The 57,671-nt window shown below is 63.7% G+C and carries 55 protein-coding genes and 1 riboswitch (1 of these 56 running past the window's edge); of the genes, 28 read left to right on the top strand and 27 right to left on the bottom strand.

Annotation, left to right across the window (positions count from 1 at the left end; translation table 11 throughout):
- From crtI to AC1Q61_RS14705, 3 genes are all read left to right on the top strand, one after another.
- Positions 1-1,043, top strand: partial view of a phytoene desaturase family protein gene (crtI, locus tag AC1Q61_RS14715; protein WP_030537040.1) — the 3' portion only. Its footprint begins 550 nt before the window's first position; only the last 1,043 of its 1,593 coding nucleotides appear in the window; its start codon lies beyond the left edge, outside the window; the stop codon is at positions 1,041-1,043.
- 98 nt (positions 1,044-1,141) lie between these two features.
- A complete protein-coding gene (locus AC1Q61_RS14710; protein WP_003941737.1) occupies positions 1,142-2,719 on the top strand; it encodes an alpha-(1->6)-mannopyranosyltransferase A in 1,578 nt (525 codons plus the stop codon).
- A gap of 10 nt (positions 2,720-2,729) precedes the next feature.
- Positions 2,730-3,674, top strand: coding sequence for a phytoene/squalene synthase family protein (locus AC1Q61_RS14705; protein ID WP_042921846.1), 945 nt, complete (start codon positions 2,730-2,732; stop codon positions 3,672-3,674).
- 20 nt (positions 3,675-3,694) lie between these two features.
- Here AC1Q61_RS14705 and AC1Q61_RS14700 read toward each other — a convergent pair whose 3' ends face one another.
- Positions 3,695-4,063, bottom strand: coding sequence for an Rv2175c family DNA-binding protein (locus tag AC1Q61_RS14700; protein ID WP_003941747.1), 369 nt, complete (start codon positions 4,061-4,063; stop codon positions 3,695-3,697).
- Between the two features lie 303 nt (positions 4,064-4,366).
- Here AC1Q61_RS14700 and pknB point away from each other — a divergent pair, with 303 nt between their 5' ends.
- Together pknB and AC1Q61_RS14690 are read left to right on the top strand one after the other, a co-directional pair.
- Positions 4,367-6,430, top strand: a complete 2,064-nt coding sequence (gene pknB, locus AC1Q61_RS14695; protein WP_492650923.1) for a Stk1 family PASTA domain-containing Ser/Thr kinase — start codon at positions 4,367-4,369, stop codon at positions 6,428-6,430.
- A gap of 27 nt (positions 6,431-6,457) precedes the next feature.
- Positions 6,458-6,886 carry a protein-tyrosine phosphatase family protein gene (locus AC1Q61_RS14690; RefSeq protein WP_003941706.1) on the top strand — a complete coding sequence of 143 codons (429 nt, stop codon included), beginning with the start codon at positions 6,458-6,460 and terminating at the stop codon, positions 6,884-6,886.
- Between the two features lie 84 nt (positions 6,887-6,970).
- On the opposite strand, the gene AC1Q61_RS14685 is transcribed toward AC1Q61_RS14690, so the two are convergent.
- The 8 genes from AC1Q61_RS14685 to AC1Q61_RS14650 form a co-directional block, all read right to left on the bottom strand.
- Positions 6,971-8,356: a class II 3-deoxy-7-phosphoheptulonate synthase gene (locus tag AC1Q61_RS14685; protein WP_007730070.1), complete on the bottom strand. Its 1,386-nt coding sequence runs from the start codon at positions 8,354-8,356 to the stop codon at positions 6,971-6,973.
- Between the two features lie 90 nt (positions 8,357-8,446).
- Positions 8,447-8,938, bottom strand: a complete 492-nt coding sequence (locus AC1Q61_RS14680) for a polyadenylate-specific 3'-exoribonuclease AS (RefSeq protein ID WP_003941683.1) — start codon at positions 8,936-8,938, stop codon at positions 8,447-8,449.
- Between the two features lie 66 nt (positions 8,939-9,004).
- Complete coding sequence (locus AC1Q61_RS14675; protein WP_003941692.1) at positions 9,005-9,811, bottom strand: lysophospholipid acyltransferase family protein; 807 nt, start codon at positions 9,809-9,811, stop codon at positions 9,005-9,007.
- A gap of 94 nt (positions 9,812-9,905) precedes the next feature.
- Complete coding sequence (locus tag AC1Q61_RS14670) at positions 9,906-10,946, bottom strand: ROK family protein (RefSeq protein WP_020969875.1); 1,041 nt, start codon at positions 10,944-10,946, stop codon at positions 9,906-9,908.
- Between the two features lie 124 nt (positions 10,947-11,070).
- Positions 11,071-11,466, bottom strand: a complete 396-nt coding sequence (locus AC1Q61_RS14665; RefSeq protein WP_042453569.1) for a hypothetical protein — start codon at positions 11,464-11,466, stop codon at positions 11,071-11,073.
- A complete protein-coding gene (locus tag AC1Q61_RS14660) occupies positions 11,463-12,713 on the bottom strand; it encodes an ArsA family ATPase (protein WP_042921849.1) in 1,251 nt (416 codons plus the stop codon). Before AC1Q61_RS14660 ends, AC1Q61_RS14665 begins: the two co-directional genes overlap by 4 nt.
- Positions 12,714-13,151, bottom strand: coding sequence for an SRPBCC family protein (locus AC1Q61_RS14655; RefSeq protein ID WP_003941701.1), 438 nt, complete (start codon positions 13,149-13,151; stop codon positions 12,714-12,716).
- Positions 13,152-13,214: 63 nt separating this feature from the next.
- Positions 13,215-13,601, bottom strand: coding sequence for an SRPBCC family protein (locus AC1Q61_RS14650; protein WP_003941776.1), 387 nt, complete (start codon positions 13,599-13,601; stop codon positions 13,215-13,217).
- 159 nt (positions 13,602-13,760) lie between these two features.
- Here AC1Q61_RS14650 and AC1Q61_RS14645 point away from each other — a divergent pair, with 159 nt between their 5' ends.
- On the top strand, positions 13,761-15,572 hold the full coding sequence (locus tag AC1Q61_RS14645; RefSeq protein ID WP_047887999.1) for an AMP-dependent synthetase/ligase: 1,812 nt from the start codon (positions 13,761-13,763) through the stop codon (positions 15,570-15,572).
- A gap of 96 nt (positions 15,573-15,668) precedes the next feature.
- Here AC1Q61_RS14645 and AC1Q61_RS14640 read toward each other — a convergent pair whose 3' ends face one another.
- The 4 genes from AC1Q61_RS14640 to AC1Q61_RS14625 form a co-directional block, all read right to left on the bottom strand.
- Positions 15,669-16,796 carry a glycosyltransferase family 4 protein gene (locus tag AC1Q61_RS14640; protein ID WP_003941734.1) on the bottom strand — a complete coding sequence of 376 codons (1,128 nt, stop codon included), beginning with the start codon at positions 16,794-16,796 and terminating at the stop codon, positions 15,669-15,671.
- Between the two features lie 78 nt (positions 16,797-16,874).
- Positions 16,875-18,233, bottom strand: coding sequence for a peptidase MA family metallohydrolase (locus AC1Q61_RS14635; protein WP_230691661.1), 1,359 nt, complete (start codon positions 18,231-18,233; stop codon positions 16,875-16,877).
- A gap of 74 nt (positions 18,234-18,307) precedes the next feature.
- On the bottom strand, positions 18,308-19,360 hold the full coding sequence (locus AC1Q61_RS14630; RefSeq protein ID WP_003941704.1) for a C40 family peptidase: 1,053 nt from the start codon (positions 19,358-19,360) through the stop codon (positions 18,308-18,310).
- Between the two features lie 324 nt (positions 19,361-19,684).
- Complete coding sequence (locus AC1Q61_RS14625) at positions 19,685-20,242, bottom strand: C40 family peptidase (RefSeq protein WP_003941754.1); 558 nt, start codon at positions 20,240-20,242, stop codon at positions 19,685-19,687.
- A gap of 14 nt (positions 20,243-20,256) precedes the next feature.
- Positions 20,257-20,435: riboswitch (cyclic di-AMP (ydaO/yuaA leader) on the bottom strand.
- Between the two features lie 523 nt (positions 20,436-20,958).
- Between AC1Q61_RS14625 and AC1Q61_RS14620 the strand changes: the two genes are divergently transcribed.
- Positions 20,959-22,719: a DEDD exonuclease domain-containing protein gene (locus tag AC1Q61_RS14620; RefSeq protein ID WP_167349886.1), complete on the top strand. Its 1,761-nt coding sequence runs from the start codon at positions 20,959-20,961 to the stop codon at positions 22,717-22,719.
- Positions 22,720-22,797: 78 nt separating this feature from the next.
- Complete coding sequence (locus AC1Q61_RS14615) at positions 22,798-23,073, top strand: Lrp/AsnC family transcriptional regulator (RefSeq protein WP_003941677.1); 276 nt, start codon at positions 22,798-22,800, stop codon at positions 23,071-23,073.
- Between the two features lie 8 nt (positions 23,074-23,081).
- Here the strand turns inward: AC1Q61_RS14615 and trpD are convergent, their stop codons facing one another.
- Together trpD and AC1Q61_RS14605 are read right to left on the bottom strand one after the other, a co-directional pair.
- Positions 23,082-24,173, bottom strand: a complete 1,092-nt coding sequence (trpD, locus tag AC1Q61_RS14610) for an anthranilate phosphoribosyltransferase (RefSeq protein ID WP_042921851.1) — start codon at positions 24,171-24,173, stop codon at positions 23,082-23,084.
- A 126-nt stretch (positions 24,174-24,299) separates the two neighbouring features.
- Positions 24,300-24,788, bottom strand: coding sequence for a hypothetical protein (locus tag AC1Q61_RS14605; RefSeq protein ID WP_030537046.1), 489 nt, complete (start codon positions 24,786-24,788; stop codon positions 24,300-24,302).
- A gap of 127 nt (positions 24,789-24,915) precedes the next feature.
- On the opposite strand from AC1Q61_RS14605, the gene ctaE reads away from it, so the two are divergent.
- The 4 genes from ctaE to qcrB all read left to right on the top strand — a co-directional run bounded on the left by ctaE (position 24,916) and on the right by qcrB (position 29,246).
- Positions 24,916-25,527 (top strand): aa3-type cytochrome oxidase subunit III, encoded by a 612-nt coding sequence (ctaE, locus tag AC1Q61_RS14600; protein ID WP_007730060.1) that lies wholly within the window; start codon positions 24,916-24,918, stop codon positions 25,525-25,527.
- A gap of 64 nt (positions 25,528-25,591) precedes the next feature.
- Positions 25,592-26,443, top strand: a complete 852-nt coding sequence (gene qcrC / locus AC1Q61_RS14595) for a cytochrome bc1 complex diheme cytochrome c subunit (RefSeq protein WP_003941682.1) — start codon at positions 25,592-25,594, stop codon at positions 26,441-26,443.
- A complete protein-coding gene (gene qcrA / locus AC1Q61_RS14590) occupies positions 26,440-27,582 on the top strand; it encodes a cytochrome bc1 complex Rieske iron-sulfur subunit (protein ID WP_007730058.1) in 1,143 nt (380 codons plus the stop codon). The genes qcrC and qcrA overlap by 4 nt, the downstream gene beginning before the upstream one ends.
- A 59-nt stretch (positions 27,583-27,641) precedes the next feature.
- Entirely contained in the window at positions 27,642-29,246 is a 1,605-nt protein-coding gene (gene qcrB / locus AC1Q61_RS14585; RefSeq protein WP_007730057.1) for a cytochrome bc1 complex cytochrome b subunit, read from the top strand.
- 150 nt (positions 29,247-29,396) lie between these two features.
- Here qcrB and AC1Q61_RS14580 read toward each other — a convergent pair whose 3' ends face one another.
- Positions 29,397-29,693: an antibiotic biosynthesis monooxygenase family protein gene (locus AC1Q61_RS14580; RefSeq protein ID WP_042921853.1), complete on the bottom strand. Its 297-nt coding sequence runs from the start codon at positions 29,691-29,693 to the stop codon at positions 29,397-29,399.
- Between the two features lie 66 nt (positions 29,694-29,759).
- On the opposite strand from AC1Q61_RS14580, the gene AC1Q61_RS14575 reads away from it, so the two are divergent.
- The gene (locus AC1Q61_RS14575; RefSeq protein ID WP_030537047.1) at positions 29,760-30,149 is read left to right on the top strand and encodes a DUF3224 domain-containing protein; all 390 of its coding nucleotides are present in this window, start codon (positions 29,760-29,762) and stop codon (positions 30,147-30,149) included.
- Between the two features lie 109 nt (positions 30,150-30,258).
- Here the strand turns inward: AC1Q61_RS14575 and AC1Q61_RS14570 are convergent, their stop codons facing one another.
- The gene (locus AC1Q61_RS14570; RefSeq protein WP_003941723.1) at positions 30,259-30,675 is read right to left on the bottom strand and encodes a cytochrome c oxidase subunit 4; all 417 of its coding nucleotides are present in this window, start codon (positions 30,673-30,675) and stop codon (positions 30,259-30,261) included.
- A 39-nt stretch (positions 30,676-30,714) separates the two neighbouring features.
- Positions 30,715-31,779 (bottom strand): aa3-type cytochrome oxidase subunit II, encoded by a 1,065-nt coding sequence (ctaC, locus tag AC1Q61_RS14565; RefSeq protein WP_030537048.1) that lies wholly within the window; start codon positions 31,777-31,779, stop codon positions 30,715-30,717.
- Positions 31,780-32,098: 319 nt separating this feature from the next.
- Between ctaC and asnB the strand changes: the two genes are divergently transcribed.
- Positions 32,099-34,024: an asparagine synthase (glutamine-hydrolyzing) gene (gene asnB / locus AC1Q61_RS14560; RefSeq protein WP_003941790.1), complete on the top strand. Its 1,926-nt coding sequence runs from the start codon at positions 32,099-32,101 to the stop codon at positions 34,022-34,024.
- Between the two features lie 63 nt (positions 34,025-34,087).
- On the opposite strand, the gene AC1Q61_RS14555 is transcribed toward asnB, so the two are convergent.
- From AC1Q61_RS14555 to AC1Q61_RS14545, 3 genes are all read right to left on the bottom strand, one after another.
- The gene (locus AC1Q61_RS14555; protein ID WP_003941700.1) at positions 34,088-35,065 is read right to left on the bottom strand and encodes a carbohydrate kinase family protein; all 978 of its coding nucleotides are present in this window, start codon (positions 35,063-35,065) and stop codon (positions 34,088-34,090) included.
- A gap of 197 nt (positions 35,066-35,262) precedes the next feature.
- Positions 35,263-35,613 carry a HesB/IscA family protein gene (locus AC1Q61_RS14550; protein ID WP_007730053.1) on the bottom strand — a complete coding sequence of 117 codons (351 nt, stop codon included), beginning with the start codon at positions 35,611-35,613 and terminating at the stop codon, positions 35,263-35,265.
- Positions 35,614-35,763: 150 nt separating this feature from the next.
- Positions 35,764-36,831: a glycerate kinase family protein gene (locus AC1Q61_RS14545; RefSeq protein WP_042921856.1), complete on the bottom strand. Its 1,068-nt coding sequence runs from the start codon at positions 36,829-36,831 to the stop codon at positions 35,764-35,766.
- Positions 36,832-36,965: 134 nt separating this feature from the next.
- On the opposite strand from AC1Q61_RS14545, the gene AC1Q61_RS14540 reads away from it, so the two are divergent.
- The 6 genes from AC1Q61_RS14540 (at position 36,966) to AC1Q61_RS14515 (ending at position 42,080) form a co-directional block, all read left to right on the top strand.
- Entirely contained in the window at positions 36,966-37,622 is a 657-nt protein-coding gene (locus AC1Q61_RS14540; protein WP_007730051.1) for a DUF3043 domain-containing protein, read from the top strand.
- A gap of 2 nt (positions 37,623-37,624) precedes the next feature.
- Positions 37,625-38,212, top strand: a complete 588-nt coding sequence (gene cobU, locus AC1Q61_RS14535; RefSeq protein ID WP_039973133.1) for a bifunctional adenosylcobinamide kinase/adenosylcobinamide-phosphate guanylyltransferase — start codon at positions 37,625-37,627, stop codon at positions 38,210-38,212.
- 23 nt (positions 38,213-38,235) lie between these two features.
- Positions 38,236-39,381, top strand: coding sequence for a nicotinate-nucleotide--dimethylbenzimidazole phosphoribosyltransferase (cobT, locus tag AC1Q61_RS14530; RefSeq protein WP_050793993.1), 1,146 nt, complete (start codon positions 38,236-38,238; stop codon positions 39,379-39,381).
- 2 nt (positions 39,382-39,383) lie between these two features.
- Positions 39,384-40,151: an adenosylcobinamide-GDP ribazoletransferase gene (locus tag AC1Q61_RS14525; protein WP_007730048.1), complete on the top strand. Its 768-nt coding sequence runs from the start codon at positions 39,384-39,386 to the stop codon at positions 40,149-40,151.
- A 9-nt stretch (positions 40,152-40,160) separates the two neighbouring features.
- Positions 40,161-41,135 (top strand): GlxA family transcriptional regulator, encoded by a 975-nt coding sequence (locus AC1Q61_RS14520; RefSeq protein ID WP_492650924.1) that lies wholly within the window; start codon positions 40,161-40,163, stop codon positions 41,133-41,135.
- A 123-nt stretch (positions 41,136-41,258) separates the two neighbouring features.
- A complete protein-coding gene (locus AC1Q61_RS14515; RefSeq protein WP_007730045.1) occupies positions 41,259-42,080 on the top strand; it encodes a dienelactone hydrolase family protein in 822 nt (273 codons plus the stop codon).
- On the opposite strand, the gene AC1Q61_RS14510 is transcribed toward AC1Q61_RS14515, so the two are convergent.
- Positions 42,074-43,177 carry a branched-chain amino acid aminotransferase gene (locus AC1Q61_RS14510; RefSeq protein WP_003941766.1) on the bottom strand — a complete coding sequence of 368 codons (1,104 nt, stop codon included), beginning with the start codon at positions 43,175-43,177 and terminating at the stop codon, positions 42,074-42,076. The two genes, AC1Q61_RS14515 and AC1Q61_RS14510, sit on opposite strands and share 7 nt — an antisense overlap.
- A 32-nt stretch (positions 43,178-43,209) precedes the next feature.
- A complete protein-coding gene (gene gcvT, locus AC1Q61_RS14505) occupies positions 43,210-44,310 on the bottom strand; it encodes a glycine cleavage system aminomethyltransferase GcvT (RefSeq protein ID WP_042921858.1) in 1,101 nt (366 codons plus the stop codon).
- A gap of 158 nt (positions 44,311-44,468) precedes the next feature.
- Here gcvT and AC1Q61_RS14500 point away from each other — a divergent pair, with 158 nt between their 5' ends.
- Entirely contained in the window at positions 44,469-45,986 is a 1,518-nt protein-coding gene (locus AC1Q61_RS14500; protein WP_007730044.1) for a leucyl aminopeptidase, read from the top strand.
- A 55-nt stretch (positions 45,987-46,041) separates the two neighbouring features.
- On the opposite strand, the gene AC1Q61_RS14495 is transcribed toward AC1Q61_RS14500, so the two are convergent.
- On the bottom strand, positions 46,042-46,392 hold the full coding sequence (locus AC1Q61_RS14495) for a hypothetical protein (RefSeq protein ID WP_003941713.1): 351 nt from the start codon (positions 46,390-46,392) through the stop codon (positions 46,042-46,044).
- Between the two features lie 364 nt (positions 46,393-46,756).
- On the opposite strand from AC1Q61_RS14495, the gene sucB reads away from it, so the two are divergent.
- The 5 genes from sucB to AC1Q61_RS14470 all read left to right on the top strand — a co-directional run bounded on the left by sucB (position 46,757) and on the right by AC1Q61_RS14470 (position 52,198).
- The gene (gene sucB, locus AC1Q61_RS14490; RefSeq protein ID WP_118603049.1) at positions 46,757-48,505 is read left to right on the top strand and encodes a 2-oxoglutarate dehydrogenase, E2 component, dihydrolipoamide succinyltransferase; all 1,749 of its coding nucleotides are present in this window, start codon (positions 46,757-46,759) and stop codon (positions 48,503-48,505) included.
- Between the two features lie 120 nt (positions 48,506-48,625).
- Positions 48,626-49,513: a TIGR01777 family oxidoreductase gene (locus tag AC1Q61_RS14485; RefSeq protein WP_118603008.1), complete on the top strand. Its 888-nt coding sequence runs from the start codon at positions 48,626-48,628 to the stop codon at positions 49,511-49,513.
- 29 nt (positions 49,514-49,542) lie between these two features.
- Entirely contained in the window at positions 49,543-50,304 is a 762-nt protein-coding gene (gene lipB, locus AC1Q61_RS14480) for a lipoyl(octanoyl) transferase LipB (RefSeq protein ID WP_003941602.1), read from the top strand.
- Positions 50,305-50,355: 51 nt separating this feature from the next.
- Positions 50,356-51,366, top strand: coding sequence for a lipoyl synthase (gene lipA / locus AC1Q61_RS14475; RefSeq protein WP_003941610.1), 1,011 nt, complete (start codon positions 50,356-50,358; stop codon positions 51,364-51,366).
- Positions 51,367-51,442: 76 nt separating this feature from the next.
- The gene (locus AC1Q61_RS14470) at positions 51,443-52,198 is read left to right on the top strand and encodes a DUF4191 domain-containing protein (RefSeq protein ID WP_003941625.1); all 756 of its coding nucleotides are present in this window, start codon (positions 51,443-51,445) and stop codon (positions 52,196-52,198) included.
- Between the two features lie 73 nt (positions 52,199-52,271).
- Here the strand turns inward: AC1Q61_RS14470 and AC1Q61_RS14465 are convergent, their stop codons facing one another.
- On the bottom strand, positions 52,272-52,745 hold the full coding sequence (locus AC1Q61_RS14465) for an RDD family protein (RefSeq protein WP_003941579.1): 474 nt from the start codon (positions 52,743-52,745) through the stop codon (positions 52,272-52,274).
- Between the two features lie 213 nt (positions 52,746-52,958).
- Here AC1Q61_RS14465 and glnA point away from each other — a divergent pair, with 213 nt between their 5' ends.
- Positions 52,959-54,395: a type I glutamate--ammonia ligase gene (gene glnA / locus AC1Q61_RS14460; RefSeq protein ID WP_003941609.1), complete on the top strand. Its 1,437-nt coding sequence runs from the start codon at positions 52,959-52,961 to the stop codon at positions 54,393-54,395.
- A gap of 144 nt (positions 54,396-54,539) precedes the next feature.
- Here glnA and AC1Q61_RS14455 read toward each other — a convergent pair whose 3' ends face one another.
- Positions 54,540-55,160, bottom strand: coding sequence for a YdeI/OmpD-associated family protein (locus AC1Q61_RS14455; protein ID WP_042921863.1), 621 nt, complete (start codon positions 55,158-55,160; stop codon positions 54,540-54,542).
- A 122-nt stretch (positions 55,161-55,282) separates the two neighbouring features.
- Positions 55,283-56,248 carry a helix-turn-helix transcriptional regulator gene (locus AC1Q61_RS14450; RefSeq protein WP_042921865.1) on the bottom strand — a complete coding sequence of 322 codons (966 nt, stop codon included), beginning with the start codon at positions 56,246-56,248 and terminating at the stop codon, positions 55,283-55,285.
- Positions 56,249-56,358: 110 nt separating this feature from the next.
- On the opposite strand from AC1Q61_RS14450, the gene AC1Q61_RS14445 reads away from it, so the two are divergent.
- Positions 56,359-57,300 carry an alpha/beta fold hydrolase gene (locus tag AC1Q61_RS14445; RefSeq protein ID WP_042445952.1) on the top strand — a complete coding sequence of 314 codons (942 nt, stop codon included), beginning with the start codon at positions 56,359-56,361 and terminating at the stop codon, positions 57,298-57,300.
- Positions 57,301-57,671 lie beyond the last annotated feature (371 nt).

Raw genomic sequence — 57,671 nt, 5'->3', positions numbered from 1 at the left:
GAGGATTCGGGAAACTGGGCGGGCAGGTGGATCGCAAGATCCGCGACCCTCGCCTCCGGCGGATCTTCACCTTCCAAGCGCTGTATGCGGGCGTTGCTCCGTCTCGGGCCCTCGCGGTGTACGGGGCGATCGCTCACATGGACACCTCACTCGGCGTCTACTTCCCCGAGGGCGGGATGCGCACGATCGCCGAGTCGATGGCCGACGCCTTCACCGAGGCCGGCGGAATTCTGCATCTCGGCCGCACTGTCGAACGCCTCGAGGTAAGCGATCGGCGCGTGCACACCGTTCACACACGCGACGGCGAGCGCTTCGACTGTGACGCCGCCGTCCTCACTCCCGACATGGCCGTCACGGACTCGCTCTTGCGCCCGCATACGCGATTGCGTCCGCGCCCGGTGCGTACATCGCCATCCGCTGTCGTGATTCACGGCACTGTTTCCTCCGCGGTCGCCGACGAATGGCCCGCGCAGCGACACCACATGATCGACTTCGGCGAGGCGTGGAAGCGTACCTTCGCCGAGATCACGGCACGCCGCGGCCGCGGGCGACTGATGAGTGATCCGTCACTGCTCGTCACCCGACCGGCACAGACCGATCCGAGCCTGGCCTTCTCGCGAGACGGCCGAATCCGTGAACCGCTGTCAGTCCTCGCGCCGTGTCCGAATCTGGACAGTGCAAGTCTCGACTGGTCGACTCTCGGCCCGCCCTACGTGCGCGAAATCATCCTCACGCTGCAAGAACGTGGCTACACGGGACTGGTCGAAGGGTTCGAGATCGATCACGTCGACACCCCGCAGACCTGGCTCGAGAAGGGCATGGCCGCGGGTAGCCCGTTCGCAGCGGCACACACCTTCACCCAGACGGGGCCGTTCCGACGCAAGAACCTCGCCCGCGGCTTCGACAACGTCGTTCTCGCCGGATCGGGAACCGTTCCGGGGGTGGGAGTACCGACCGTTCTGCTGTCCGGACGGCTCGCCGCCGAACGTATTACCGGTACACGCGAGCGAGCCAGCGCGGTGGGCACTCGTGCGAGCAACTAAACTAGCCCCTCGTAACCGACCATTCATCCACGATTCACCGACTCGGGCGCAGCATGCGCCGATCGACACCGATCTCCTCGGGGGAGGAACCTGCACCGATGACGTCCTCTGCCGCAGCCACTGAAAGACCGTGGCACCTAAGGGCCGCCAATTTCCTTCGGACTCCCGAAGGTCACAGTGCACTGCTCGGTTTCTTCGGCGCAGTCATGATCACTTTCGGCGGATTCGGTGCCGGTAGCGTCCGGCGCCAAGATCCGCTGCTCGAGTCGATGCATCTGTCCTGGCTCCGTTTCGGCCACGGATCGATTCTGTCGGCGGCCATCGTCTGGATCGGTGTCCTGTGCATGATCGCCGCCTGGGTTCGACTGGGCCGCTCGACTCTGCGCGGTGACGTCTCGTTGCGCGGATTGCGCTACGTCGTCCCGGTCTGGACGTTTCCGCTGCTGTTCGCGGTGCCCATGTTCAGCCGTGACGCCTACTCCTACCTGGCGCAAGGCGCGTTGTTGCGCAACGGCTTCGACCCGTATGCCGTCGGCCCCGTCGTCAATCCGGGAATCCTGCTCGACAACGTCTCCAACGTGTGGACGACGACAACTACCCCGTACGGTCCGGTTCACCTTCTCCTTGCCGACGCCATCGTTCGGCTGACCGGTGAGAACGTCATCGCCGGCACGATGCTGTTGCGGATCACGATGCTCCCCGGACTCGCCCTGATGATGTGGGCCGTTCCCCATCTCGCGACGAAGCTCGGCGGAAACACCTCGATCGCCCTGTGGCTCGCAGTACTCAATCCCCTCGTCCTGATCCACCTGATCGGCGGCGTTCACAACGAGATGCTCATGGTCGGCCTCATGGCCGCAGGCATTGCGCTCGCTCTCGAACGCAAGCACCTCTTCGGGATCGGGCTGATCGCGCTTGCCGTCGCGATCAAGGCAACCGCAGGCGTCGCACTTCCCTTCATAGTCTGGATCTGGATGATCCATGAGCGGGAGGACGCCGCAGCGGCCGGGCGAGAACCGGCGTCACCGATCCGATCGTTCGTCAAAACGGCCGGCGCAGGTTTCGCGGTGTTCGTGGCGGTACTCGGATCCACCTCACTGATCGCCGGAGTCGGCCTCGGCTGGACGACGGCACTCTCCGGTTCGGCAAAGATCATCAACTGGCTCTCGCTGCCCACGATCGTGGCGCACATCGGAACCATGGCAACCTCCTGGTTCGCCGGCGACCATTTCAACGACATCCTCGAAGTCTCCCGGACCATCTCGGCGGTTGTGTTGATCGCGATCATCGCCGTCGTGTGGTGGCGCTACCGCAAGACCGAGCGCGACGCCGTCATGGGCATCGTGATCGTGATGGTCGCCATCGTCGTTCTGTCCCCCGCAGCACTCCCCTGGTACTACTCCTGGCCGCTGGCAGTAGCTGCCGGTTTCGCAATGTCGCCGACGACTCTCGCCGTACTGACCGGGCTGTCCACCTGGCTGATGCTGGTGTTCCAGCCGGACGGATCGATCGGCCTGTACACCTTCCCGCACGTGGCTCTGGCCATCGTCGCTGCCGTGATCGCGGCGATGTCCTTGCAGACGGAAGACCCACTGCGACTTCGTGGACGCAAACACGAGAAACCGATCGAAATGACGTCAGCCGCCTCGGCGCCCTCGACGTCAGGATCTGCGTGATCCGCGTGTCATGAACGCACTGCCTGCGTCCTATGAATTCTGCGAGGGCGTGACGAGGGAACACGGCCGAACGTACTTTCTGGCCACCCGGTTGTTGCCCGTACCTCGACGCCGCGCAGTTCACGCGCTCTACGCATTTGCTCGCGTCGTCGACGACATCGTGGACGAACCCTCGGGTCCGCATGAACGAGGCACGGTGCTCGCCGACGTCGAACGTGCAGCCGTCAACGCACTCGACAACCCCACTGCGACAGGTGGCTTCCCGTCGACGGTTCCCCTCGACCTGACACGCGTACTCCCGGCCTTCGCGGATGCTGTGAAGACGTTCGACATCCCGCGCGCATATTTCGACGCCTTCTTCGAGTCCATGCGGATGGACGCCCCCGCCACGGCGAAGTTTCGACCCGTTTACAACACGATGGACGAACTCAGCGAGTACATGTACGGCTCCGCCGTCGTCATCGGTTTGCAGATGCTCCCGATTCTCGGAGTGAGCGTTCCGCAGCAGGAAGCTGTAGTGCCCGCGTCGAATCTCGGTGAGGCGTTTCAGCTGACCAACTTCATCCGCGACGTCGGTGAAGACCTCGACCGGGGACGTCTGTATCTACCGGCGGGCGAGTTCGCCGCCTTCGGGGTCGACATCGAGATGCTCGAGCACGGGCGCAGAACCGGAACGGTGGACGTTCGGGTCAAGCGCGCGCTGGCACACTTCATTGCCGTGACGCGGGGGCGGTATCGGTCTGCCGAATCTGGCATCCCGATGCTCGATCGGCGGGTCCAGCCGTCGATCCGCACGGCTTTCGTGTTGTACGGAGCAATTCTCGACCAGGTCGAGCGCGCCGACTTCCGGATACTGCATCGACGTGTGTCCGTTCCAGGACGCACGCGACTTCGAGTCGCTGCGCCGGGTCTGGTCCGGTCGGCAACCTACGCGGCGAAAAACCGCATGCGGTGAGTTGTCAGAAGGCCGGCAGCTCAGAAAGCCATGGCCTGTGCGCGGCGGATGACCTCACGCGCGAGATCACCATGCAGTGCGTCCACCGGGCGCCCCGGCAGGGAATCGTCGGCCAGGAACAACCAGCGGAGGATTTCGACATCGGTGTAGCCGCCGTCGTGCAGCACCGCCAGCAGACCGGGCAGCCACTTGACGATCTGGCCGTCCTCGCCGAAGAACACTTCGGGGACACCGAGAACGCCATGCCGCTTGACTGCGATGATCTTGTGATCGCGAAGCAACTGGTGAACCTTGCTCACCGGCAACCCGACGTTCTTCGCCACATCCACCAGCTGGAACAGGGAAACCGAAGAATCCAGGACATCATCACAATAAGGAATCGCGCTCACCGCGAGAAGTTTATCCGGTCCGGCGAGCCCGCTGTGTACCGCCCGGTGCAGTGCTCGAAACTGCCGCTCCGCTCAGGTCACAACGCTCTGTGACGTTCTCGAGACTTCCGCGTCGGTATCGCTGGCTACGATGGACGGGATGCGGCGTATCAGTAACCGGGATTTCGCGGTGGATGTAAATCGGTGCCCTCACTGCGGGAACCAGTACGCGGTATACAACCACCCACATGCTGACAGCTACCACCCAGACCGCAAGCACGCAGATCGCAAGCACGGAGGAACAGTCATTACGGAGGTCGAGGGTTGATCGGCGAAATGCTCGAGCGCCGCTATCGAGTGGACGCACCGATCGCGCGCGGCGGTATGTCGACCGTGTATCGAGGCCTCGATACACGGTTGGATCGACCTGTCGCGATCAAGGTGATGGACCCGCAATTCGCCGGCGATCCAGCGTTCCTGACTCGTTTCGAGTTCGAGGCCCGGGCCGTGGCCCGACTCAAGCATCCGGCCCTTGTGGCCGTCTACGACCAAGGCAGCGATCGCAATCACGTGTTCCTCGTGATGGAACTCGTCGACGGTGGAACCTTGCGTGAACTCCTTCGCGAGCGCGGACCGATGCCGCCACACGCAGTCGCTGCAGTCGTGGCACCTGTCCTGGACGCGTTGGCGGTGGCGCATCGAGCGGGACTGGTTCACCGTGACGTCAAACCCGAGAACATCTTGATCTCGGACACCGGCGAAGTGAAGATCGCCGACTTCGGATTGGTGCGTGCAGCTGCGGCAGCAACCACCACCTCCAACAGCGTGATCCTCGGCACCGCGGCCTATCTGTCGCCGGAACAGGTGACGTCAGGAATTGCCGACACTCGAAGCGACGTCTACTCGACCGGCGTGTTGATGTTCGAACTTCTCACCGGTACAACACCGTTCACCGGCGATACGTCACTCTCCATCGCCTACCAACGCATCCACGACGATGTCCCGCGCCCAGGTTCACGTATCCCCGGTGTACCGGCGCAGTTCGATCGTCTGGTCGCCGAAGCCACTCACCGCGAGCCCGCACATCGTTTCGCCGACGCCGGTGAGATGGCAGCTGCACTTCGCAGTGTGAGCGAGCAACTGGAACTTCCGTCATACCGCGTTCCCGCTCCGCGTCGAAGCGCCCAGCACCAGAGCGCGCAAGTTGCCCCGGCCCGGCCACAACCGGCGCCTGCGCCTCCCACGGAGGTACACCCGAACTCTGCTGCGCGCCCGAACCCTGCTGCCACGACGGTATTGGCGTCCGGCGTGGCCCCGGCTGTGGCAGCCACCACGGCGCTCGGCACGGGCTCTCCTCCCCCTGGCGGTATCCAGCACACTCGCGCGGTCACCGCACAAACTGCTCGTCCGGCGACGGTCGACGGCGACTCGGATTTCGACGACGGTTCCGATTTCGGCGACGACCACCCGGGGCACGACGATCCGCATGCTCATTTTGTCGAGGCACGACGCAAATCGCGACGAGCCACCCTGATCTGGCTGCTCGTCATCGCGGTCCTCGCGCTCACGTTGGGCTTCGGCGGATGGTGGATGGGCTCGGGCCGCTATACAGCTGTTCCCTCGATCGACGGGCTGACCAAGGACACTGCGGTCACCGCTCTGCAGGACGCCGGGCTCTCCCCCGACGTCCAGGGTCAGTACTCCGACGCCCAACCCATCGACACGGTGATCGGGACAGACCCGGCCTCCGGCTCCAGGGTTACCAAAGGCTCGACCGTCGCGCTGCTGACTTCGCTCGGGCGTCCGACTGTCCCGCCCATTCCGGCCGGCGGCGACGCCTCGGCCCTGGGCGCACAACTCGCCGACCGTACTCTCGTCGCGGTCGACGGCGGGGACACATTCAGCTCCAAGATCCCGATCGGCGGCGTGGCCGCGCTCGACCCGGCACCGGGAACCGAAGTTGCCGTGGGCTCCTCGGTCAAGGTCATTACATCCAAAGGGTCACCGCCCGTGGACATTCCCGATGTGAAGGGCATGTCCGAGAACGCTGCGCGCGCCACCCTCGACAAGGTAGGCATCTCAGTCAGCACCACCAGAACAACGTTCGACGACGCCGTCGAGGGCGGTAGCGTGATCGGCACCGATCCCGCAGTCGGGTCCTCCGTCAACGCCGGCACCTCCGTGGTTCTGCTCATCTCCGATTCCGTCAAGGTTCCCTCGCTGATCGGCCGCTCCGTCTCTTCAGCACGCGAAGAACTCGGCCGCCTCGGCCTCGAGATCACCGTGCGTCAGCTCACCCAGAACGACAGCTCGGTCATCATCAGCCAGAGCGTCAAGAACGACCTCGTTGCCAAGGGCACCGACATCAGCGTCGTCGCAATTCCCTGACAGTCCGCTTCGGCCTAATCTGAATTCATGGCCACGTGGGAACCCGAGAGCATTGGGATACTCGACTTGCCGTCGGGGAGATCGATTCGGGGTCGAGGACTCCGCAATCCGCTTCCTTCCGGACCTCTCCCCACCTTCGGCGTCTATCTGACCGGCAAAGAACCTCCCGACACCGAGTGGGAGTCGGAGTGGGTCCGCTGGCGAGATTTCTGGTTGCCGAGCGATCCCGATGCGCTGCGCAGGGCCTTGCACGAAGTGTGGGTGCGCTCGGAAACCGAAAGAGTCGAGATCGCGTGCGGTGGTGGATACGGCCGCACCGGAACAGCGTTGGCCGCTCTTGCCGTCATGGACGGAGTGCCCAGTAAGGACGCCACCGCGTACGTTCGCGCACGTTACTCACCTCGCGCCGTCGAAATGCCCTGGCAGCGCCGATTCGTCACACGATTCACGCAATAGCGAACGCCCCCACCTGCGCGAGCGGGTGAGGGCGTTTGCCGAAAATCGATGCCGGGCGCGAATCAGCTTCGGCGAAGCAAGGTTTCAGCCTCGCAGCATCTCGGCCACGAGGAACGCGAGCTCCAACGACTGTTGGGTGTTCAATCGGGGGTCGCACGCCGTCTCGTAGCGACCGCCGAGATCGAGGTCGGAGATGTCCTGCGCGCCGCCGAGGCACTCGGTGACGTTCTCACCGGTCAGCTCGACGTGGATGCCACCCGGATGCGTGCCGAGACCGTTGTGGACCTCGAAGAATCCCTGAACCTCGTCGACGATGCGGTCGAAGTGGCGCGTCTTGTACCCTGTGGAGGCTTCGTGGGTGTTGCCGTGCATCGGATCGCACTGCCAGATGACCTGGTGACCGGTGGCTTGGACCTTCTCGATGATCGCCGGCAGCAGGTCGCGGACCTTGCCGTTGCCCATGCGCGAGATCAGAGTCAGACGACCTGGCTTGTTGGTGGGGTCGAGACGCTCGACGTATTCCACCGCCATTTCCGGCGTCGTGCTCGGGCCGATCTTGAGGCCGATCGGGTTGGACACCAACTCGGCGAAGGCGATGTGCGCGCCGTCGAGCTGACGAGTGCGGTCACCGATCCAGAGGAAGTGAGCCGACAGGTCGTAGAGCTTGGGGTGATCGCTGTCGTTGTCGAGACGCAGCATCGCGCGCTCGTAGTCGAGAACCAGGGCCTCGTGGCTGGCAAAGATCTGTGCCTGGTGCAGGCTCGGATCGGTGACGCCACACGCGTTCATGAACTGCAGGCCGCGGTCGATCTCGGCTGCCAGTTGCTCGTAGCGTGCGCCCGCGGGAGACGCTGCGACGAATTCGCGGTTCCAATCGTGCACCTTGTGCAGGTCGGCCATGCCGGCGCCGGTGAGTGCGCGAACCAGGTTCATCGCGGCGCTGGCGTTGGCGTATGCACGCACCAGTCGCGAAGGATCGTGGGCGCGGACTGCCTCGTCGGCGACGAGCGAGTTGATCATGTCGCCGCGGTAGGACTTCAGACCCAACGAGTCGATGTCGGCCGAGCGCGGTTTGGCGTACTGGCCGGCGATGCGAGCGACCTTGACGACCGGCATCGAGGAACCGTAGGTGAGCACGACGGCCATCTGCAGCAACGTGCGGATGTTTCCCTTGATGTGCGGCTCGGTGTTGTCCGCGAAGGTCTCGGCGCAGTCACCGCCCTGGAGCAGAAATGCCTCACCACGCGCGACCTGCGCGAGACGCTCTTGCAGCGCCTCGACTTCGCTGGCCACCGTGATGGGAGGCACGCTCTCGAGCACAGTCCGCATGGCGGCCGCCTGGTCAGCGGGCCACGAGGGCTGCTGAGCAGCGGGCTTCGCGAGCGCCTCGTCGAGCTGCTTACGCAGTCCGGCAGGCAGCGGCGGGAGTTCGGGCAAGCGGTCGATCGGCACGTCGACAGTCCAGTTCACCTCTACAGGATATTCGCTCGCTCGTCGGCGCGTCACACAGGCTCTCGATCGCAGCCCAATCGGAACACTTCCCGCGCACCGAAACCTGGGTCAGCGAAGTGACCGTGCAGCCGAAATGGCGTCGAACTTCACGAGGTTGTGCCTGGCGTCGGCAAGTGCGTCGTGTGCGTCGGCGGGCGCCGACGGGAGGGCAGGACTGCCGTTGTCTTCCCAGAACTGTCGGAGTTCGCGGGTGTACCGCGGCATCGACTGCGGTAGTTCCGTCATGTCGCCCCACAACTGGCACAGCGCGACGTGGTCGTAGGCGGCGACCCACGCCCAGAGCTCCGGAACCACCATCGGCCGCGGAACGAAGAATTTCAGAAGATCGTCGCGGATCTTCTCGCGTGATTTCCACAGCGGCGACGAAGGCTGCGGCAACTTCGGCAGCACGTTCTTGCGCACCCAACTACCGGCACGGGCGGGATCGAACTCCGTCGAAACCGCGTAGTACTCTCGGCCGTCCTCACAGACAACGCCGATGGACACGAGATCGATGGTTCGACCGTCTTCGATGAATTCACAGTCGTAGAAGTAGCGCACGTCCGAAAACTATGCCGCACGCGCAGGCTCTGGAGCCAATGCGCGTGCGGCCGGTGTGGGAAATCTCTAGCTGGCTTGTGCGTCCGGGAGCGAATCCTTGTCGGACTTCGCGGATTCCTTCGACTCGGCCGAGGCCACGAGATCGACAACCGACTCGCCGCCTTCCGCCGGAACGTCGACGGCAGCTTCGGGTTTCGTGGGCGCCTGGTTCTTGAGGCTTGCCGCGTAGATGTCCACGTACTCCTGGCCGGAGAGTTTCATCAACTTGTACATCACCTCGTCGGTCACAGCGCGCTCGACGAAGCGGTTTCCGCCCATGCCTTCGAAGCGGGAGAAATCGATGGGTTCGCCGACGATCACGGTGACCTTGGCGGGACGCCACATCCGTGAGCCGATCGGATTCATCTTGTCGGTGCCGACCATCGCTACCGGGATCACCTTGACGCCCGATTCAAGTGCGAGGCGCGCCATTCCGGTCTTGCCCTTGTAGAGGCGACCGTCAGGCGAGCGCGTCCCCTCGGGGTAGATACCCAGCAGGCTGCCCGAACCGAGGACCTTGAGACCGGCGTTGAGTGCATCCTGCGCCGCGTCTGCACCGGTTCGGTCGATGGGGACCTGACCGACCGCGGTGAAGAACCACTTCTGGAAAGCGCCCTTCAGACCGGAACCGGTGAAGTACTCACTCTTGGCAAGGAACGTGATGCGGCGGTTGACGCGAAGCGGAAGGTAGAACGAGTCCAGAACCGCCTGGTGATTGCTGGCCAGAATGGCCGCCCCGTCAGTCGGAATGTTCTCGTGACCCTTGACCGTCGGACGCCCGAGCAGCCAGAGAATCGGCCCCAGCAACACATACTTGAAGAGCCAATACCACACGGCGTCCCTCCCATTCACAGCTGAATTTCGCTGAGTACGACCTTACTGCCGACCGGTAACCCCCGCTACACACGCCCCTGCAGGATCGACCCGATCACAGTCCGGCAGACGTGGTTCCAGCGCCGTCGACCCCACCGAGATCCTGAGGCACTACCGATCGGGCCAAAGCGGCGGCGCCGACCATGCCCGCAGCTTCGCCCAGCTGAGCGGAACGGATGCGGGCCAGTGGGCGGTGCTTCGCCCCGGTCAACAATGTCGCGTATTGCTCGCGGGCGTCGTCGAGAAACAGTGGGGCAGAACTCGCGACGCCGCCGGCGATCACGACCAGATCGGGATCGTAGACGTCACCGACCATGGCCAGACCCACGGCCAGCCAACGGGTGAACTCGGCGATCGTTGCCAGCGCGAGTGGGTCACCGTCCTGCGCGGCGTTGGCGATCCGGCGACCGGTGAGCGAACCAGGATCCACCGCTACCTCGCGCGCCAGGACCGTCGACGCGGCCGGGTCGGCGGCAAGCAGTTCGATTGCCGTGTCGACGAGCGCCGTTCCGCTGCAATAGCGCTCCCAACACCCACGTTTGCCACACGCGCACTGACGCCCGCCCGGAACGACCTGGATGTGGCCCAGTTCGGGAGCGACGCCGTGACTCCCCCGGTACAGCTCACCGTTGATCAGCAGCGCTCCACCGATTCCGGTCCCGATTGCCACCATCACGACATTGCGGCCACCTGCGGCCGCGCCGAATCGGTGCTCCGCGAACGCCGCCGCATTGGCGTCGTGTTCGAGAACGACCGGCAAGCCGAGCCGCTTGCTCAAGTCACTTCCGACCGGCGCGTCCACCCACGGCAAGTGCGGAGCGAACCGAACCGAGCTTCGATCGGAGGTGATGAAGCCGGCGACCGCCAACCCCACGGCCGATACCTCGTGCCTGGTGACCAATTCGCGCACGACGCGATCGAGACCGTCTTCGAGTGCCCTGGCCGACTGCGGGGTCGGGGCTTGAATCATCTCGAGCACTTGTCCGTCGACGTCCACGACGGAGGCCCTGATACTCGTCCCGCCGACGTCGATGCCGACCGTCAAGATGTCGTCCATGGTGGAGTCGGAGACCGCTTTCAAGCGGCGCGCGCTCATCGCGACGATTCCCGCGCGAGCGGCGTCCGCTGGAGTGCGCACCCTGAATCGGTGCCTCGTGCGTCGGTGACCATTGTGTCGATTGTGCTCATCTCGGGCCGTTCGCTCTACCCGGGGTACTGAGTCAGTCCTTGACCGTCACGTTGATCGGGACAAATGCCGCCGTGCGAGTTCGCTCCGCACCTGGCGTCGTCGGACCGCCGTCCGGTCCACGATCGGGACCTGACGGCCCCCCGAGAAACTCGTCGAGAATCTCACGAAGCAACGCAAGGAATGCTGCTGCTTGACCCGCGAGGAATGCCAACAGTTCGTGGTGCTCACCGCGAACCAGTGCGGCGAGGGCGCACACCGGGCACCAGCTGCAGCCGGTGAACACCGGCTGCGTGTCCGTGGACGCCGAGTCACTCGCAACGTCTGCCGTCGCTGCTGCGGCCTTCTGCAGCACCGGTTCCAGGCGCGTCAGAACGGTTTCCGCCAGCGCGCGAAACTCCGCGACGAGGCGCTCGTGCTCTTCGCTCATACCGGCCACACCGCGGGATCCGGGCTGAACCGGATGATCAGGTAACTGCCGTCCAACTCCGCCCCGTTCACGACACAACGACGCAGCACCGACGCCAAACGAACTCTGCGTCGTACGCCGTCTGCTCCCACCAGCACATCGTCCTCCACCCGGCCCAACGACAACGACGACGGATCCACGAGCGGAAGGTACATCCGCATCACGTACACCGAATCGACTCCGGTCCCGGACTCCAACGACACCACGATGTTGTCCGCGGTACCGACGGTGCCCGAATCCGTGCCCGTTCCACCCTCGAACGTGGCCGCGATCTCGCCCAGAGCGGCCAACCCTACCGGTTCGGCGCAAGCGCGTTCGACCGTTGTGACGGACATTCCATCGGTTGATCCACGCAGTTCGTCCACGACGAGTGCCTGAGCCGCCCGGATCGACGCGAGCCACTGCGCCGCCGGTGAATCGTCGACACCCTTCCCGGCGGACGAGTTGAACTGCGGGACAAGGTTGTTGACCACAATCCCGTCAACTCGCAACCCGGCCAGAGCCAGCCCGGACAACGTCCGACGAGTCGCCGCGACCGACACCCCGTCGGCCGACGTCACCACACGCACGCCGGTGTTCTCCCGATCCGAGAGGTGAACCGCGATCCGATCCACCGACGCGAGCACGCGTTCGACGACGGACACGAGCAGGAGCAGCCGCATGTCCGTACCTGTCACAGCGACCATCCGCCTGTGCCGCGGCCACAATCGCTCGAGATACTCCGACACCATCGACGGCGAGCCGAGTATCCGCAGCGCTTCGGCTGCGGCCGGACAGTCCACGATCACGACGTCGTAGTCGCCGCTGTCCGAGAGGTCGACGATCTCGGCGAGCCCGAGCATGTCTTGGATGCCCAGGGATCCCGTCAACTCTTCCGGTTCCAAGCCCTCGAACGACGAACCGTGTTCGTGATCTCCCGCTCCGAAAGTTCCTGCAGCGTCGAGCAACCCCGACAATCCTCGGAACTTGTCCTCGAGGAGCGCTGACGTGTCGAGTTGCCGGACGTCGAGACGCTCGGTGAGAGATGTGGTCGTTCGCGGATTCGGCACGCCCAGGACGTCTGCAAGAGAACCTGCCTGATCGATCGACACGAGCAGCACTCTCGCCCCATCGGTCGCAGCCGACACAGCAGTCGCTGCGGCAAGCGTCGTCGTGCCTACTCCGCCTTTACCGACGAACAGTTGGACGCGCGATCGTTGCTCCGGCACTCAGCCCTCGACTCGCTTCTTCAGTTCCTTCAGAGCTGTGTCGGTGATGATCTTCTCGGCCTTGCGCTTGAACAGTCCGATCATCGGAATCGTCAGGTCGACCGTCAACTCGTAGGTGACCGACGTGGTGCCGTTCGGGCCGGGCTCGAGTGTGTACGAACCGAATTGGGACTTCTGAATCTCGCCCGAGATCAGCTCCCAACTCACCGCCATACCGTCCGGTGCCCACGAATACTGCAGTTCGTAGGTGTCCTTCACCATCCCCGCGTCGAGGACGAAACGTACTCGGTCCGCGCGGCCGCCCTGTCCCGGCGCCGTCACCTCGACGGACTTCGCCGCGGCCACCCACTCGGGGTACCGCTCGAAATCGGCGATGACGTCCATCACGGCGTCGGCAGGAGCGTCGATGCTGATCAACCCCTTGGTCTTCTCGGCCATACGACTGCGCTACCTTCCTTCGTCAAAAGTCCAGAACCTGCACAACGTGCAGTGCTTCGATTATCAGTCCGGTGCTACTCCGGCGGCACGTCCCGCTTCGAGTTCGCGTTTGAGCTGGAACGACATGACCTTGCCATCGACCCGACGCTTGCGGTTCATCCCGGCGAGGTCGAGGGTCGCCAGATCGGACGGCGATACGCCGACCGGCTCACAGTGCAGGAAGTAGTGCGCGATCGTCCCGTCCATGACCGGTTCGAGCCACACCTCCATGGTGCCGACCAGCTGACCTGACACTCCCCAACGGAATCCTGCGGGACCGCGATCTTCCCGGACTTCGAGCTCGAGATCACTGAACCAGCGACGCCACTGCGCGCGCGAGGACAACAGTTCGGCGACCCGCTCGGGCGGGGCGGCGATGAAAGTCTGGTCTGCGACCTGAATGCTGCTCACCGAAGTAGCTTCACATATCGCGTCCGCGAAGCGTCGAGGGGTGTCGCAACACTACATACCGGACAGACTGTAAGCCTGGCCACAACTGCGTCGGACATGCGACTACAGTAGGAGACGAAAACCCTACTCGTCAGTATTTCGCAGTGTCGGAGGTATTTCGTGCCTGAGTTCAGCGCACCCCAGACGTTCACCATTCCCGAGGATGCCTCCGCGGTCGACTCGGTCTTCGCCTTCGCGAAGACGAAGCCGGCGGCGGTTGTCTACAAGCGCAAAGTCGGAAATGCATGGGTCGATGTCACTGCAGGCGATTTCGCCGCTCAGGTGACTGCCGTCGCCAAGGGCCTCATCGCGATCGGCGTCAAGCAGGGCGACCGCGTCGGCCTCATGTCGGCGACGCGTTTCGAATGGCCGCTCGTCGACTACGCCATCTGGGCAGCCGGTGGCGTGACGGTTCCGATCTACGAAACCTCAGCAGCCGAGCAGGTTCGTTGGATTCTCGAGGACTCCGAAGCAATCGACCTCATCGTCGAGAACGACACTCACGCCGCGACCGTGAAGGACGTCGCTGCAGCCGCCCCCGCGCTGCGCACGGTCTACCAGATCGATGCCGCGGCGGGCGGTAAGGGTGTCGTCGAGGAATTGACCGCACTGGGCGCCGACATCTCCGACGAGGACGTCCACGCCCGCGTCGCGGCACTGAAGGCATCCGATCCCGCGACCCTGATCTACACGTCGGGCACCACGGGCCGACCCAAGGGCTGCCAGCTGACGCACTCCAACCTGATTGCCGAGTCGAAGGGCATCCTCGACTCCAACCTCGGCACGCTGCTCAAGACTCCTGGCGTCCGCACGCTGATGTTCTTGCCGCTCGCGCACGTTCTCGCTCGCGCAGTCAGCATCGCGTCGTTCGACGCCGGTGCAGCGCTGGGGCACACGAGTGACATCCCGAACCTCGTTCCGACGTTCGGCGAGTTCAAGCCCGACTTCATCCTCTCGGTGCCGCGCGTGTTCGAGAAGGTCTACAACAGCGCACGCGCCAAGGCGCACGGCGACGGCAAGGGAAAGATCTTCGACGCGGCCGCAGACACCGCCGTCGCGTGGAGCGAGGCGCAGGACAAGGGCGGCGCCGGCATCGTTCTCAAGGCCAAGCACGCTCTCTTCGACAAGCTCGTGTACTCGAAGCTGCGCGCAGCGCTCGGCGGGCAGTGCCAGCTGGCCATTTCCGGTGGTGCACCTCTGGGCGCTCGACTCGGCCACTTCTTCCGCGGTATCGGCGTCACGATCTACGAGGGCTACGGACTGACCGAAACCACCGCGGCCTTCGCCGTCAACACCATCGGCGCACAGAAGGTCGGCTCTGTCGGAAAGCCGTTGGCCGGCAACTCCGTTCGTATCGCAGAAGACGGCGAAATCCTCCTCTCGGGACCGGTGGTCTTCACCGGCTACTGGCGCAACGAGAAGGCCACCGCCGAGTCGATCGAGAACGGCTGGTTCCACACCGGCGACCTCGGCACCGTCGACAAGGACGGCTACATCACCATCACCGGCCGCAAGAAGGAAATCATCGTCACGGCAGGCGGCAAGAACGTCTCCCCCGCTCAGCTCGAGGATTCCCTTCGCGCGCACCCGCTGATCAGCCAGGCCATCGTGGTCGGCGACCAGAAGCCTTTCATCGGCGCCCTCATCACCATCGACGCCGAAGCTCTCCCCGCCTGGAACGAGCGCAACAACAAGGCCGCAGGAACCACAGCGGCCGACCTGGTTTCGGACGGCGAACTGGTCGGCGAAATCCAGGACGCCATCGACGAGGCCAACAAGCTCGTCTCACACGCCGAGGCGATCAAGAAGTTCCGCATTCTTCCGGTCGACTTCTCCGAGGACACAGGCGAACTCACGCCCACGATGAAGCTCAAGCGCAACGTCGTGCACGAGAGCTTTGCCGCCGACATCGAAAAGATCTACGCCAAGTAGTCTTTCGCCGATCAGTCCTCTGCCGACACGAACGTGCCGACATGAACGGCCCGCACCGAATTCGGTGCGGGCCGTTCGCGTTCGAGTCCCGTTTGCTCAGCCGAGGAGATTACGCAGTTTGGAAGCGAGCGTGTCCCACTTCCAGTCTTCGGCAACCCATGCCCGGCCGGCTGCTCCCATCGCGGCCGCGCGATCACGATCGGACAGCACCTCGATCACGGATTCGGCGACGTCGCGAACAGAGGTGCCGTCGACCACGAGCCCGGTCTTGTTCTGCTGCACCGTTTCCGGAGCGCCACCACTGCGCCCGGCGATGACCGGCACACCGGTAGCCGAGGCCTCGAGGTAGACGATTCCCAGTCCTTCGACGTCCAATCCGGCGCCTCGGGTACGGCACGGCATGGCGAACACGTCGGCGATCGTGTGGTGCGCCGCCAACTCTGCGGCGGGCACCGTGCCCGTGAAGACGACGTGATCGTCCATCCCGGTCTTACGCGCCAATTGGCGGAGATGGTCCTCGTACGGCCCACCTCCGACGATCACCAGTACCGCCCCGTCAATGCTCTTGCGTACGGTCGGCAGCGCCTTGATGAGCATGTCCTGCCCCTTGCGTGGCACGAGCCGCGACAGGCACAGGATCGTGGGCCGCTCGCCCAGCCCGTATCGCTTACGCAGTTCCGCGCGGGCGACCGAGTCCGGGTGGAACACTGACGTGTCCACTCCGGAAGGAAGGTGCTCGAGCGCCGCTTGCGGGCCGAAGGCCGCCGAGAACCGCCCACGGGTGTATTTGCTGACGAACGTCACCGCATCGGTGTGGTCACCGATCACACGCAACGACTGCCGCGCACCGGGAATCATCGACCATCCGACCTCGTGGCCGTGAGTACTCGCGATCACTCGGCTCGCTCCGGCACGTCGAACAACCGGCGCCAACAACGCCAACGGCGCTGCCGCACCGAACCAGACCGACTCGCAGTCGTGCTTCTTGACCAACTTCGCGGCTCGACGAGCGACAAAAGGCGACGGCAGCATCAGCGTCGTCGGGTGCCGAACGACCTCGAAAGGCTGTGCCGCATCGAACTTCTTGTGCGAGTCGCCCCGCCACCGCGGTGCGTACACCACCAACTTGTCCGGCGGCAGATGCCCGGCGAACGTGTGGAGATAGGACTGGATACCTCCGGGGCGAGGAGGAAAATCGTTGGTCACCAAGAGGGTCCGGCGCATCCGTCCACCGTAGGGCACTCGGTGCTTCAAACGTGCGAAGGGCACCTCGCCGCTGCAATCGACCCAGCCGCGAACCGCTCAGCCCAGATGGCTGTTGGTCCAGTCGACCCATCCGGCTCGCAGTTCCTCGGTTCCGACGCCAACGACCGCTCGGATCCGCGAATCGAGGTCTTCGGCAGTCATCTTTCCGGAGGCGAGAGCGCGAAAGAGGTCGGTCAGCTTTGCTTCTCCGAATCGATCGGCGATATACGCGTTGATCGACCACGCCGATTCGTACGCCAGTGAACTCACGACCGGTACACCGCTGAACTGCGTGTCGTCCGGAAACTCGGTCGGAGTATCGCCGGAGCGTACCGCTGCCGCCAGAGTCGGCGCGATCTCACCCCAGGCCCGCGAGGATCCACGGTTTCCCGCGTATTCGGCAAACCCTTCCAATACCCACATCGGCGACCCGTCACGGGTTTTCGATCGGGCGGCTATGTGCATCAGTTCGTGGCGCAACACCGTTCGCCTGGTGATGTCGGTCAACCTCGAAGCCGCGGCAGGCGAGAAGACCACCCGCTGGCCGCTCACGTCGGAAGACCCGTCCGCCGTCGCATCCGCGACCGACACTGCGGCAATCGAAGCGCCGTCGTGATGGGAGCCGACCAGTGCGGTGAATTCCTCAGCGGACCCCGCCACCATGAGCACCGCGCGCTCGGACCACCACGGCCCCCACAACTGCGTCGTGTTCTCGATGGCTGAGTCCACATCGGCAGCCAAAGCGTCGACGAACGCCTGCTGACCCGGGTGGCCGATCACCAGCGCGTTACCCGCAGAATTCTCGGCGACGGCAAGCGGGCCGAAGTCCCAGGGGCCGTTCCAGGATTCGCCCGCCGTTCGGGCGCCGTCCAGTCCGACGATCGACCCGTCCGCAAGAACCGACCACTGATCGCCGCGTTTCGCGAGTGTCATGGACACTGCCTTGCGCGTGGGCAATGCGTCGACGCCGTCGAGGGCGTACCGCAACAGAACTTGCGCATTCCATACTTCGACGTCTCCGCCCGGCGCACCGGTTCGCGGCGCCGGAGTCAGGCCGCCGCTGGGAATCTCGTATCCCCAGTCGGAGAATTCGAGCGCTCCCGCTGCAGTGGCTCGTCGAACTTCCGCCTCGAGCACACCGGGTGCGGCGGAACTGTCGACGAACTTCGCCAGCCCCGACGGATCGTCGGACATCTGAGCCGCGGCCCATGCATCGAGAAAGCTCTGGACTTGAGCGCTGCGTTCCGCGTCCTGTTCGGCGGCGGCGTTTTCGTCGGAATCGGACCTGTTCGTCAGGAAGATCGTCAGGCCCAGAACGAGCACCACGGCTACACCGAGCGCCACGAGGGCCGGATACTCCCAACGGCGTGGTCGATCTGCGCCGACGTCGGGCGTCGTCATCGGTTCAGTCGGCACGGTGCCGAGTGTAGGAGAACTCGACTCGACGCTTCACGGCGGCTGGCCACACGCCACTCAGGCGCAGCAAGCCGTCAGTAACGACGCGCAGTGGAGAACTCCATGCCTGCCATCGACTGGACCTTCACCGGTACGCCGAACGTCGACGCATGCAGAATGTTTCCGTCGCCGGCGTAGATGCCGACATGCGAGTTGTCGCTGTAGAACGTCACGACGTCGCCGGGCTGTAGTTGGTCCCTCGACACCGGTACACCGCCCTGCGCCTGCGCTTGGCTCGATCGCGGCAGAGTCTTTCCGATCTGCTTGTAGGCCCACACCACCAGACCTGAGCAGTCGAACTCGTTCGGGCCGGTCGCGCCCCAGACGTACGGGTCACCGATCCGCGTGAGGCCTGCCTGCAGAGCAGCAGCACCCGAGCCAGGGGTCAAGTTAGCCAGAATTTTGCTGAGATCGACATCCGGCGGGAAAGGCGTACCGCTCAGTTGGTTACGTTCGTCGTCGGTGAGATTCTGGAAGGCTTTGGTCACGTCGGCGATCTGCGTCTGCAGTTCACTCTGCTTGCGCTGCAAATCGTCACTGAGTGCGCGGGCTTGATCGGCGGCGGTTCGCGCTTCTTCGGCCGATCGCTTCGATGCTTCCGAGGCGGCACGCGCATCGGCAGTGGCTTGGTTGAACTGAGAGACCTGTACTGCCGCGTCGTTGGAAATCACGTCGAGCGCAGACATCTGGTCGAGCAACTGCTGCGGCGAGTCGCTCACCATCAACGCAAAGAGGCGATTGGTTCGCGCACCCTGGTAATTCGCTGTGGCAATACGGTTTACCGCCGGAGCGAACTCGGCGACGCGCGCCGAAGCCGCGTCGAGAAGACCCTGATCGGCTGCCGATCGCACGTCCGCATCATTCGCGACTGCCAGCTTCGCGTCGAGGTCGATCTGCGCGTTGTGCAGCGCTTCGTTGGTCTGCTCGGAAACCCGGGAGAGTTCACCGAGCTTGTCGAGCGCCTCGGTGGGGTTGGTGATGACGGGGTCGGCACCGGCCTGCATCGAAGGCCCTGCAACGAGTCCGAACGCCAGCACTCCCACTGTCAATGCGGCCCGTACTCGACTGTTGTTTTTCGATGAAACCACGGAATGCAACTCTCCGTCTCGGTGAAGCGACGCCGACCGGGGCCGGTCGACGATCTGTTAGCTGGCTGTCAACTATCCACAGTACCTGTCTCGGCCGCGCAATGTCTCGATAAGGTTACGGAACGGCATACGTTTGTGTCTACTCGCCGGTAGGCGTGTCGGGGTGAAGTACCGGGCGAATTGTCGCGAAACGAAAATGTGGGCCCCGAATCGAAGATTCGAGGCCCACATTCGAAGATCCGGAGCTCCCCCGAGCTCCGCCGCATCACAGCGGCGGATCGTTCCGACTGCCTACCGGAGACAGCCGTCGAGCGTGTTCAGAAATCAGTAACGGCGAGCGCCGTCGTACGGCATCGAGGACACCGGAGCGAGCTTCACGGGCTGACCAGCGGTCGACGCGTGGATGACATTGCCGTTACCGGCGTAGATGCCCGAATGCGATCCGCCGTAGAAGGAGATCACGTCGCCGACCTGAAGATCGGACTGTGCGACGGCAACGCCGGCTGCAGCCTGGTCGTAGCTCGTGCGAGGCAGGTTGAGACCGGCCTGCTTGTATGCCCACTGAACGAGACCGGAGCAGTCGAATGCGTCCGGGCCGGCTGCGCCGTACACGTACGGGGAGCCCAGCTTGCTCTCTGCGGCGCGAACTGCCTGCTCACCAACACTGGAGATGGGAGCGGCCGGTGCAGCCGGTGCGATGTCGGTGATGCCCGGAATGACCGGCAACTGAGGAATAGAAACGCCCGGAACCTCGAACGTGCCGACGCCGGGGATGGTGATGGGGTCTGCCGAGGCAGGTGCAGCGGTTGCAGCGAATGCTCCGACTGCGAGCGCGCCGGCTACTGCCAACTGCGCTGAACGCTTGAAACTCTGTGACGCCACTTAAGGGGTGCTCCATTTCTTCCATTCATCCGCCGACCGAGTTAGCTGACGGGTTCGGGCTGGGAAGATCAGCCCTACCCGCGTGGTCTGCAGCGATCCTGCGTGCTGCACCCCAGGCGGGATTCACCCCAGTGGAAACTTGGGTTCCCGGTTCGGGTTCCTCGCGGAGATCCCGATTAGGCGGTTCCTGACGATGCCGGTCCTGTCTGGTCCGGCAAGACTTCGTTAGGTCTCAGGAAGGTTACGAAATGATCGCGACGATGTCGACCGCTTCGTGACAATCGCGCCCGATTCGCCGGAAATCGCGGTGCCGCGCCCGCGATACGCCCGGCGGGTCACGGGGAGATAACAACAGGTCGGTTCGGCGACCCACTCCAGGCCGTCAAACCCGCGCCCGCTACCCACTGCCAAGGCTCACCAAACCCGACAATCCGATCTTCCATGCAGTTCAACGATGATTACTTGAAACTAGAACTTGTTCCGGTCACGGACGCGGTTTCAGCCGTCGACAGACGCACCGAAGACCCCCTCGACTCGCCCTACTCACAAGTAGGCGCGCGTCCACATTCGCGAGTTCCCACCGCAAGTGTGATCCTCGTCTCTCCTACTTTTGTCGGGCGTTCATCGACCGATTTTCGCAACGGAAGTCCGTGCGGGTCGGATTCCGTGTCTGCACTCTCGAATTCGTGTCGGGGGGTACTTCTACTGTCTGCGGTGTGAGTCCCGCCTCGGCCCGAGAATTTCCGTCTCCGCCCCCGTTCTCCGACGGGGAGAAGTTCGACGTCGGGCGGCAACTGAGCTTCGACGAACTGGACACACCGCTGAGCGAGACAACATTTGTCGTCGTCGACCTCGAGACCACAGGGGGCAGCGCCGACCAGGACTCCATCACCGAGATCGGCGCCGTCAAGATCCGCGGCGGCGAGGTACTGGGCGAAATGGCAACACTCGTCGACCCCGGCCGGTCGATTCCGCCGTACATAGTCGAACTGACCGGAATCACCACAGCCATGCTGATCGGTGCACCTCCCATCGAACGTGTCCTGCCTGCTTTTCTCGAGTTCGCCGAGGGCGCGGTGCTGGTGGCACACAACGCGCCGTTCGACATCGGTTTCCTCAAAGCAGCGGCGTCACGCAGCGCGCGCCCGTGGCCTGCGTTCCGTGTCCTGTGCACCGTCAAACTCGCCCGGCGCGTACTCACACGCGACGAAGCACCTTCGGTGAAGCTCTCCGCACTCGCCCATCTCTTCCAAGTGACCACCCAGCCGACGCACCGGGCTCTCGACGACGCGCGTGCGACCGTCGACGTCCTCCACGGACTGATCGACAGGGTCGGAAACCAGGGTGTCCACAGTTACAGCGAACTAGTCGACTACCTGCCCAACATTTCCTCGCATCAACGGGCCAAACGGTCCTTCGCCGCAAACCTGCCGCGAAGCCCCGGTGTCTACCTTTTCCGCGGTCCTTCCGACGAAGCCCTCTACATAGGAACTGCTACCGACCTTCGACGCCGCGTCCGCAACTACTTCACCGGTTCGGAGACCCGCGGCCGGATGAAGGAAATGGTCGCGCTGGCCACCCGTGTGGACCATGTCGAGTGCGCGCACGCTCTCGAGGCCGGGGTGCGTGAACTACGACTGCTGAGCGCGCATGCGCCGCCGTACAACCGTCGCTCCAAGTTTCCCAAGCGAGGTTGGTGGATCACCCTCACCGACGAGGCGTTTCCGAGACTGTCCGTGGTTCGCACGCCCACGGCCGATTCGATCGGCCCGTTCACCTCTCGCGCCGACGCAGTCGACGTCGCCGACACCGTCGCAGAGTTCAGTCGTCTGCGCACGTGTACCAAGCGTCTCGGACGCGGCGCCGTTCACGGCCCTGACTGCCCCGCTCGCGAACTGGGGGCGTGTCCAGCCTCCTGGACCCCGGAAATCAACGCAGAGGACTACGCGGCCGCCCCTGAGGCCGTGCGTGGATTCTTCCGAGGAACCAACGACGCTCCCCTCCAACAGATGCAGGCCCGGATCGACGAGCTGTCCGCACACGCGTTGTTCGAGAATGCTGCGCGTCTGCGTGACCGAACGGTCGCAGTCGCCACCGCAGTGCGGCGCACTCAGCGACTCGCTGCAGTCGCGGCGATCGAACAACTCGTTCTCGCCCGCCCCACCGGAGACGGCGGCTGGGAGCTGTCGGTGATCCGGTCCGGGCGTCTCGCGTCCGCCGGGCTCGCCAGACGTGGGACTCACCCGATGCCCGTCGTCGACGCCATCACCGCGGCGGCCGAAACCGTCCTACCGGACGACGCCCCGTTCCGCGGCGCGTCACCCGAAGAACTGGGACTGATCGCAAGGTGGCTCTCGTCGGACGGTGTCCGAATCGTGTCGGCGACATCCGGATACGTCGAACCTGTGAGCGGCGCCGGCAAGTGGGAAGCCTGGTGCCGACTCGCCCGAGCCGGAACCGAATCCGAACATCGATGACGTAACGGCGGGGCGGCACCCCTAAGCTCGATCGAAACCGCCGGGTCATCACAACCCGCAGGGAAATCGAGGAGAGAAATGATCAACGCCATCGTCATGATTCACGCCGAGTCCGCTCGGATCCCGGAAACCGCGCAGGCCGTCGCCGACCTGTCCGGAGTGACCGAGGTCTACTCGTGCGCAGGTGACGTCGATTTGATCGCCATCGTGAAAGTGCGTGACCACGCCCAGATCGCCGACGTGGTCACCGGAGGAATCAACAAGGTGCCCGGCGTTCTCCGAACCGCCACACACATTGCGTTCCAGTCATTCTCCAGCGCAGACGTCGAGGCCGGTTTCTCGCTGGGTGAATAGCCCCTCGATCAGGCTTGGTCGGCCAGCTCGGCGGTGAGCGCCGCCCACTTGTGAAGCAGTTCAGCGCCCGCGCCGCTGTCGATCGCGGCAGCGGCTGCAGTCATCCCGGCAGAGATCGCACTCTCGAGATCGTCGCCGACACCGTTGAATGCCGCGATGGCTGCTCCCGCGTTCAGCAGGACCGCGTCCCGGACCGGCCCCTTCTGCCCGGAAAGCAGCGTTCTGGCGACGGTGGCGTTGATTTCGGCGTCGCCTCCACGCAACTCTTCGAGAGGAACGCGGTCGATTCCGAGGTCACGCGGATCCAGCGTGACAGTTCGCACACTTCCACCGCCGACGATGTGAACCGTCGACGTCGTCGATGTGGTCAGTTCGTCCAGTCCGTCGTCTCCCCGTACCACCAACGCCGAATTGCCGCGCTGCGCAAGGACTCCCGCGACGACCGAGATCAGTTTCGGAAATGCGCACCCGATCAGCCCGGCACGCGGACGAGCCGGATTGGTCAGTGGACCGAGCACGTTGAATGCCGTCGGAATGCCGATTTCCTTGCGAGGCACCGCCGCAAAGCGCAGTGCGGGATGGAAGACCGGCGCGAAACAAAAGCCGATGCCGACCTCTTCGACGCACCTCGCAACCTGCTCCGGCCCGAGGTTGATGCGAACGCCGAGCGCCTCGAGCACGTCGGCGCCACCGCTCTTGGACGAAGCAGCGCGGTTGCCGTGCTTGACAACTCGCACACCGGACGCGGCAACCACGATCGAGGCCATCGTCGAGATGTTCACCGTGTTGGAGCGGTCACCACCCGTGCCGACGATGTCGACGACGTCGGAATCGACCGGCACGCGCCTGGAGTGTTCGAGCATCGCGGCGGCGAGCCCTTCCAACTCCGCGGGGGTTTCTCCCTTCATCTTCAGACCGACCCCGAAAGCAGCGATCTGAGCGGAGGTGGCGTTGTCCGACATGATCTCGCCCATAGCCCAGCGACTGTCGGCTTCCGACAAGTCACTGCCGTCCGTGAGCAAACCGAGAATCAACGGCCAGGACCGCACCACTGCACTCGAATCGACGTTCACGGCGTTGGATGCGTCGGTGCCGGCCATAGTGCCTTGGTCCCCTGTCGTTCAAGTGGGCTGGATTTCGAGCTGTCGTTTCGCGCTGCCATTTTGTGCTGCCGATGACCCTCGCAGCCTAGTCAGTGAGGTAAGGAGGAAACCGAATAGGGCCGCTCAGGACTTTCTGCGACCGCGTTTGGGCGGCGCCTCCGCAAGTATCGGGGGCTGGAGCGCGTCCCACCCGGCGACCGAACCACCGAGTCGCTGCGCCAGACCGGCCATTCGTGACCGCTCCTGGGAGCAATGCAGGGCGTCAAGCACCTGGACACGCTCGAAGACGACGCGAACCGAATTCTCGACCACCGGAGTCACGTCCTCGGGCCGACCCACGCCTCGCACATATCCGTCCTGGGCGACGATGCTCTCGGCATCGGCTACCGAGCCCTCCGGGAGGTCGAGATGATGCCGCAGAACCACTTCGGACTCCGCCCTGAACTCCGGCTCGGTGGAGGCGGCACGTTCGAGAGCCGTCGAGCTCGCCTCGGCGTCGTCGAAGCCTTCGGCAACGACGACCAGATCCGACCGCCCTGCATCGAGCGGTGTCGGAATCTTCGTGCCGAAAATTCTCAGGAACCACGGTCTACTCTTGTGTGTAGCTGCCATCGCGCCAGCATATTCCGACCACGCCACCAGCGCGTTCGCCGCCCGATCCCGCGAACTCGAGCCGAGCGACGCGCCGATGGTGGACCCGAGTGGTCGTCTCTTACGACGAAGCGTCATACTTCTGTCTGTGACGAGCGCAGTAGGGACTTCAGGATCGGCAATCACCCAACGCGTGCACTCGCTGAACCGGCCGAATATGGTCAGCGTTGGCACCATCGTGTGGTTGTCAAGTGAGCTCATGTTCTTCGCAGGGCTCTTTGCCATGTACTTCGTGGCACGAGCTCAGGCGAACGGAAATTGGCCGCCGGAGCCAACCGAATTGAACCTGTATCTGGCCGTGCCGGTGACCTTGGTGCTTATCGCATCTTCGTTCACCTGCCAGATGGGTGTCTTCGCGGCTGAGCGTGGCGACGTCTTCGGACTTCGTCGCTGGTACACCATCACCTTGGTCATGGGGGCGTTCTTCGTCGCCGGCCAGGGTTACGAGTACTACCACCTCGTGCACGAGGGCACCACGATTTCGAGCAGCGTGTACGGCTCGGTGTTCTACATGACCACCGGCTTCCACGGTCTGCACGTCATCGGCGGTCTCATCGCCTTCGTCTTCTTGATCGCACGTACCCGGGTCAGCAAGTTCACGCCCGCCCAGGCCACCGCCGCGATCGTTGTTTCGTACTACTGGCACTTTGTCGACATCGTGTGGATCGCGCTGTTTGCCACGATTTATTTCATCCGTTAATCAGCTGTACGCCCCAGGCAGCCCCTGACGTCCAGTTCCGTCCCGACATACCAAAGGGATACAGATGAGTTCATCCCCCCCTCCCGCATCCGATAACTCAGCGAATGCCGCGAAGTCGCGTCGCCAGCGGAAAATCCGCCGGCGCGTCACTGGCGCGCTCGTATTGATGATGGGATTGATCAGCGCAGGTTTCCTCGCTTCGGCGTTGACACCAGCTCCGCAGGTTGCGACCGCCAGTGACGATTCAGCAGCCCTGATTCGTGAAGGCAAGCAGCTGTACGACACGTCATGCATCACGTGCCACGGCGCGAACTTGCAGGGCGTGCAGGACCGCGGTCCCAGCCTCATCGGCGTCGGCGAAGCAGCCGTGTACTTCCAGGTCTCCTCTGGTCGTATGCCGGCAGCTCGCAACGAGGCCCAGGCTGCACGCAAGGACCCCAAGTTCGATGCTGCGCAGACCGACGCCCTCGGCGCTTTCATCCAGGCCAACGGCGGCGGCCCGACGCTCATCCGCGACGAGAACGGCGAAATCGCCCAGTCCTCGCTGCGCGGTGGCGACGTCGGACGCGGCAGTGAGCTCTTCCGGCTCAACTGCGCGTCGTGCCACAACTTCACCGGCCGCGGTGGCGCACTGTCCTCGGGCAAGTACGCCCCGGTCCTGGATCCGGCCAGCGAGCAGCAGATCTACGCTGCCATGGTTACCGGTCCCCAGAACATGCCGAAGTTCTCGGATCGTCAGCTGACGATCGAGGAGAAGAAGGACATCATCGCCTACGTCAAGTCGTCGGGCGAGTCGAAGGACCCCGGTGGGTACGGGCTCGGTGGCCTCGGTCCGGCCTCTGAGGGTCTCGCCATGTGGGCCGTCGGAATCATCGCTGTCGTCGGTGCAGCATTGTGGATCGGAGCAAGGTCATGAGCGACGCTGGCCAGCATGGCGGCGATACGCCTAAGAAGTACACAGATGAAGAGCTCGACGCGATGTCACGCGACGACCTGGTCAAGCTGGGTACCAATCTCGATGGCGTCGATGTCGTCTACCGCCGTGATCGTTGGTCGGTAAAGGGCACCAGGGCGGAAAAGCGCGCCGAGCGCAACGTCGCCTTCTGGTTCGGCCTCGCCGGCGTTTCGGCGATCGCGTTCATCGCGATCTACCTGTTCTGGCCCTGGGAGTACGCAGGCGCCGGTGACGAGAACTACGGCAAGTACAGCCTGTACACCCCGCTGATCGGCTTGACCATGGGTCTGGCGATCCTCGGCGTCGGCATCGGTGCCGTTCAGTTCACGAAGAAGTTCATCCCCGAAGAGGTCTCGATCCAGGACCGCCACGACGGTGGTTCCACCGAGGTCGATCGTCGCACGATCGTCGCCGAGCTCGGCGACACCCTCGAGACGTCCACCCTCCCCCGCCGCAAGGCCATCAAGCGCAGCTTGATGTTCGGCGGCGGCGCACTCGGCGTCATGATGGTCATGCCCCTCGGCGGACTCATCAAGAACCCGTGGGCCAAGGGCGACGACTCACCTCTGTGGGTGTCCGGCTGGACCCCGAACTACCCGGGCGAGACCATCTACCTGCGTCGTGACACCGGCCGTCCCGAGGACATCGTCCTCGTTCGCCCGGAAGATCTCGATGCCGGTTCGATGGAAACGGTCTTCCCGTTCCGCGAGTCCGACCGTGGCGACGAGCACGCTCTGCTCGCAGCACTGCGCGGCATTCGTAACTCGGTGATGCTCATCCGCCTCCGCACGGAAGACACCGCGCGTGTCACCAAGCGTAAGGGCCAGGAAAGCTTCAACTACGGCGATTACTTCGCCTACTCGAAGATCTGCACCCACCTGGGTTGCCCCACCTCGCTCTACGAACAGCAGAGCAACCGTATTCTGTGCCCCTGCCACCAGTCGCAGTTCGACGCACTGACCTACGGCAAGCCGATCTTCGGTCCCGCTGCTCGCGCACTTCCGCAGTTGCCTATTACAGTGAACGAAGAGGGCTTCCTGGTCGCCGACGGTGACTTCATCGAAGCACTCGGCCCGGCATTTTGGGAGCGTCGACCGTGACCACAACAACAACCAAACCGTCCAAGATCAGCGCGGCAGCGGCTGGACAAGCGGAGGCTATGGACTCCCGCTACCACCTCGCCGCAGGCATGCGCCGGCAGATCAACAAGGTCTTCCCGACGCACTGGTCCTTCATGCTCGGCGAGATCGCGCTCTACAGCTTCGTGATCCTGCTGATCTCCGGTGTGTTCCTGACGCTGTTCTTCGATCCGTCGATGGCACACGTCGTCTACCAGGGCGCATACCAGCCGCTTCGCGGTGTCACGATGTCTCGCGCCTACGAGACGACCCTGAACATCTCCTTCGAGGTGCGCGGCGGTCTCTTCGTTCGCCAGATTCACCACTGGGCTGCACTGATGTTCGCGGCGTCGATCATCGTTCACCTCGCTCGCATCTTCTTCACCGGCGCCTTCCGTCGCCCACGTGAAGCGAACTGGGTCATCGGCTGCCTGCTGCTCATCCTGGCGATGTTCGAAGGCTTCTTCGGTTACACCATCCCCGACGACCTGCTCTCGGGCACCGGCCTCCGCGCCGCCTTCGGTGGTATCACGATGAGTATCCCGATCGTCGGTACCTGGATGCACTGGCTGATCTTCGACGGCGACTTCCCCGGCGACCTCATCATCCCGCGTCTCTACGTCGCTCACGTGCTGCTGTTCCCGGGCATCATCCTGGCTCTGATCGCCGGCCACCTCGCGTTGGTCTGGTACCAGAAGCACACGCAGTTCCCCGGCCCCGGCCGTACGGAACAGAACGTCGTCGGCGTCCGCATCCTCCCGGTCTTCGCGATGAAGGGTGGCGCGTTCTTCGCCATGACCTTCGGCGTGCTCGCACTGCTCGGTGGTCTGTTCCAGATCAACCCCGTGTGGAACATCGGTCCGTACAACCCGTCACAGGTCTCGGCAGGTTCCCAGCCCGATATCTACATGATGTGGACGGACGGCCTTGCTCGACTGTGGCCGGCGTGGGAGATCTACCTGTTCAACCGGTACACGATCCCTGCAGTGTTCGCCGTCGCCCTGATCATGGGCCTCGTCTTCGCACTGTTGATCGCGTACCCGTGGATCGAGAAGCGTCTCACCGGAGACGACGCTCACCACAACATCCTGCAGCGCCCGCGCGACGTGCCGGTCCGTACCGCTATCGGTGCGATGTCCATCGCGTTCTACCTGGTGCTCACGATCTCCTGCATCAACGACATCATCGCGTACCACCTGCACATCTCGCTGAACGCAATGACGTGGATCGGCCGTATCGGCATGGTCATCCTTCCGCCCATCGCGTACTTCGTGACGTACCGGTTCTGCATCGGCCTGCAGCGCAGTGACCGTGCAGTCCTCGAACACGGCATCGAGACCGGCATCATCAAGCGGATGCCGAACGGCCAGTACATCGAGATCCACCAGCCGCTCGGCCCCGTCGACGAGCACGGACACCCGATCCCGCTCGAGTACCAGGGTGCTGCTGTCCCGAAGAAGATGAACAAGCTCGGCCTCGCCGGCAAGCCCGGTAGCGGTAGCCTGATCACCGCTGACCCAGTCGAGGAGAGCGAGGCTCTCGAAGCCGCTCATCACGAAGCTGAGCACGAGCAGCTTCAGATCCTTCTGGACTACCAGAACCGAACCAACGGCAAGTCCGATGGTTCAAGTGGAGAACTCCACTAAGAACGTCAGTTGACCAGTGAGGCCCCGAACCGGATTCCGGTTCGGGGCCTCACTCGTTCTCTGAGCGATTCAGTATGGACAAACCTCCAAGTGGGCACCACTCCCCCGGTTCGTTGTCTGAGCGCCGACAACAGCGGGCACTACGCCTTACTAGACCTCGAACAGAGTTGAATAGTGCTCCACCGTCGGGAACGGCTCGTAGAAGTGATGGAGAAGTTCTCGCCACTTCTCGTATCCCGTGGACTGACGGAAGCCGATGGTGTGTGACTCCACGTCTTCCCACTCGACCAGCAGGAGATATCGCTCCGGTGATTCCAGGCAGTGCGAGAGCCGCAGCCTGATGAATCCGGGAACCTCGGAGATGATGGTTCGGGCCACGTCGAATGCGGCCTCGAAACGCGCTGACTGCGACGGATCGACCTGCAGGACGGCATGTTCGAGAATCATCTACGGAGTGTTGCACGTTCTCGGGAGTCCCCTCGAGGCGTTGTCGCCTGGTGAGATACTCGGACCATGACATCCCATGCACGCGGCACCTTCGAGATCGATCTTCGCCCCGCCGATCCTGAGCTCTCCGGACGCGTCGGACGCTTCGAGTTCGACAAGACGTTCATCGGCGGCGTCGAAGGCACGTCGTCCGGCCTGATGCTGTCCGCGGGCGATCCGACAGCCGGTGCAGCGGGCTATGTCGCTTTGGAGTTTGTCACGGGGCAGGTCGACGAAGCTGTGGGATCGTTCGCCCTGCAGCAGTTCGGTCAGATGATCGACGGAACGCAGAAGCTTCTGTACGAGATCGTGCCGGGGTCCGGAACCGGCGAGTTGAAGGGCATCGCAGGCACTCTCGAGCTGGAGGTCGTCGACGGTCTGCACCGCTACGACCTCGAATACTCGCTCCACGATTGACAGAGAGCGGTTGTTGACAGGCACTCTCCTACCACCGAAACTCACATAAACGACAACAGAGGCGCCGTACCCGGGTGGGTGCGGCGCCTCTGTTCGAGTGCGGCTGAAACTAGTGCTTCTCGGGTCCGGTGTAGTACTCGAACACCAGGCCTGCGGCTGCGGCGAGCACACAGACAACTGCGACTGCGATGAGCCACGGCTGGAAGTACGCCAGCGACACTGCCGCGAGTGCAGCAGCAGCGGCAAGCAGGATCGGCCAGAAGCTACCCGGGCTGAAGAAGCCCAGTTCTCCTGCACCATCCGAGATTTCAGCGTCGTCGTAGTCCTCGGGACGGGTGTCCAGACGACGGGCGACGAAGCGGAAGTAGGTACCCACGATGAGCGTCAGACCTGCAGACAGGACGATGGCCGTCAGTCCGGCCCACTCGATACCTGTGCGTGACAGAGCGGTGAACACTCCGTAGATGATCGCGACGAGAATGAAGAACATCGTCAGGATCTCGAAGAGCTTGGCTTCGATCTTCATATCAGCACTTGTCCTTGTTCAGTGAAGAGGCTGGCCGGCTCAGTTGCCTGCAGTGGCGACGGTTGCCTGACGGTACTCGCGGTCGGTGTTGAACGGCGTGGTCGACGTAGCCACCGGCGACTGACCGATTGCCTGCAGAGCCTCAGCGGTCGTCAGACCACCCTTGCCCTCCGCGTCACCCTTGCGCAGTTCGATGTACTTGGCGAAGTCCTCGGGCGAAACCGCACGAACCTCGAAGTTCATCATCGCGTGGAACGTGCCACACATTTCTGCACAACGCCCGACGAACGCGCCTTCCTTCTCGATCTCACTGATCTGGAAGATGTTGTCCGAGTGGTTCTCCTTGGGGTTCGGGAGAACGTCGCGCTTGAACAGGAACTCAGGCACCCAGAAAGCGTGGATGACGTCCGAGGAAGCAAGTTCGAACTGGATCCGCTTGCCGGTGGGCAGAACGAGGATCGGGATCTCCTGGCTGGAGCCGACGGTCTCGATCTTGTCGTAGTGCAGGTAGCTCAGGTCCTCGGTGCTGTTGCCGTGGATCGGGCCGGGGACTTCTTCCCCGTGTTCGTTCACGGTGGAACCCTCGGTCTTTGCAGCCTCTTCGGCCTCGACGTCGATTCCGTTGTACTTGGCGGAGCCGTCACCGAACTCGATGGAGCGGTAGCCGAACTTCCAGTTCCACTGGAAGGCCGTGACGTCTACGACGACGTCAGGATTGTCCGTCTTGTCCAGAACATGGTTCTGAACGATGACGGTGAAGTAGAAGAGAACCGCGATGATGACGAAGGGAACTGCCGTGTAACCGAGTTCGAGCGGCACGTTGTATGCCGTCTGACGCGGGAATTCCGGCGAGTCCTTCTTCTTGCGGTGGAAGATGACGGCCCAGAAGACCAGCCCCCACACCAGCACACCCATGACGAGGGCGGCTACAACCGACCACGTCCACAGCTCACGCATGCGCGTCGCCTCCGGGGTGATGCCCGAAGGCCACCCGAAACGAAGCACTTCGTTGTCGATGGAGCAACCCGACAGCAGCAAGGCAGCAATGCCCAGAGATACTGCCAGCCCCGCTCGCCGAAGGATCCGACCTTGCGCCACGTTCACGCCTTCCTGATCGCCACAAAATTCAACTAGGGCATGCCCGGAGGGAAGGCCCAATTACTACGCAGCGTAGACCAAAGCCGGGCGCTATCCATCCTCGGGTCCTCGCCCGTGTCGCGGCGGACGTCACACAGCTCTCTCAGGTGCTGCTCAGGAACGGCTCAGGTCGTTTCGGCGACGCACATCACGTCGATTCGTTCCGCCGCGATCGGCAGGGACGTCGATCTGCGGCATACTTTCGTCAAGAGTTCGTTGACCTCTCCCCGACACTCGTGTCCGGGAGCCTTCTGTACAAAAATTCTGAATCGAGGAACCGGACGCTGTGTGTGGACTGCTCGGGCTACTGACATCTGGCGGAACCAGCGAGGACGCCGTCTCGCGGGTCGACCAGGCGATGCATTGCCTTCGTCACCGCGGGCCGGACGAACACGGGACGTGGAACGACGATCACCTCGTCTTCGGGTTCAACCGCCTGGCGATCATCGACATCGCTCATTCCCACCAGCCGCTGCGTTGGGGCCCACCGGAGAACCCGGAGCGTTATGCGCTCACGTTCAACGGCGAGATCTACAACTACTTGGAGATCCGCGCCGAACTGGTCAAGGACCACGACGCCAAGTTCTTCACCGAGGGCGACTCCGAGGCCATCGTCGCTGCATTCCACTACTGGGGTGAGGACGCGGTCCGGCGCCTGCGCGGAATGTTCGCGTTCGCGATCTGGGACACCGACACACGCGAGCTGTTCATCGCGCGCGATCCGTTCGGGATCAAGCCGCTGTTCATCGCGACCGGCGCCGGTGGCACCGCGTTCGGCAGCGAGAAGAAGAGCCTGCTCGAACTCACCGATCTGATCGGCATCGGTACCGAGCTGGATCCGCGTGCCATCGAGCACTACACCGTTCTGCAGTACGTACCGGAGCCGGAAACACTGCACAAGCAGATCCGCCGCCTGGAGTCGGGCAGCTTCGCTCGGGTGCGTCCGGGCGAGGAGCCCACGTTCACGCGGTATTTCACGCCGAAGTTCCCGGCCAAGCCTTTTGCACCTGGCACCGAGAAGGCGCGCTACCAGGAAATCGCCGAGGCACTCGAGGATTCGGTCGCCAAGCACATGCGTGCCGACGTCACCGTCGGTTCGTTCCTGTCCGGCGGTATCGACTCCACGGCGATCGCGGCGCTGGCGATGCGCCACAACCCCAACCTGATCACCTTCACGACCGGTTTCGAACGTGAGGGCTATTCCGAGGTCGACGTCGCTGCAGAATCTGCCGCAGCGATCGGCGCGAAGCACGTTGTCAAGGTGGTCTCCCCCGCCGAGTTCGCCGCTGCCATTCCCGAGATCGTCTGGTACCTCGACGACCCGGTAGCCGATCCGGCATTGATTCCGCTGTGGTTCATCGCGAAGGAAGCGCGCAAGCACGTCAAGGTCGTGCTGTCCGGCGAGGGTGCCGACGAGCTGTTCGGCGGCTACACGATCTACCGTGAGCCGTTGTCGCTCAAGCCTTTCGAGTACCTCCCCAAGGGATTGCGTCGAGCTGCAGGCAAGTTGTCCGAACGCATCCCGGACGGCACTCGTGGCAAGAGTCTGCTCAACCGCGGTTCCTTGACGCTCGAGGAGCGCTACTACGGAAATGCTCGTAGCTTCAACGACGCTCAGCTCCGCGCCGTCCTGCGCGATTTCCGCCCCGAGTGGACTCACCAGGACGTCACTGCGCCGATCTACGCGCAGTCACGGGACTGGGATCCGGTTGCGCGGATGCAGCATCTCGACCTGTTCACCTGGCTGCGCGGCGACATCCTCGTCAAGGCAGACAAGATGACGATGGCCAACTCGCTGGAACTGCGTGTGCCGTTCCTCGATCCCGAGGTCTTCGACGTCGCGTCACGCGTACCGCTCGATCAGAAGATCACGAAGGACACGACCAAGTACGCACTGCGCCAGGCCCTGGAAGGCATTGTGCCGCACCATGTTCTGCACCGCGCGAAGCTCGGATTCCCGGTTCCCCTGCGCCATTGGCTGCGCGGCACCGAACTCTTCGACTGGGCACATCTGCAGATCGAGGAGTCGGGAACCGACCACATCTTCGACAAGCAGGCCGTCGTGAAGATGCTCAACGATCACCGCGAGGGCGTGTCCGACCACAGCCGACGCCTGTGGACCGTCCTGACCTTCATGGTCTGGCACGGAATCTTCGTGGAGAAGCGCATCGTGCCGCAGATCCAGGAGCCGGTGTACCCGGTCAATATCTAGGCCTTCGGCCCCGTGAGCGGTTAGGGAGTCTCCGAACTCCTCAACCACTCACGGGGCGGAGCCCTACTTCGGCAGGATCGTCGCGATCTCGTCCGCTGCCGCGCTGCCGTATGCGTCGGTAAGGCGCTTGAGTGCCTCGTCGCGATTGAACACCCACTCCTGCGTTCCCACGGTCTCGAGAATCAACACAGCGACCAAAGATCCCAACTGTGCAGCACGCTCGAAGCTCAGACCGGCGCCGTGTGCGAGCAGGAACCCGGCGCGGAAGCCGTCGCCAACGCCCGTCGGATCCACCTTGCCGGTCTCGGGCACTACGTCGACGCGCACCCAATTACCTTCGGCGTCAACAATTTCCACACCCTTGGAGCCGAGGGTGGTGACACGGATGCCGACCTGCGCGCGGATCTCTTCCTCGCTCAGACCAGTCTTCTGCTGAAGCAGACCCCATTCGTACTCGTTGGTGAACAAGTACTTCGCGCCGTGAATGAGCGCCTTGGCCTCGTCACCGGACAGGCGGGCAAGCTGCTGCGACGGATCCGCTGCGAACGGAATCCCGAGCAGACGGCATTCGTCGGTATGGCGAACCATGGCCTCGGGATCGTTGGCGCCGATCAGTACCAACTCGACTGCGCCCGCAGTCTTGGCCACTGCCGCGAGTTCGATCTCGCGAGCCTCGCTCATCGCACCGGGGTAGAACGACGCGATCTGCGCCATGTCCTCGTCGGTGGTGCACACGAAACGCGCCGTATGTGCCTTGTCCGAGATACGGACCGCGCTGCAGTCGACGCCGTTGTCCTCGAGCCACGTGCGGTACTCGGCGAAGTCGGCACCGACTGCGCCGACGAGTAGCGGGGACCCACCGAGCACGCCCATGGCGTAAGCGATGTTGCCGCCGACACCACCGCGGCGAATCACGAGATCGTCGACCAGGAAACTCAGCGAAACGTGGGCGAGCTGATCGGCGAGGAGCTGATCGGCGAAGCGGCCGGGGAAGCGCATCAAGTGGTCGGTGGCGATGGAACCGGTTACCGCAATAGTCACGGATCGTGGCCTTTCAGCGAAGTGAGTACAAGAATGAAAAGAGGAGCAAAAGTTCACGTTACCGCCCGTAGCGCCGTCATCGGCGTCCGAGCTGTCGGATCGGAACGGTCTACGTACGAGTCACCACAAACAACTGACGCGAAACCGAATGTCGGTTCCGCGTCAGTTGTTCGTGAATTGAGTTGTGATCGACAGACTCAGTTGAACGAGTCACCGCAGGCGCAGGAGCCTGTTGCATTGGGGTTGTCGATCGAGAAGCCCTGCTGCTCGATGGTGTCGAGGAAGTCGATGGACGCACCTTCGACGTACGGCGCGCTCATCCGGTCGACAACCAGGTTGACGCCGTTGAAGTCGACAGTGAGGTCACCGTCGAGCGTGCGGTCGTCGAAGAACAGCTGGTACTTCAGTCCGGCACAGCCGCCGGGCTGCACTGCAATACGCAGCGCGAGGTCGTCGCGACCCTCCTGATCGAAGAGTGCCTTCGCCTTGGCGGACGCGGCCTCGGTCATCTTGACGCCGTGGGTGGCGGTCTCGTTCTGCACAGTCATGGGCTCTCCCTAATGTTCGTACCAACCCGTGAACGCTTCAACGGTACGCCGCTGCCGACTTATTCCCGCCAGTCCTTTACCGGGTGCGATTCGTCTTCATCCTATCCGGTCTTCCAGACACGGCAACGGCGCGTCGACGCTTGTGGATCCTCACCTCCGGACGCCGCGCCAGAAGTTCCACTCGCGTGCCGTGTGTTCGGCGAGTCCCTCGAGACACGCCGACGCCTCCTCCATCGCACGTTCCACCGACCCGGCGAAATCCGTCACCGACTTCGCCGCGACTATCGAGGTCGACGCATAGTCCGCCTCGTCGAGCGTCACCTGGCCGGCAAAGACGAGCGTCGGAACGCCGTGCGCTGCCCCCGCCGAAGCGAGCGTTGTGACGAGTTTGCCGCGCAGAGATTGGTGGTCGAACTTGCCTTCGCCTGTGATCACCAGGTCAGCGGAAGCCAGTAGCGCGGCCTGTCCGGTGCGATCCGCGACGACGTCGGCCCCGGATCGCCGCTGTGCACCGAGCGCAAAGAGCGCGGCACCGATACCACCCGCGGCGCCGGCACCCGGAAAATCCGACACTCGTTTTCCGGTGGCGGACTCCAACTGTTCGGCCCATCTCGCGTTCCGCGCTTCGAGGACAGCGACGGCTTCGGCGTCGGCACCCTTTTGCGGGCCGAACACCGCTGCCGCACCGTGCTCGCCGAGAAGTACGTGTTCTACGTCGGTGGCGGCGACCAACTGAGTGCCTGCCGTAGCCGCCGCTGCAACCTCCAGGCCGCCCAGCGCCTCCACCAGTCCACGTCCCCCGTCGGTGCAGCAACTCCCACCGAGTCCGACGACAACCGTCTTCACGCCTGCCTCGAGCGCGACAGCGATCAGCTCTCCCACACCGAGACTGTGCGCGGCGAGTGCGGTGTCCCGCGTCGGCGGACCTCCGAGCAGGCCGAGCCCGACGGCCTCGGCGGACTCGATGTACGCCGTGTCCGAATCGAACAGCCACGTGGCGTCGACGGCGGCGGCCAAAGGCCCGGACACCCGTGCAGTCCGGATGTCGCCCCCGGCCGTGGCCAAGACGTCGACGAATCCCGGACCACCGTCGGATTGTGGCGCGGTGACGACGTCGTCGCCGGGTCGACCGCGCCGCCAGCCGGCAGAAATGGATTCGGCCGCCGCGACGGCAGTCAGGGTTTCGCCGAATGAATCCGGAGCAACTATTACCCGCATAGCCGAAGTCTAAGAGTCGCGAATGACCCCGATGTTTCACGATCTCGCGCGTTTCAGTGCCTCGGGCGATTGGGTTTTTCAGAAAGACCGAGGTCGGTTTCCCAGACCGTGCACTTATCCAATAGCCTGGAGGTGTGAAATTGCTACGCCGCGGTGACTCAGACAACTCCGACAAACGTGACGTCGAGGGCACTGAGGCATCCTCGGCCTCCGAAGAGGCGCCCATCGAGCAGGTGGGCAAGGGCCGCCCCACACCCAAGCGTCGTGACGCCGAGGCGAAGAGGCGTGGCCCCGTTGCCCCTGCCCCGCTGACCGCGAAGGAAGCCCGCGCCCGCCGCAAGGCGACCCGCGGCTCCAAGGAGGACCGCAAGGCCGAAGCCGCCGAGCGTCGCGCATCGTCGGCAGACCGCCGCGCCCGCATGCTCGCCGGCGAGGACAAGTACCTGCTCCCCCGCGACAAGGGACCGGTTCGCGCCTACGTCCGTGACTTCATCGACGCTCGCCGCAACCTCGTCGGGCTGTTCATGCCGCTCGCGTTGATCCTCATCATGACCATGTTCGTCACGCCCGCGCTCCAGCAGATCGTCACACTGGCAATGCTCGTGATGATGCTCTTCATGGTCGGTGAAGGCATCTGGCTCGGTCGCATGATCAACAACCGCGTCGCCGAGCGCTTCCCCGACAGCACCGACGGCGGATTCAAGCTCGGCTGGTACGCGTTCGTTCGCGCGTCGCAGATCCGTAAGCTGCGCGCACCGAAGCCTCGTGTGGGGCCGGGCGACGCAATCTGAGCGTGACGAACACGTATAGAACATTGGTCCTCGGCGGCGCGCGGTCTGGTAAGTCCGCGCACGCCGAGGATTTGGTTTGTGCAGGCCACTTACCCGAAAGTTCGGCACCGGTCCGGTACCTGGCGACAGCCAGACGTGATGTCTCCGACGCAGACTGGGAGAGCCGGATCGACCAGCACCGCAACAGACGGCCCTCCCATTGGTCGACGGTCGAAACCGCAGATGCCGGTGACCTCGCGGCGCAACTCGAAAGCGATTCACACACAGCGACGTTGGTCGACGATCTGGGAACGTGGCTGACCGCGGAACTCGATCGGCAAGGCGCCTGGGACGCACCGCGCGGCACCGTCACGCCCGCGGCGGACAGCCTGGTCGCCAGTGTCGAGAACTACCGCGGACACCTGGTGCTGGTCAGCCCCGAAGTGGGTTTGGCCGTCATCCCCGAGACGCGGTCCGGACGATTGTTCCGCGACGAGATCGGCACTCTCAACGCTCGTATCGCCGCGGTGTGCGATCGTGTCGTACTAGTGGTTGCAGGGTTACCGCTCATCTTGAAAGATACTGCTGCACAACCGGAAGGCACGATGTGAGTACCGAGGCCAATCCAGGGGCCATTTCAGGGGCGAATCCAGATGCCAACCCTGACGTCGCGCCAGTCAGTAGCGCCGACTTCGAACCCGTCACCCCGCCCGACCGCGAGGTGCGAGCGCAGGCCGATGCGCGTCAGCGTGATCTGACCAAGCCGGCCGGTTCGCTGGGCCGACTGGAGGCTCTCGCCGGCTGGGCATCAGCCTGCCAAGGAGTTTGTCCCCCACACGCTTTCGCTCGGCCTCGCGTCGTCGTGTTCGCGGGTGATCACGGAATCGCCCGCAACGGCGTCTCCGCCTATCCGCCGGAAGTGACCGCACAGATGGTCGCCAACTTCCTCGGGGGCGGCGCGGCAGTCAACGTCCTCGCCGAGGTTGCCGGCGCCACGGTACGCGTCGTCGACATCGCAGTGGACGGCGATACCGATCCGTCCGTCTCGAACCACAAGGTGCGCAGGTCTTCCGGGTCCATCGACCGCGAAGACGCCATGTCGAACGAGGAAACCCTTCAGGCCATCGCCGCCGGCCGAGCGATCGCGGACGAGGAAATCGACGGGGGCGCAGATCTTCTCATCGCCGGCGACATGGGCATCGGCAATACGACGCCCGCAACCGTACTCATCGCCGCACTCACGGACAGTGAACCCGTCGCGGTCGTGGGTCGAGGTACCGGTATCGACGACGCCGGATGGATCCGCAAGACCGCAGCGATTCGCGACGCTCTCCGGCGTGCCCGTCCGCACGTTCGCGACACAGTCGCGCTGCTGCGCACGTCTTCGGGTGCCGACCTCGCCGCGATGGCCGGCTTTCTGGCCCAGGCAGCTTCGCGTCGTACGCCGGTGATCCTCGACGGCGTTGTGGTCACCGCAGCCGCCATGGTTGCCGACGAACTGGCTTTCGGCGCACGTGAATGGTGGGTCGCCGGACACCGCTCCACCGAACCCGCCCACACCATCGCATTGACCCGCATGGGTCTCGACCCGATCGTCGAGTTCGACATGCGTCTCGGTGAAGGTTCAGGCGCAGTCACAGCGCTCCCGATTCTTCAGGGCGCAGTGGCAATCCTGGGCAAGATGGCGACATTCTCCGAAGCCGGCGTCAGCACTCAGGGCAGCGCACCTGCCGACGAACCGGAGTCGATCGACCTGACCAAGACCGATACGGCGGAGTGAGCGTGGCGGGCCCGCTGTCCGGAGTGCCGCTGGCCTTCTCGTGGCTGACGGTCCTTCCGGTTCGTGGTCCCTCCGACATCGATCGAACTGCCGGCCGTCGCGCCATCGCGGCAGCTCCGCTCACCGGGATCGCTCTCGGCATTGCCGCGACGTTTCTGCTCTGGGGCACAACCAGTATCGGCCTGAATCCCTATCTCGCAGGCTTGCTGACGGTAGGTGCGCTCGCTCTCGGGACACGCGGGATGCACGTGGACGGACTGGCAGACTCCGTCGACGGACTGGGTTGTTACGGTCCACCGGAGCGCGCCCGCGAGGTCATGCACAGCGGCGGTGCCGGACCGTTCGGGGTCGCGGCACTGTTCATCTTCCTTGGGCTGCAATCGGTCTCCTTCGGCGTCCTCGCTGTTGCCGACTCCCCCACGCAGTGGATCGCCGTTCTCGTATCTGTCGCTGCGGGTCGTGTGGCCGTCGTTTTTGCCTGCCGCCGAGGTATTCTCGCGTCGAGCCCGAGCGGATTCGGTGCGCTCGTCGCCGATTCACAACCGCTGTGGGCCGCAATCGTGTGGTCGGTTCCACTGATCGCCGCTTCCGGCTTTGCCACCGACCGGTGGTGGCTCGGCCCTCTCGTGACCGCGTCGGCGCTGGTGATCAGTGTGCTGTGCGTGCGTCACTGCGTCCGTAGATTCGGCGGACTCAACGGAGACGTTCTCGGATTCGCACTCGAACTCACCGCGACGCTTACGGCCGTCGGCCTCACTCTCGGACTGTGATCCGACGTCGTGCGAGTAGGTGTCCTTGCGTACGAAGGTTGCCTCGCGGCCGAGATCTTCGTTTTCACCGACCTTCTCCTGATCGCGAATCGGGTCGCTGATGGAGCGCCCGCCGACCCCTTCGAGGTATCGGTCATCGCAGCGTCCGGCACGCCCGTCGTTGCGGCAGGTGGATTTTCGCTCGGCGTGCAGGAGGGGCATCACGACATCGATCACCTGGTTGTGCCGGGGTTCGAACTCGTGCCGTCCGAAGACCCTGCGACGCGCTTGTCGCTGTGGGAGGGAGAAATCGAGTTCATCCGTGCGTGCGAGGCGCACGGCGTTCGGGTGTCGTCGGTCTGCGTCGTCGCGTATCTGCTGGGCGAGGCGGGACTGCTCGACGGACGCCGATGTACGACGTCGTGGCTGTACGGTGCGGACCTCGCGAGTCGTTACCCCGGTGCGACGGTTCGAACCGACTCGTTGATCGTCCAGGACGACGGCGTCACCACCACTGCTGCGTTCACCGCCGCGCTCGACCTCGCAACAGCACTCGTGCGCGAGCATCTCGGCGACAAGATTGCGCGTACGACCGCAAGAATTACGCTGGCGCCCGAAAACCGAACCAGTCAAGCACCGTACATCCTCGACTCGATGCTGCCCGCCAAACACACACAGTTTGCCGACGACGTCGGAAGGTGGCTGGTCGAACGGATGGCGGAACCTTACGACTTGGATCTGCTGTCGAGTGCTTTTCACCTCAGCACCCGAACCATGCTTCGGAAGTTCAAGGACGAGACCGGGGAATCGCCGCGCAGTTATCTGCAGCGTGCACGGATCCGAAAAGCGAAACGGTTGTTGGAATCGACCGACTGGCCTCTCGGAAAGATCCTGGGGCACATCGGCTATCAGGATCCTGGAACCTTCCGTCGCCTGTTCACCGACCGCGTCGGCATCAGCCCGGCCGACTACCGAAAGCGATTCCGCAACGGCGGCGCCGGATAGGTGCGAGGCGAGCCCGCCCGAAAACATGGCGAACCGCCCTCTTCTGTAGTCGATCCCGCGCCGAAAGACTGTGCAGAGGAATTGTTTCGACTACTGAGAGGGCTCACCGTGCCGAACCGGAGCATGACCGAAGACGATCCGCTCGAAGACTTCGACCGTCGAACGATCACCATCGACGCAGTGGCGAAGTCCGTGTACGTGGCCGGCACCGGTCCCGCAGTAATCGTCATGCCGGAGATGCCGGGCATCAGCCCGCATGTAGCGCGATTCGCCCGCTGGGTGCGCGACGCCGGTTTCACTGTCTTCGTTCCGTCACTGTTCGGGCACGACGGCGCGGTCCCCACAGTGAACGAGGGGCTGACGGTATTCAAGAGAGCCTGCGTCAGTGCAGAATTCCGCGCCCTCGCTGCCGATGAACCGAGTCCGGCGGTCCGTTGGCTGCGTTCACTCGCCGCTTCCGCCCATGAGGAGAGCGGCGGACCTGGCGTCGGCGTGATCGGAATGTGCTTCACCGGTAACTTCGCGTTGTCGATGATGCTCGAACCCTCGGTCATCGCGCCGGTTCTCGCCCAACCGTCGTTACCGCTCGATCGACCGGACGAAACCGACAGCGGGCCCGAAGAACTCGAAGCCGTGCGCTCGAGACTCGAGGCCGAAGACCTCACGGTGCTTGCATACCGCTTTCGAGGTGACTCGTTCTGCCGCGCACAACGATTCGCCGCCTATTCGAAGGCCTTGGGCGAGCGCTTCGTCGGGAAGGTACTACCCGACGAAGCGGCCAACGCGACAACGTCGCCGTTCTTCGAACACGTCATTGCCAATCCACACAGCGTGGTGACGGCTCATCTCGTCGACGAGGCGGGATCGCCCACCACCGTCGCACGAGACGAGATTCTGCAGTTCTTCCGGGAGCGATTGCTCGCGGAACGAACCAGCGATCAGTGAAGTTTCGTCATCCAGCCGTGGGTGTCGGCGAAGGTTCCGCGCTGGATACCCGTGAGGGTGTCGCGCAGTGCCATCGTCACCTCACCCGGCTCGCCGTCGGCGATGGTGAACTCGCCCTCGGCGGACTTGACGCGTCCGACGGGGGTGATGACTGCTGCTGTGCCGCAAGCGAAGACCTCGGTGATTTCACCGCTCTTGCACTTGGTGCGCCATTCGTCGGTGCTGATCTTGCGCTCCTCGACGGCGAAACCGGAATCGGCGGCAAGGGCAAGCAACGAGTTGCGCGTGATGCCTGGCAACAACGAACCGGACAGCGACGGCGTCACGAGGCGAGCGTCGGGGCCCGAGCCGAAGACGAAGAACAGGTTCATTCCACCCATTTCCTCGACGTACGTGCGCTCGATGGCGTCGAGCCAGACCACCTGGTCGCAACCCTCGTCGGCGGCTTGCGCCTGGGCGAGGAGTGAAGCGGCGTAGTTGCCGGCGAACTTGGCCGCGCCGGTACCACCGGGGGCCGCGCGAACGTATTCGGTGGACAGCCACACACTGACCGGCTTGACGCCGCGCGGGAAGTACGCACCGGCAGGCGAGGCGATCAGCAGGTAGCGGTACTCGTCGGCGGGACGGACACCGAGTCCGGCTTCGGTGGAGAACATGAACGGACGGAGGTAGAGCGCGTCCTCGCCACCGGCTGCGGGAACCCAGTCGAGATCGACGTCGATCAGTTCGGTGATGGAATCGATGAACATCTGCGACGGGAGCTCCGGCATGGCCAGACGGCGCGCAGATGCCGCGAAACGCTCGGCGTTGGCCTCGACGCGGAACGAGCTGATCTCGCCACCCGGCTGACGGTATGCCTTGAGGCCCTCGAAGATGGCCTGTCCGTAGTGCAAAACCATTGCGGCCGGATCGAGCTCGATGTTTCCGTACGGCAACACCTGGGCGTCGTGCCAGCCCTTGCCCGCGGTGTAGTCGATCGAGACCATGTGGTCGGTGAAGTGCCGCCCGAAGCCGGGCGCCGCCAAAATGTCACGGCGCTCGGCGTCGGACTTCGGGGACGAGCTCTGAACACGAACGAAATCGGCGGCACCTGTCATGGGCGCAATCCTATCGAACGTGAAAAAGCTCTCTACTTGGTGTTGGTCTCCACGAACGGAGGAGACACCACGACGCACCGAAGAGCACGACCACGGACGTCGACTTCGATCTCGTCGCCGGCCGAGACATTGGCACCGGAATCGAGGAGCGCCAACGCAATTCCCACTTTGAGCGAGGGCGAAAACGTCCCCGAGGTGGTCTCGCCGATTGCCTCGCCGTCACGCAGAACACCGAGGCCGGCACGAAGCACGCCGCGATCGAGAGCCTTGATCCCCCAGAGTTTGCGAGCCGGGCCGGCAGCCTTCTCGTCGGTCAAGGTCTCTTTGCCCCAGAATGTCGGCTTCTTCCAACCGATCGCCCATCCGCAGCGCGCTTCGAGCGGAGAAATCTCGAGCGAAAGCTCATGCCCGTGCAGCGGATACCCCATCTCGGTACGAAGAGTGTCACGGGCGCCGAGTCCGGCGGCCTGCCCACCCTCGGCGCGCACTGCCTCGAGAAGCGCGCGGAACAACGGCTCGCTGTCGTCCCACCGCGGCAGGAGTTCGTAGCCGACCTCACCGGTGTAACCGCTGCGGCACACACGAACAGGCACGCCGTTCCATTCCGCATCTTCGTACGCCATGTACTCGATCTCGGTGGGAAGTCCCAGAGCGGTCAGAACCGCCACCGATTTCGGACCCTGCACAGCCAGCACACCGTAGGCACGATGCTGATCCTCGACGGTGATTCCGTCCGGTGCCACAGCGACCAGAGCCGCAACGACGTCCGCGGTATTGGCTGCGTTCGGGACGAGGAAGATCTCGTCGTCGCTGACGTAGTACGCAATGAGGTCGTCGATGACACCACCGGACTCGTTGCAGCACAACGTGTACTGAGCCTTACCCGGCCCGATCTTGTTCAGGTCGTTGGTCAGTGCGGAGTTCACGAATTCCGCGGCGCCCGCGCCACGCACGACGGCCTTGCCGAGGTGACTGACGTCGAAGAGTCCGACATTCTCACGCACAGAGGTGTGTTCGGCCACGACGCCGGCGTACGAAACCGGCATCTGCCACCCCCCGAACGGCGCGAACGTCGCGCCGAGTTCGACGTGGACGGGGTGGATCGGGCCCTGCAACAGTTGTTCGTCGGTCATGGCCCACAACCTATCGGACTTCGCCGATAGAAACATGTCCGCAGCGAGAGCTCACCCGGCCGTGACGATCGCCCGTCCGCAAACTGCAAAGGGCCTAACATCGACTCAGGCATCCGCCAGAACCGGACGCATCGCACACTCACCTCACAGGAGACACCTTGAGCACTCGCACAGCCCGATCGTTGGGACCCGACCTCGTTCTCGCCGGCACAGTCGCCAAGCGCGCAGAGATACTGGTCGTCGGTCTGACGTCGGGTCCGGACGGCCCCGAAATCGCACTCAGCGAAGGCATCGTCGCCGAAGACGTACTCGCCGAGATCCTCGACAGCCTCATCGCCGTCGGCGCCACCGGCAAGCCCGAGCAGCTCACTCGTGTCCCGGCACCGAGCGAACTGTCGGTCACCAGCGTTCTCGCCGTCGGACTCGGCTCTGCCGACAAGCTCGGCAGCGAGCAGATCCGTAAGTCCGCCGGCGCCGCAGCTCGCTCGTTGTCCGGCATCGACACCGTCGCAACCACGCTCTCGATCCTCGACCTCGGTGCAGCCGCCGAGGGATTTGCGTTGGGCGCGTACAGCTTCACCGAATTCAAGTCGTCCATGACGGCTCCCGGTCCCGATTCGCAGCCACTGGCCCGCGTCGAACTTCTGGTGCCGTCGCCGCGCACGAAGGAGACCAAAGCGACGCTGGCACGGTCGGCTGCCATCGCCGAGGCCGTCGCCACCGCACGCGAGTTCGTCAACACTCCCCCGAGCCACCTCTACCCCGCCGAGTTCGCCGCGCGCGCGAAGGCACTGGGCGTCGAGGCCGGGCTCACCGTCCAGGTTCTCGACGAGAAGGCACTCGAGAAGGGTGGCTACGGCGGAATCATCGGCGTCGGCAAGGGCTCGTCACGCCAGCCGCGTCTCGTCCGCCTCGAATACGCGTCGAAGAAGCGTGGTGCCCGCAAGGTCGCACTGGTGGGTAAGGGCATCACCTTCGACACCGGCGGAATCTCCATCAAGCCCGCCGCCGGTATGGAGAACATGACCTCGGACATGGGCGGCGCCGCAGCCGTCATCTCCACCGTCGTGCTTGCCGCCAAGCTCGGCCTGCCCGTCAACGTCGTCGCATACGTACCGATGGCCGAGAACATGCCGTCCGCGACCGCCCAGCGTCCCGGCGACGTGCTGACCCAGTACGGCGGAATCACCATCGAGGTCGTCAACACCGACGCCGAGGGCCGTTTGATTCTTGCCGACGCGATGGTTCGCGCGGGTGAGGACAATCCCGACTACATGATCGACACCGCCACCCTGACCGGTGCGCAGATGGTCGCGCTCGGCAACCGCACCCCCGGAGTCATGGGCACCGACGAGTTCCGTGACCGCGTCGCCTCCATCTCGCAGAGCGTCGGCGAGAACGGCTGGGCCATGCCGCTGCCGGAGGAATTGCGCGGAGATCTCGACTCCAAGGTCGCCGACATGGCCAATGTCACCCCACACCGCTGGGGCGGCATGCTGGTCGCAGCTCACTACCTCAAGGAATTCGTTCCCGAGGGTGTCCAGTGGGCGCACATCGACGTCGCGGGGCCGGCCTACAACACCTCAGGGCCGTGGGGTTACACCGGCAAGGGCGGTACCGGCGTTCCCGTTCGCACGATGATCTCGGTCCTGGAGGACATCGCGGTAAACGGCTGACCCCTTGCTGTGCGCCTTTATTAACCCCCCGCGGTTAATAAAGGCGCACAGCAGTTCAGGCGCCGTCGCGCAATTCCTGCTCTCGGGCCCGCTTGCGTTCGATTCGCTTACGTTCGTCGTGATCGCGCATACGCTGCGGATATCCCGTCTTGCGGACGTCGTAGACCGGGATCTTCAAGTCCTGTCCCAATTTGCGGGCACCACGTTCGCCGCCGACACGACGACGAGTCCACTCCCCGTCCTTCGCAACCAGGACGACGGTCACCTCGGTCACCGTCGTCTGCGGTTCCACATAGGCCTCGACGCCTTCGTGCGAGTGCGCCCAATTCGCCAGATGATCCGCATCACTTTGCGCTGCGGCCTGAGCCGCACTCGGCGGACGCTTGAAACGATCGAACAGTCCCACGGTCGTACCCTCCTCGGTACCGACGCCGCGGATGCACCCCGGCGATATGTCAAGTTTGCCAGGCGATGTCCGTTGTGCCTGCGCACGACATACCGTTTGGTCCGCTTACGACGTTACAGCCGGACCCCCGACGCATACCTACTCGCCAGTAGCCGACACACCCGAAACGGACGGCATCCCCCTCATCGGACACGCCCGGCGTATCAATGGAAAGATGAACGACGGTGACGCCGCGCCCGCGCGTCGACATCGGCAAAATAGCTACAAGTAGCCGCACGTCGCGCGCCACTCGAGCACAATGCATTACGACCACAAGTCGACAAAATTCAACAACCCGAACACAACTGTCGAGGAGTCAAAAGACATGGCCTTCTCCGTCCAGATGCCAGCCCTAGGTGAGAGCGTCACCGAGGGAACTGTCACACGGTGGCTCAAGCAGGAAGGAGACACGGTCGAAGTCGACGAACCCTTGCTCGAAGTCTCCACGGACAAGGTCGACACCGAGATTCCGTCTCCCGTCGCCGGCGTCCTGACCAAGATCGTCGCGCAGGAAGACGACACCGTGGAAATCGGTGGCGAGCTCGCCCAGATCGGTGAAGCCGGCGAAGCCGCAGCACCCGCGGCAGAGGCACCCGCCCCCGCCGCCGAGGAAGCTCCCGCCGAGGAAGCGCCGGCTGCCGAAGCTCCCGCTGAAGAAGCTCCCGCTGCCGAGGCACCCGCCGCTTCGAGCGGTTCCGCTGAAGGTACCGCCGTGACGATGCCCGCCCTCGGCGAGTCCGTCACCGAAGGCACCGTCACCCGTTGGCTCAAGGCTGTCGGCGACGAAGTTGCCGTCGACGAGGCGCTGCTCGAAGTCTCGACCGACAAGGTCGACACAGAGATCCCGTCCCCCGTCGCCGGAATCCTGCTCGAGATCAATGCGCAGGAAGACGACACCGTCGAGATCGGTGGCCAGCTGGCCGTCGTCGGCTCCGGCACACCCGCCGCGGCTCCGGCACCCAAGGCCGCTCCCGCAGCACCGGCAGCACCCCCTGCCCCCAAGGCCGAAGCTCCGAAGGCCGAAGCACCCAAGGCTGAAGCACCCAAGCCTGCCGCCGCACCGGCCGCACCCGCTCCGAAGCCTGCTGCGGCTCCCGCACCGGCGGCTGCCCCCGCAGCGTCCGGTGACAGCAGCCCGTACGTCACCCCGCTCGTGCGCAAGCTCGCCACGGACAACGGCGTCGACCTCGCGACCGTCACCGGCACCGGCGTCGGCGGCCGCATCCGCAAGCAGGATGTGCTCGCCGCTGCGGAGGCCAAGAAGGCTCCCGCCGCCGCTGCTCCTGCTGCAGCACCCGCGGCCGCACCGGCCGCCACCGCAGCCGCAGGCGTCCGACCCGAACTGGCACACCTGCGTGGAACCACGCAGAAGGCCAACCGTATTCGGCAGATCACGGCCACCAAGACACGTGAGTCGCTGCAGAACACCGCTCAGCTCACGCAGACCTTCGAGGTGGACGTCACCAAGATCGTCGCCCTGCGGGCCCGTGCCAAGGCCGGCTTCATCGAGCGCGAAGGCGTCAACCTGACGTTCCTTCCGTTCTTCGCCAAGGCAGTCGTCGAGGCGCTGAAGTCGCACCCGAACATCAACGCCAGCTACGACGAGGCTGCCAAGCAGATCACCTACTACGACGCTGAGCACCTCGGCATCGCAGTGGACACCGATCAGGGCTTGCTCTCCCCCGTCATCCACAACGCCGGCGATCTCGGCCTGGCCGGCTTGGCCCGCGCCATCGCCGACATCGCCAAGCGTGCACGCTCGGGTGGCCTGAAGCCGGACGAGCTCTCGGGTGGCACCTTCACCATCACCAACATCGGCAGCCAGGGCGCGCTGTTCGACACCCCGATCCTGGTACCGCCGCAGGCGGCCATGCTCGGAACCGGCGCGATCGTCAAGCGCCCGATGGTGGTCACCGACGAGAACGGCAACGAGTCCATCGGCGTTCGCTCGATGATCTACTTGCCGCTGACCTACGATCACCGTCTGGTCGACGGCGCCGACGCCGGCCGATTCCTCACCACTGTTAAGCAGCGGTTGGAAGAAGCCTCGTTCGAAGCTGATCTGGGCCTGTAAGCAACTGCTCGGCCGGCCGGGGCGTCATCTCCATCAGGAGGTGGCGCCCCGGCTTTTTCAGTACGGTCGGAGATATACGTTCGGATATCGAAGCACGCTGAATCGAAGGAGGCTTTCCGAATGCGAGTAGTCATCGCCGGCTCGTCCGGTTTGATCGGAACGGCCTTGGTGTCATCGTTGCGCTCCGACAACCACGACGTGGTGCGTCTGGTGCGACGCTCGACCGCCGGCCCCGACGAATCGCGTTGGGACCCGGACCACGACCGTCTGGACCTCTCCATCCTGCAGGGCGCCGACGCCGTCGTGAACCTCTGCGGCGTCGGCATCGGTGACAAACGGTGGTCGGGTTCCTACAAGCAAGCGATCCGTGACAGCCGCATCGTCGCGACCGACGTCTTGGCCGAAGCGGTCGCGAGTCAGAAGGTTCCCGTCCTCGCCAACGCGAGCGCCGTCGGCTATTACGGCGACACCGGCGACAAGATCGTCGACGAGGATTCGCCGGCAGGCACAGACTTTCTCGCCACGACGTGTCGCGATTGGGAACTTGCCACCGAACCGGCGCGTGCGGCGGGTGCCCGCGTCGTCAATCTGCGGTCCGGCGTCGTGATTTCACCTCATGGGGGCATGCTCGGTCGGCTTCGGCGCCTTTATTCGTTCGGCCTCGGCGGGCGACTGGGCAACGGTCGCCAGTACTTTCCGTGGATCTCACTCGAGGACGAGTGCGACGCGATCAAGTTCGCGCTCACGAATTCCGAACTCTCCGGTCCCGTCAACCTGACCGGTCCGGCCCCTGTCACCAATGCCCAGTTCAATGACGCCATGTCCCGTGCGGTCCACCGCCCGGCTCCCTGGATCGTTCCCGGGTTCGCACTCGAAGCGTTGATCGGAGAATTCGCCAAGAGCGGCATCCTCGGTGGCCAGCGCGCCATTCCCGCAGCTTTGGAAAAGGCGGGATTCTCTTTCCGCCACAACACGATCGGCGAAGCGCTGGCGGCCGCACTCGGTTGATTCCGAAGTCGGGCGTAATCTCTACGTCCATGAGCAGCGCTGCCGTTTCCGCCCGGTTCTCGAAACTGCCGATCGCCGTCGAGCAACTCGGTTCGATCGACTACAACGCCGCGTGGGACCGCCAGCGTGAGCTCGCGGCAGCGCGGGCGGACGACATCGGACCGGACACGCTACTGCTCCTCGAACACCCGCCGGTGTACACGGCAGGACGACGCACGGAACCCGAAGATCGTCCCGTCGACGGCACGCCTGTCATCGACGTCGACCGCGGCGGGAAGATCACCTGGCACGGCCCCGGCCAGCTGGTGGGATATCCGATCGTGAAACTGGCCGAGCCCATCGACGTGGTGCGGTATGTCCGACGCATCGAGGAAGCACTGATCACGGTGTGCACGGACCTCGGCCTGAACTGCGGGCGCATCGACGGCCGCTCCGGCGTCTGGCTGCCCGCCGAACTCGCAAACGGGCAATGGAAGCCCGAGCGCAAGGTTTCTGCCATCGGCGTGCGCGTGCAACGGGGCGTGGCACTGCACGGCTTCTCCCTGAACTGCAATTCGGTCCTGACCGGATTCGACAACATCATTCCCTGCGGCATCCGTGACGCCGGGGTCACGACGCTGTCGCATGAACTCGGTCGCGACGTCACCGTGGACGAAGTCACTCCCGCTGTGACCGAGGCAGTGATCGCTGCTCTCGACGGAACCATGCCCGTCACCGAACGGAACGTCGAGCGCGTCACCTTCGAAAGCGCCTCGCCTACTCCGACTTTTACTACCGTTCAGTACAGCTGACGGGCTCGCCCGAACCCCGTTGCAGTAATCACCGGGCGTAGGATCACTGTCGTGACTATCGCCCCAGAAGGACGTAAGCTGCTCCGTCTCGAGATCCGAAACGCGGAGACGCCCATCGAACGCAAACCCAACTGGATCAAGACCCGAGCAAAGATGGGCCCCGAGTACACGGAGCTCAAGGGCCTGGTCAAGCGTGAAGGTTTGCACACCGTCTGCGAGGAAGCGGGCTGCCCCAACATCTACGAGTGCTGGGAAGACCGCGAAGCCACGTTCCTGATCGGCGGTGAGCAGTGCACACGCCGCTGCGACTTCTGCCAGATCGACACCGGCAAGCCCGAAGCCCTCGACCGCGACGAGCCCCGTCGCGTCGCGGAAAGCGTTCAGGCCATGGGCCTTCGGTACTCCACGATCACCGGCGTCGCCCGCGACGACCTCCCCGACGGCGGCGCCTGGCTCTACGCCGAGACCGTCCGCAAGATCCACGAACTCAACCCGGGCACCGGCGTCGAGAACCTGGTTCCGGACTTCAACGGCAAGCCCGAACTGCTCGACGAGGTCTTCGCCTCACGCCCCGAGGTCCTCGCACACAACCTCGAGACCGTCCCCCGCATCTTCAAGCGGATCCGTCCGGCATTCCGGTACCAGCGCAGCCTCGACGTCATCACCGCAGCACGCGACTACGGACTGGTCACCAAGTCCAACCTGATCCTCGGCATGGGCGAAACCCCTGAAGAGGTCACCGAGGCGATGGCAGATCTCCACGCCGCCGGTTGCGACATCCTCACCATCACCCAGTACCTGCGACCCTCGCCCCGGCACCACCCCGTCGAGCGGTGGGTCAAGCCCGAGGAGTTCGTCGCGCACTCGAAGGCTGCAGAAGAGATGGGCTTCGCCGGCGTCATGGCCGGTCCGTTGGTTCGCTCGTCGTACCGCGCCGGCCGCCTGTATGCGCAGGCCATGGCACATCACGGCCGCGAACTTCCCGAGGCGCAGCGTCATCTGACCGAGGGCGGCGACGCTTCCCAGGAAGCCAGCTCACTCATGGCGCGCCTGAATCGCTGATCCACTTTTTGCTGTGCGCCTTTATTAACCGCGGGCGGTTAGTAAAGGCGCACAGCAATGGACGTATCCTGGGTACATGGCGAACGGCAGCAAATCCGGTAAGGGCAAACCCACCAAAGAGGCAAAGGCTGCAGCGAAGGCTGCCCGCAAGCAGGCTTCCAAGGAACGTAGAACTCAGCTCTGGCAGGCATTCCAGATGCAGCGCAAGGACGACAAGCTCCTCCTGCCGCTGATGATCGGCACCCTCGTCGGTGCGGCTCTGGTCTTCTTCCTGGTCGGTCTCATCTGGGGCCTTCAGTGGTTCCTGCTGCCGATCGGCATCGTTCTCGGTCTCCTCGGCGCCTTCATCATCTTCGGTCGTCGCGTCCAGAAATCGGTGTACAAGAAGGCTGAAGGTCAGGCCGGTGCCGCTGCGTGGGCGCTCGACAACATGCAGGGTGCGTGGCGCGTCACGAATGCCGTCGCCGGCACTACCCAACTCGATGCCGTTCACCGCGTCGTCGGACGGCCGGGTGTCATCCTCGTCGCCGAAGGTTCGCCGCAACGCGTCAAGGGCCTCCTCGCGCAGGAGAAGAAGAAGACCGCCCGCCTCATCGGCGACACCCCGATCTACGACATCATCATCGGCAACGACGAGGGCCAGGTTCCGCTCTCGCAGCTCCAGCGCTACTTGAACAAGTTGCCCCGCAACATCGACACCAAGCGCATGGACAACATCGAAGGTCGCCTCGCTGCACTGAGCGCACGCGGCGGCGGAGCAGCGCTTCCCAAGGGCCCGATGCCCGGAGGCGCGAAGATGAAGGGAATGCAGCGAACCATTCGTCGTCGCTGACACTCCCCCACAGCAAAACGAAAGACCCGGGCCCACACGGACCCGGGTCTTTCTTTACTTCGAGAAATTTGTGTCAGCGCGACTTCACGAGCAAAGTGCCGGTCGCGCGGTCCTGCATACCGCGACCGTCGATGTCGGTGATGGTCGCGGGAATCACGAACACAAGCAGTGCCTGACGTCCGAGCGCGCGCACGAAGCCCACTCGGATCGGGCCTTCGATACGCGCAACCTGAAGTCCGAGGACGAACTGCCCCGGGGTGAAGTTGAACAGAGCCACGGTGACGACACCGACGGCGAACCACACCATCAGCGTGACAGTCGAGGTCATACCGTCGAAGAAGTCGCCGGTGATGAGCGAGGCCACTCCCACAGCCATCACCCAATCCACCAACAGTGCCGCGATACGACGGCCCGAACCGACCAGCGAACCCGGACCCTCCTGAGGGAAACCGAGGAGCTCGCCACGGTACGACTGCTCACGGCCGTCCGCGCTCTTCGGCAAAGCTGCTTGCGGCCCAGAGAGCCAAGTTCCGGTGATACGTGCCATGCTGTCCAGGATAGGCGTCGCAGCACCGTAGTCCAGATTTGCCGGGTTTTAACTGTGTGGCCGGTCACATGGACTTCGGAAATCCCCAGGATGCTGCGACGCGTAACACTGCCGAAACAAAGGGTTGACGAGCGGGCAACACCAGCTCCCTACCGTCTGCCTCGACGGATTCAACCGACATCACTTGGCTGAAGCGACTTAAGGAGCACAAGCGTGGCGTTCACCACGGCCGAAGAGGTCATCAAGTACATCGCGGACGAGAACATCGAGTACGTCGACATTCGGTTCAGCGACCTGCCCGGCGTCCAGCAGCACTTCTCGATCCCGGCGTCTGCTTTCAACCAGGACGTGTTCGAGGACGGCCTCGCATTCGACGGATCTTCGGTCCGCGGATTCCAGTCGATCCACGAGTCCGACATGATGTTGCTTCCCGACGTCACCACGGCGCAGATCGACCCCTTCCGCAAGGCGAAGACCCTCAACATCAACTTCTTCGTGCACGACCCGTTCACCCGTGAGTCCTACAGCCGCGACCCGCGCAACGTTGCCCGCAAGGCCGAGGAGTACTTGGTCAGCACCGGCATCGCGGACACCGCATTCTTCGGCGCCGAGGCCGAGTTCTACATCTTCGACTCGGTTCGCTACGACTCCGGCATGAACTCCGCTTTCTACGAATTGGATTCCATCTCCGGTTCCTGGAACACCGGCGCAGAGACCAACGCCGACGGCTCCCCGAACCTCGGCTACAAGGTTCGCGCCAAGGGTGGCTACTTCCCCGTCGCTCCGTACGACCACTACGTGGACCTGCGCGACGAAATCTCCACCAACCTGACCAACGCAGGCTTCGAGCTCGAGCGCGGCCACCACGAGGTCGGCACCGGCGGACAGCAGGAGATCAACTACAAGTTCAACACGCTGCTCGCAGCGGCCGACGACCTGCAGCTATTCAAGTACATCGTCAAGAACACCTGCTGGCAGCACGGCAAGTCCGCCACCTTCATGCCGAAGCCGCTCTTCGGTGACAACGGTTCGGGCATGCACGTCCACCAGTCCCTGTGGAAGGACGGCAAGCCCCTCTTCCACGACGAGTCCGGCTACGCGGGCCTCTCGGACATGGCTCGCCACTACATCGGCGGCATCCTGCACCACGCTCCGTCGCTGTTGGCCTTCACCAACCCGACGATCAACTCGTACCACCGTCTGGTGCCGGGCTACGAAGCCCCCATCAACCTCGTGTACAGCCAGCGCAACCGCTCGGCAGCTGTCCGTATCCCGATCACGGGCAACAACCCGAAGGCAAAGCGTCTCGAGTTCCGCGCACCCGACTCCTCGGGTAACCCGTACCTCAACTTCGCTGCACAGATGATGGCCGGCCTGGACGGCATCAAGAACAAGATCGAGCCGATGGCTCCGGTCGACAAGGACCTCTACGAGCTTCCCCCGGAGGAGGCTCGCAACATCCCGCAGGCTCCGACCAGCCTCGAGACGGTCATCAACCGCCTCGAAGCCGATCACGAGTACCTGACCGAGGGTGGCGTCTTCACCACCGACCTGATCGAGACCTGGATCTCGCTCAAGCGTGAGCAGGAAATCGCTCCGGTCAACCTGCGTCCGCACCCGTACGAGTTCGAGCTCTACTACGACGTGTGATCCGCATCCTGACGTAAGTCAGACCTGCGAGTACCGAGTCCACCCGTCCCGCTTCTGCGGGGGGGGTGGACTTGTTTCGGTCCGAGGGAGATCCTTCGGACAGATGATGACCGGCCTTCATACCGGACGCGGTCGAATCGCGGATCAGCCGCGGGCACGTTGACCGATGGCCGCATTGTTGACGATATGGGCGATTCGACCTGCCCGTGTTGCGTCTCGAGCGGCACTGACGATCCACCACAGCATCTGTTTGCGGGCGCTGGGCGGAAAACTGTCCCAGTTGCTTCGCGCTTGCGTGTCCAGGTCCAGCGCCGCCTGCAAGTCAGATGGTTCCTCGAGGTCTTCGACTTGGTCGAGAATCGTCCACCAACCAGTGGATTTCGCGGCAGCAATGGCACCACGACCAGCAGCGGTCATGAGGCCACGCGCCTCCATATCAGCTGCGCGTTCGCGGTTGAGTCGGGTCCAGGAACTCTTGCGTCTCCGCGGTGTGAACAGTTGCAAATTGCGCTCTTCGTCGAAGATGGTGTTGGTGGAATCGATCCACCCAAAGCAGATCGCTTCCTCAACGGCCTGAGGGTAGGGGCAGCGTGGTCGGCTGGTGGTGGTGCGCCAGGAGCACAACCACACTCCACGGCCTGCAGTGTGATTGTCCGTCAACCAAGTTCGCCACTGTTCGCGAGTCTCGGCGTGGATGATCGGGTAGTCGAACTTCCACGTCGGGGGGTGGACGGAAGCCGGCGGCGATGATTTCGAATCGGTCACTTACTCTCCAAGCCTAGAGGGAATCGGATACGTGTCTCGATAGACGAGGGGCCTGCGCAGGGAACACGTCCCCGCGGCAACTTGTACGTGAATGGTCTTGTCGCGCAATCCTCTTCTGACTGTCATGGTGGCGAGACCCTGAGGTGAAGGGCGAGCCGACTGACGGTGTCGGCAAGCTCGGTTGGTTCGATGACGACCACTGGGGCGGTGAGCGCAATGCGCGCAACCGTCATGGCGAGCCTGCCGAGATCTTCGCTGCGGATCTGGACAAGGCAGCGGTCCGCTGCCACCTCGATCGGTGTGTGGTCAATCCATCTGAGTACGCCCTCGAGGTCGGCGAACGTAGCTTCGATGGCGAGTTTTGCATCGTGGTGACGGGGTGGCGAGCCGACTGATCTCGCGACGAAGCCTGCCGCGTCACCGCCCGGGATCTCGCGTGGCGTGAAATGACTGCCTGCCAGCCAGGGCTCCGAGAGCCGGTCCAGTCGAAATGTTCGCCAATCCGAACGATGGTGGTCCCATGCTACGAGATACCAACGACGTCCCGCCGTGACAAGGCGGTGCGACTCGACCAGTCGTCTGCTGCTCTCGCCATCACCTCGCCGATAGTCGAAACGAACGTGCTCGTGGTCGCGACATGCCGCAGCGAGCACACTGAGTGCTTCGGGATCGACGATGTCGTCATCTGCCCGCCGCATGGAACTGACGCTCGAATGCAGTGCCGACACACGTCGGCGTAGTCGATGGGGCAGGAGTGTTTCGATCTTCGTCAGCGCGCGCAGCGACGTTTCTTCGATGCCGCCGATGGCGGCCTCGGCGGCGTAGCGCAGTCCGACGGCTACCGCCACGGACTCGTCATCGTCGAGGATCAGGGGCGGCACGTGCGCCCCCGTTGCAAGTCGGTAGCCCCCGTATTTTCCGGACGTGGAATCGACCGGATAGCCGAGGTCGCGTAGGCGATCGATGTCGCGGCGCACCGTCCGCTGCGTGACATCGAGTCGTGCGGCAAGTTCGGCACAGTGCCAGAAGCGATGAGTCTGAAGGAGCGAGAGCAGTTGCAGTGCTCGGCCTGTGGGATCGTTCCGCATTTCTTCAGATTGCCAGCGATCTAGGACTTTATGTGTCCACGATGCTCCCTATCGTCGGAGCAACCGGTCGATCCAGACACGAGATCGGTACTCGACTCAAAGGAGCATCCGTGAATCCATCCGACTTCCCCAGGCCCGTCCTCATCCCAGTGAACGGCGTGGAACTCGAAGTCTTCGAAGCAGGGCGACACAATGCCGGGAAACCCATCGTGTTGTGTCACGGATGGCCAGAGCACGCCTATTCCTGGCGATACCAGGTGCCCGCCCTTGTCGAGGCGGGCTACCACGTCATCGTCCCGAACCAACGCGGCTACGGCAATTCGTCACGTCCGACCGAAGTGACGGACTATGACATCGAACATTTGGCGGGTGATCTCATCGCACTTCTCGATCACTACGGCTACGACGATGCCACCTTTGTCGGTCACGATTGGGGTGCCTTTGTCGTGTGGGGCCTTACCCTGTTGCACCCGGACCGGGTAAACAAAGTGATCAACCTGAGCCTGCCCTACCAGGATCGCGGAGAGCAGCCGTGGATTGAGTTCATGGAAGCCGTGCTTGGCGGTGATTTCTACTTCGTCCATTTCAATCGACAGCCGGGCGTCGCGGACGCGGTGTTCGAAGACAACACCTTCCGGTTCCTCCGCAACCTGTACCGGAAGAACGAACCCCTCAGGGAACCTCAGCCGGGTATGGCGCTGATCGATCTCGCCAAAGCAGAGACACCACTCGGTGAGCCCCTGATGAGCGATAGAGAATTGGCCGTTTTCGTCTCCGCCTTCGAATCGACAGGATTCACGGGCAGTGTGAACTGGTACAGGAACCTTGACCGCAACTGGCATCTGCTGGCGGAGGTGGACCCGATCATCCAACAGCCCACACTCATGATCTACGGCGACCGTGACGCGATCGCGAGAGCTGAGAACCTGACAGAGTTCGTGCCCAATGTGGAAGTAGTCAATCTCGATTGCGGTCACTGGATCCAACAAGAAAGACCCGAAGAGACCAACCAAGCGATCTTGAACTGGCTGGAACGGCAGGATGCCACATAGTTTCAAGGCTAGGTGCGGTCTCAGTGAAAATGTCAGTCTCATTCAAGTCCAGTAGGGGGCTTGATCCGGACCGACCGTCTTCGAGATTTGGCGAGAGCGTCGGTAAACAAACCATGCACTCAACCCGACGATGGGCACAAGCCAAATCCCGACAGAGAAGGCGACAGCGCGCCACACACCGACTCGCCCGGACACAGAAACCACATCGGCCGTTCCGACAAGACACAGGGAAAGCCAAATCAAGGCGAGAATGAATCCGCCGCCGTACAGAAGAAAGATTGCTTCGAATCCGTCTGTCAACGTCGGATGAAAAGTGATCGGTGATCGTCGGACGAAAATTCACCACCCGGCTTGGATTTAGTCCCTGCTGG

This window comes from Rhodococcus sp. MPR-R1B, assembly GCF_058793255.1.
This window is presented reverse-complemented; position numbering and strand designations above follow the sequence as displayed.

Bases quoted from the DNA above. Each gene is read 5' to 3' on its own strand.
- AC1Q61_RS14450 (WP_042921865.1), bottom strand. From the start codon at position 56,248: ATGCGGAACGATCCCACAGGCCGAGCACTGCAACTGCTCTCGCTCCTT.
- AC1Q61_RS14515 (WP_007730045.1), top strand. From the start codon at position 41,259: ATGACCGAAGACGATCCGCTCGAAGACTTCGACCGTCGAACGATCACC.
- trpD (WP_042921851.1), bottom strand. From the start codon at position 24,173: ATGGCCGGCACCGACGCATCCAACGCCGTGAACGTCGATTCGAGTGCA.
- AC1Q61_RS14710 (WP_003941737.1), top strand. From the start codon at position 1,142: ATGACGTCCTCTGCCGCAGCCACTGAAAGACCGTGGCACCTAAGGGCC.
- gcvT (WP_042921858.1), bottom strand. From the start codon at position 44,310: ATGACCGACGAACAACTGTTGCAGGGCCCGATCCACCCCGTCCACGTC.
- AC1Q61_RS14485 (WP_118603008.1), top strand. From the start codon at position 48,626: ATGCGAGTAGTCATCGCCGGCTCGTCCGGTTTGATCGGAACGGCCTTG.
- qcrB (WP_007730057.1), top strand. From the start codon at position 27,642: ATGGACTCCCGCTACCACCTCGCCGCAGGCATGCGCCGGCAGATCAAC.
- AC1Q61_RS14580 (WP_042921853.1), bottom strand. From the start codon at position 29,693: ATGATTCTCGAACATGCCGTCCTGCAGGTCGATCCGTCGCAGTCAGCG.
- qcrA (WP_007730058.1), top strand. From the start codon at position 26,440: ATGAGCGACGCTGGCCAGCATGGCGGCGATACGCCTAAGAAGTACACA.
- AC1Q61_RS14545 (WP_042921856.1), bottom strand. From the start codon at position 36,831: ATGCGGGTAATAGTTGCTCCGGATTCATTCGGCGAAACCCTGACTGCC.
- sucB (WP_118603049.1), top strand. From the start codon at position 46,757: ATGGCCTTCTCCGTCCAGATGCCAGCCCTAGGTGAGAGCGTCACCGAG.
- AC1Q61_RS14470 (WP_003941625.1), top strand. From the start codon at position 51,443: ATGGCGAACGGCAGCAAATCCGGTAAGGGCAAACCCACCAAAGAGGCA.
- AC1Q61_RS14640 (WP_003941734.1), bottom strand. From the start codon at position 16,796: ATGCGCCGGACCCTCTTGGTGACCAACGATTTTCCTCCTCGCCCCGGA.
- AC1Q61_RS14665 (WP_042453569.1), bottom strand. From the start codon at position 11,466: ATGAGCGAAGAGCACGAGCGCCTCGTCGCGGAGTTTCGCGCGCTGGCG.
- AC1Q61_RS14705 (WP_042921846.1), top strand. From the start codon at position 2,730: ATGAACGCACTGCCTGCGTCCTATGAATTCTGCGAGGGCGTGACGAGG.
- AC1Q61_RS14465 (WP_003941579.1), bottom strand. From the start codon at position 52,745: ATGGCACGTATCACCGGAACTTGGCTCTCTGGGCCGCAAGCAGCTTTG.
- AC1Q61_RS14605 (WP_030537046.1), bottom strand. From the start codon at position 24,788: ATGGCAGCTACACACAAGAGTAGACCGTGGTTCCTGAGAATTTTCGGC.
- AC1Q61_RS14575 (WP_030537047.1), top strand. From the start codon at position 29,760: ATGACATCCCATGCACGCGGCACCTTCGAGATCGATCTTCGCCCCGCC.
- AC1Q61_RS14690 (WP_003941706.1), top strand. From the start codon at position 6,458: ATGGCCACGTGGGAACCCGAGAGCATTGGGATACTCGACTTGCCGTCG.
- AC1Q61_RS14670 (WP_020969875.1), bottom strand. From the start codon at position 10,946: ATGAGCGCGCGCCGCTTGAAAGCGGTCTCCGACTCCACCATGGACGAC.
- lipB (WP_003941602.1), top strand. From the start codon at position 49,543: ATGAGCAGCGCTGCCGTTTCCGCCCGGTTCTCGAAACTGCCGATCGCC.
- AC1Q61_RS14550 (WP_007730053.1), bottom strand. From the start codon at position 35,613: ATGACTGTGCAGAACGAGACCGCCACCCACGGCGTCAAGATGACCGAG.
- qcrC (WP_003941682.1), top strand. From the start codon at position 25,592: ATGAGTTCATCCCCCCCTCCCGCATCCGATAACTCAGCGAATGCCGCG.
- AC1Q61_RS14615 (WP_003941677.1), top strand. From the start codon at position 22,798: ATGATCAACGCCATCGTCATGATTCACGCCGAGTCCGCTCGGATCCCG.
- AC1Q61_RS14655 (WP_003941701.1), bottom strand. From the start codon at position 13,151: ATGGCCGAGAAGACCAAGGGGTTGATCAGCATCGACGCTCCTGCCGAC.
- AC1Q61_RS14510 (WP_003941766.1), bottom strand. From the start codon at position 43,177: ATGACAGGTGCCGCCGATTTCGTTCGTGTTCAGAGCTCGTCCCCGAAG.
- AC1Q61_RS14570 (WP_003941723.1), bottom strand. From the start codon at position 30,675: ATGAAGATCGAAGCCAAGCTCTTCGAGATCCTGACGATGTTCTTCATT.